The 40,413-nt window shown below is 69.5% G+C and carries 34 protein-coding genes and 1 tRNA gene; 12 read left to right on the top strand and 23 right to left on the bottom strand.

Annotation, left to right across the window (positions count from 1 at the left end):
• Positions 1-1,167: 4-hydroxyphenylpyruvate dioxygenase (hppD, locus tag ABZ070_RS13640; protein WP_356633240.1), on the bottom strand; the 1,167-nt coding region annotated here is incomplete at its 3' end.
• Between the two features lie 121 nt (positions 1,168-1,288).
• On the opposite strand from hppD, the gene ABZ070_RS13635 reads away from it, so the two are divergent.
• The 4 genes from ABZ070_RS13635 to ABZ070_RS13620 all read left to right on the top strand — a co-directional run bounded on the left by ABZ070_RS13635 (position 1,289) and on the right by ABZ070_RS13620 (position 4,085).
• Complete coding sequence (locus ABZ070_RS13635) at positions 1,289-1,768, top strand: Lrp/AsnC family transcriptional regulator (RefSeq protein WP_356633238.1); 480 nt, start codon at positions 1,289-1,291, stop codon at positions 1,766-1,768.
• A 69-nt stretch (positions 1,769-1,837) separates the two neighbouring features.
• Entirely contained in the window at positions 1,838-2,449 is a 612-nt protein-coding gene (locus ABZ070_RS13630; RefSeq protein WP_356633236.1) for a helix-turn-helix domain-containing protein, read from the top strand.
• Positions 2,450-2,463: 14 nt separating this feature from the next.
• Positions 2,464-2,676 (top strand): hypothetical protein, encoded by a 213-nt coding sequence (locus ABZ070_RS13625; protein ID WP_356633234.1) that lies wholly within the window; start codon positions 2,464-2,466, stop codon positions 2,674-2,676.
• Positions 2,673-4,085 (top strand): MFS transporter, encoded by a 1,413-nt coding sequence (locus tag ABZ070_RS13620; protein WP_356633232.1) that lies wholly within the window; start codon positions 2,673-2,675, stop codon positions 4,083-4,085. Before ABZ070_RS13625 ends, ABZ070_RS13620 begins: the two co-directional genes overlap by 4 nt.
• Here the strand turns inward: ABZ070_RS13620 and ABZ070_RS13615 are convergent.
• The 6 genes from ABZ070_RS13615 to ABZ070_RS13590 form a co-directional block, all read right to left on the bottom strand.
• A complete protein-coding gene (locus ABZ070_RS13615) occupies positions 4,024-4,812 on the bottom strand; it encodes a S16 family serine protease (RefSeq protein WP_356633230.1) in 789 nt (262 codons plus the stop codon). The two genes, ABZ070_RS13620 and ABZ070_RS13615, sit on opposite strands and share 62 nt — an antisense overlap.
• Positions 4,813-4,885: 73 nt before the next feature.
• A complete protein-coding gene (locus ABZ070_RS13610; RefSeq protein WP_356633228.1) occupies positions 4,886-5,527 on the bottom strand; it encodes a helix-turn-helix domain-containing protein in 642 nt (213 codons plus the stop codon).
• A 277-nt stretch (positions 5,528-5,804) separates the two neighbouring features.
• Positions 5,805-7,589, bottom strand: coding sequence for a DEAD/DEAH box helicase (locus ABZ070_RS13605; protein WP_356633226.1), 1,785 nt, complete (start codon positions 7,587-7,589; stop codon positions 5,805-5,807).
• 129 nt (positions 7,590-7,718) lie between these two features.
• A complete protein-coding gene (locus ABZ070_RS13600; protein ID WP_356633224.1) occupies positions 7,719-8,087 on the bottom strand; it encodes a Fic family protein in 369 nt (122 codons plus the stop codon).
• A complete protein-coding gene (locus ABZ070_RS13595; RefSeq protein WP_187740698.1) occupies positions 8,087-8,284 on the bottom strand; it encodes an Arc family DNA-binding protein in 198 nt (65 codons plus the stop codon). Before ABZ070_RS13595 ends, ABZ070_RS13600 begins: the two co-directional genes overlap by 1 nt.
• A gap of 32 nt (positions 8,285-8,316) precedes the next feature.
• Entirely contained in the window at positions 8,317-9,789 is a 1,473-nt protein-coding gene (locus tag ABZ070_RS13590) for an MFS transporter (RefSeq protein ID WP_356633222.1), read from the bottom strand.
• Between the two features lie 171 nt (positions 9,790-9,960).
• Between ABZ070_RS13590 and ABZ070_RS13585 the strand changes: the two genes are divergently transcribed.
• Positions 9,961-10,032, top strand: a tRNA-Cys gene (locus ABZ070_RS13585).
• 79 nt (positions 10,033-10,111) lie between these two features.
• Here the strand turns inward: ABZ070_RS13585 and ABZ070_RS13580 are convergent.
• Complete coding sequence (locus ABZ070_RS13580) at positions 10,112-10,633, bottom strand: DUF1269 domain-containing protein (RefSeq protein ID WP_356633220.1); 522 nt, start codon at positions 10,631-10,633, stop codon at positions 10,112-10,114.
• A gap of 187 nt (positions 10,634-10,820) precedes the next feature.
• Here ABZ070_RS13580 and ABZ070_RS13575 point away from each other — a divergent pair, with 187 nt between their 5' ends.
• From ABZ070_RS13575 to ABZ070_RS13550, 6 genes are all read left to right on the top strand, one after another.
• Positions 10,821-11,744, top strand: coding sequence for a serine/threonine protein kinase (locus ABZ070_RS13575; RefSeq protein WP_356633218.1), 924 nt, complete (start codon positions 10,821-10,823; stop codon positions 11,742-11,744).
• 5 nt (positions 11,745-11,749) lie between these two features.
• A complete protein-coding gene (locus ABZ070_RS13570) occupies positions 11,750-13,960 on the top strand; it encodes a protein kinase (protein WP_356633216.1) in 2,211 nt (736 codons plus the stop codon).
• 31 nt (positions 13,961-13,991) lie between these two features.
• Positions 13,992-16,076: a serine/threonine-protein kinase gene (locus ABZ070_RS13565; RefSeq protein WP_356633214.1), complete on the top strand. Its 2,085-nt coding sequence runs from the start codon at positions 13,992-13,994 to the stop codon at positions 16,074-16,076.
• Between the two features lie 153 nt (positions 16,077-16,229).
• Entirely contained in the window at positions 16,230-16,661 is a 432-nt protein-coding gene (locus tag ABZ070_RS13560) for a hypothetical protein (protein WP_356633212.1), read from the top strand.
• Between the two features lie 18 nt (positions 16,662-16,679).
• A complete protein-coding gene (locus tag ABZ070_RS13555; RefSeq protein ID WP_356633210.1) occupies positions 16,680-18,977 on the top strand; it encodes a DUF6571 family protein in 2,298 nt (765 codons plus the stop codon).
• A 29-nt stretch (positions 18,978-19,006) separates the two neighbouring features.
• Positions 19,007-19,528: a hypothetical protein gene (locus tag ABZ070_RS13550; protein WP_356633208.1), complete on the top strand. Its 522-nt coding sequence runs from the start codon at positions 19,007-19,009 to the stop codon at positions 19,526-19,528.
• 25 nt (positions 19,529-19,553) lie between these two features.
• On the opposite strand, the gene ABZ070_RS13545 is transcribed toward ABZ070_RS13550, so the two are convergent.
• From ABZ070_RS13545 to ABZ070_RS13475, 15 genes are all read right to left on the bottom strand, one after another.
• Entirely contained in the window at positions 19,554-20,237 is a 684-nt protein-coding gene (locus ABZ070_RS13545; protein ID WP_356633206.1) for a hypothetical protein, read from the bottom strand.
• Between the two features lie 26 nt (positions 20,238-20,263).
• Positions 20,264-22,603 carry a hypothetical protein gene (locus ABZ070_RS13540; RefSeq protein ID WP_356633204.1) on the bottom strand — a complete coding sequence of 780 codons (2,340 nt, stop codon included), beginning with the start codon at positions 22,601-22,603 and terminating at the stop codon, positions 20,264-20,266.
• 12 nt (positions 22,604-22,615) lie between these two features.
• Entirely contained in the window at positions 22,616-23,041 is a 426-nt protein-coding gene (locus tag ABZ070_RS13535; RefSeq protein ID WP_356633202.1) for a hypothetical protein, read from the bottom strand.
• Positions 23,042-23,682: 641 nt separating this feature from the next.
• A complete protein-coding gene (gene mycP, locus ABZ070_RS13530; protein WP_356633200.1) occupies positions 23,683-24,864 on the bottom strand; it encodes a type VII secretion-associated serine protease mycosin in 1,182 nt (393 codons plus the stop codon).
• An 82-nt stretch (positions 24,865-24,946) separates the two neighbouring features.
• Positions 24,947-26,422, bottom strand: a complete 1,476-nt coding sequence (locus tag ABZ070_RS13525; RefSeq protein WP_356633198.1) for a hypothetical protein — start codon at positions 26,420-26,422, stop codon at positions 24,947-24,949.
• A gap of 55 nt (positions 26,423-26,477) precedes the next feature.
• A complete protein-coding gene (locus tag ABZ070_RS13520) occupies positions 26,478-27,053 on the bottom strand; it encodes a hypothetical protein (RefSeq protein WP_356633196.1) in 576 nt (191 codons plus the stop codon).
• A gap of 97 nt (positions 27,054-27,150) precedes the next feature.
• Complete coding sequence (locus ABZ070_RS13515; RefSeq protein WP_356633242.1) at positions 27,151-29,439, bottom strand: xanthine dehydrogenase family protein molybdopterin-binding subunit; 2,289 nt, start codon at positions 29,437-29,439, stop codon at positions 27,151-27,153.
• A 23-nt stretch (positions 29,440-29,462) separates the two neighbouring features.
• Positions 29,463-31,049, bottom strand: a complete 1,587-nt coding sequence (locus ABZ070_RS13510; RefSeq protein WP_356633194.1) for a 2Fe-2S iron-sulfur cluster-binding protein — start codon at positions 31,047-31,049, stop codon at positions 29,463-29,465.
• On the bottom strand, positions 31,046-31,942 hold the full coding sequence (locus tag ABZ070_RS13505) for an FAD binding domain-containing protein (RefSeq protein WP_356633192.1): 897 nt from the start codon (positions 31,940-31,942) through the stop codon (positions 31,046-31,048). The genes ABZ070_RS13510 and ABZ070_RS13505 overlap by 4 nt, the downstream gene beginning before the upstream one ends.
• A gap of 267 nt (positions 31,943-32,209) precedes the next feature.
• Positions 32,210-33,874 (bottom strand): beta-N-acetylhexosaminidase, encoded by a 1,665-nt coding sequence (locus ABZ070_RS13500; protein ID WP_356633190.1) that lies wholly within the window; start codon positions 33,872-33,874, stop codon positions 32,210-32,212.
• Positions 33,875-33,886: 12 nt separating this feature from the next.
• Entirely contained in the window at positions 33,887-34,819 is a 933-nt protein-coding gene (locus ABZ070_RS13495) for a carbohydrate ABC transporter permease (RefSeq protein WP_356633188.1), read from the bottom strand.
• Positions 34,816-35,793: a sugar ABC transporter permease gene (locus ABZ070_RS13490; RefSeq protein WP_356633186.1), complete on the bottom strand. Its 978-nt coding sequence runs from the start codon at positions 35,791-35,793 to the stop codon at positions 34,816-34,818. Before ABZ070_RS13490 ends, ABZ070_RS13495 begins: the two co-directional genes overlap by 4 nt.
• Positions 35,794-35,797: 4 nt before the next feature.
• Positions 35,798-37,102 (bottom strand): extracellular solute-binding protein, encoded by a 1,305-nt coding sequence (locus tag ABZ070_RS13485; protein ID WP_356633184.1) that lies wholly within the window; start codon positions 37,100-37,102, stop codon positions 35,798-35,800.
• 227 nt (positions 37,103-37,329) lie between these two features.
• Complete coding sequence (locus ABZ070_RS13480) at positions 37,330-37,623, bottom strand: DUF3039 domain-containing protein (RefSeq protein ID WP_356633182.1); 294 nt, start codon at positions 37,621-37,623, stop codon at positions 37,330-37,332.
• 101 nt (positions 37,624-37,724) lie between these two features.
• The gene (locus tag ABZ070_RS13475; RefSeq protein ID WP_356633180.1) at positions 37,725-38,285 is read right to left on the bottom strand and encodes a YqgE/AlgH family protein; all 561 of its coding nucleotides are present in this window, start codon (positions 38,283-38,285) and stop codon (positions 37,725-37,727) included.
• 324 nt (positions 38,286-38,609) lie between these two features.
• Here ABZ070_RS13475 and murA point away from each other — a divergent pair, with 324 nt between their 5' ends.
• A complete protein-coding gene (gene murA, locus ABZ070_RS13470) occupies positions 38,610-39,950 on the top strand; it encodes a UDP-N-acetylglucosamine 1-carboxyvinyltransferase (protein ID WP_356633178.1) in 1,341 nt (446 codons plus the stop codon).
• Positions 39,951-40,413: the final 463 nt, after the last annotated feature.

Genomic DNA, 40,413 nt, shown 5'->3' with positions numbered 1-40,413 from the left:
GGTGACGGAAGTTCCGGACCCACGGGAGGCTGCTCCGGGCGACGGCGCCCTGGTGGTTCTGTCCGTGCCGCGCGCGACGGCGGCCGAGTCGAAGCCCATCGAACCGTGTCGCTCGATCATCTCGAAGAAGACCGTGGGGCGGTCCTGGACCGGCTTGGTGAAGATCTGCAGCAGGTAGCCGTCCTCGTCCCGGTCGACGAGGATCTTCAGCTCACGCAGCGTCTCGACGGGCACCCGGGTCTCGCCGGCCCACTCACCAAGGGTGTCGTAGTACGAGTCGGGGGTGTCGAGGAACTGCACACCCGCGGCGCGCATGGAGCGGACGGTCGCGACGATGTCGTTGGTGGCCAGCGCGATGTGCTGCACGCCGGCGCCGCCGTAGAACTCGAGGTACTCGTCGATCTGCGACTTCTTCTTCGCGATCGCCGGCTCGTTGATCGGGAACTTCACCTTCAGCGTGCCGTCGGCGACGACCTTCGACATGAGGGCGGAGTACTCGGTGGCGATGTCGTCGCCCACGAACTCCTTCATGTTGGTGAAGCCCATGACGTTGTTGTAGAAGGCCACCCAGTCGTTCATCTTCCCGAGCTCGACGTTGCCCACGCAGTGGTCGATGGCCTGGAAGGTGCGCTTGGCGGGCGGCTCGACGATCGGGGCGGCGGCCACGAACCCGGGCAGGTACGGGCCGTCGTAACCGCTGCGCTCGACGAGCGTGTGGCGGGTCTTGCCGTAGGTGGCGATCGCCGCCAGCACGACCGTGCCGTTCTCGTCCTTGACCTCGTACGGCTCGGTGATGCCGGTGGCGCCGTGCTCGACGGCGTACGCGTACGCCTTGCGGGCGTCCGGCACCTCGATGGCCAGGTCGACGACGCCGTCGCCGTGCTCGGCGACGTGCTCGCAGAGGAAGCGGCCCCAGTCGGTGGACGCCTTGATCACTGAGGTGAAGACAAAGCGGGCGGCGCCGTTGGTGAGGACGTAACTGGCGGTCTCGCGGCTGCCGTTCTCCGGTCCGGAGTAGGCGACGAGCTTCATCCCGAAGGCCGTGGAGTAGTAGTGGGCGGCCTGCTTGGCGTTGCCGACGGCGAAGACGACCGCGTCCATTCCCTTCACCGGGAAGGGGTCGGCCTGCCGCGCGGTGTTCGGGGTGTGATCCATGGTCTCAGTCATGGCAGCAGACTCTCCCCGTTCCACAAGGTGCGCAATAGTTCGTCGCTCCACTGGGCAATCTGCACAGCCAGCCGCAAGGATGGCCGGGCGTTCTGTACAGGATGACCATCAGGAGGAGCCCATGGCGATCGATCATCTGGACGGGCGGCTCATCGTGCTGCTGGCGCGCGAACCGAGGATCGGCGTACTGGAGGCGTCCCGGCGGCTCGGCGTGGCACGCGGCACGGTCCAGGCCCGCATGGACCGGCTCCAGGCGAACGGCGTCATCCGCGGTTTCGGCCCGGACGTCGACCCCGCGGCACTGGGCTATCCGGTGACCGCGTTCGCGACGCTGGAGATCAAACAGGGCCAGGGCGCGGACGTGCGGGCGCATCTGGCCACCGTCCCCGAGGTGCTCGAGCTGCACACCACCACCGGCCACGGCGACATGCTCTGCCGGCTCGTCGCCCGCTCCAACGCCGATCTCCAGCGGGTGATCGACCGGGTGGTCGGCTTCGAGGGGATCGTGCGGGCGTCGACCGCGATCGTCATGGAGAACCCGGTGCCGCTGCGGATCATCCCGCTGGTCGAGCAGGCGGCGGAGGACCCGGCGGAGCGGTGAGAGCACCTTGCAAAGAAGTCGTTGCAAAAAACTGTTGCAACGACTTCTTTGCAAGACTATCTTTGCGTCATGAGCGAGAACGAAGAGCCGAGCACGCCGGTCGAGCCGGAGACCCGCAGGTACCGAACGCTCGACCCCCGGTCGCTGCGCGGCCTCGCTCACCCGCTGCGGATGCGCATGCTGTCCACCCTGCGCCTCGACGGGCCGGCCACCGCCTCCCAACTCGCGGAGAGGCTGGGTGAGTCGAGCGGCGCCACCAGCTACCACCTGCGCCAGCTCGCCGCCCACGGCTTCGTCGAGGACGACCCGGAGCGCGGCAAGGGCCGCGAGCGGTGGTGGAAGGCGTCCATCGAAGGCACCGGCTTCGACGAGTCCCTCCAGTCCGACCCCGACCCGGCCGTCCGCGGAGCCGCCGACCTGTATCTCCACGAGCACGCGACGATCCACACCCAGGAGGTCGCCACCTGGCTCGCCACCCAGCGGGACTGGCCCCAGGAATGGCGACGCAGCGCCGACCTCAGCGACTTCACCCTGCGCCTGACACCCGCTCAGGCCCTCGAGCTCAACGAAAAACTCCACGCCCTCATCGAGAGCTACCGCGACCAGGCGCCCGCCCCCGGTACGGAAGGCGCCGCCCAGGTCCGTCTGCACACCCACCTACTGCCACGCGCCACGGACTGAGGGGACACGGACCCATGCACAGCGACATACATCTGACGCTGCACGACCTGCGCGCCGACGAGCTGCGCACGGCCGCCGCTCGCACGGCCGCCGCTCGCACGGCCGCGGCTCGCACCGTGCCGCGCGAGCGGATACGAACCCGGCTGGGCTGGGCCCTCGTCGAGGTGGGCCTGCGCATGGTCCACCAGCCGACCGCGCCCGGCACTGCCACGGCCCGTCTCGCGTGAGCGGCCAGGCGGGACCAGGCGTCCAGGGGCGCCGCCGAGGCCCGCTCGCCGCCGTGCTGGCGGCCAACGCCGTTTCCATCAGCGGCAATTCGCTCACCCTCATCGGCGTCCCCTGGTTCGCGCTCGAGACCACGGGAAGCCCGGGCAAGGCCGGCCTGGTCGCCTTCTGCGCGACCCTGCCGGTCGTCGTGTCGGCCATCACCGGCGGCCCCGTCATCGACCGGATCGGCCGGCGGCGGGTCAGCATCGTCACCGACCTGGTCTGCGCGGTCGCGCTCGCCGCGATCCCGCTGCTGCACTACGCGGGAGCGCTCCGGTTCTGGATGCTGTGCGCGCTGATGGCCGTCACGGGCCTCTTCCACGCCCCCGGCGAGACCGCCCGCTACGTGCTCGTCCCCGACCTGGCCGAGCACGCGGGCACCAGCCTGTCGCGGGCCGCGAGCCTCTTCGACGCCGTCTCGCGCGGCGCGCGGATGGCCGGCGCGGCCCTCGCCGGCGTACTCATCGCCCTGATCGGCGCGGAGGCGGTGCTCCTGGTCGACGCGGCGACCTTCTGCGGCTCCGCCCTGCTGATCCACGTGGGCGTACGGCGGCTGCGCGCGGCCGAACCACAGCGCAACGCCGCTCCCGTGTCGTTCGCCGCCTACCGGGGCGAACTGCGGGAGGGCTACGCCTTTCTGCTCCGTGCCCGACTCCTGCTGGGCGTCGTCCTGATGGTGATGGTCACCAACGGGCTGGACCAGGGCTGGAGTTCCGTACTGCTGCCCGTGCACGCCAAGGACGACCTGGGCGGTGCACGGGACCTGGGCCTGCTGGTCGCCGTCTTCGGCGGCTGCGCGCTGCTCGGCGCACTGCTGTACGGCGCGGTCGGTCACCGCTACCCGCGGCGGGTGCTCTTCACCGTCGCGTTCCTGATCTGCGGGGCCCCGCGGTTCGTCGTGGCCGCGCTGGTGGACGGCACCGTGCCGCTGGCCGTCACGATGGCGGCGGGCGGACTGGCGGCCGGGATGCTCAACCCGATCCTGACCACGGTGATGTACGAGCGTGTACCGGAGAAGCTGCGCAGCCGGGTCGCGAGCACGACCACAGCCGGAGTCCTGATGACCACTCCCCTCGGCGGGCTTGCCGCCGGCTACCTCATCGAGGAGGCGGGCCTGCCGGCGGCGCTGCTCACGCTGGGCGGGCTGTACTTCCTGACGACCCTGGCTCCGGCGGTCTTCCCGCGCTGGCGGGAAATGGACGTAGCGCCCGGCAAGGGCGGACCGACCGGCCACGACACCACGTCCGAGGGCCCCTCCGACGCTCGCGTCCCGGCCGGTACGGGCTCGGACACCGACGGGCCCGACATCAGCAGCTGGGAACCTTCTCACCCTGCTCCAGCGAGCGAAGCGAATCCACCGCGCCCTTGAGCGTGGTCACGGGGATCAGGCGCATCCCCGCAGGCAGTTCCGCCTGCGCGTCCGAGCACTCGGCCTTCGGCACCAGGAAGACGGTCGCCCCGTCGCGCTTGGCCGCCTGCGTCTTCAGCGACACCCCGCCGACCGCGCCGACCTTCCCGTCGGCGCTGATCGTCCCCGTACCCGCGATGTTCTGGCCGCCGGTCAGATCACCGCCGGAGCCGTCGCCCTCGAGCTTGTCGATGATGCCCAGTGAGAAGAGGAGACCGGCACTCGGACCACCCACGTCGGCGAGATGGAGCGAGACCTTCACCTTCGCGGGGTCCTCACCGAGGTAGGAGAGCGCCGCCCGGGCGGCGACGTCCTGCGACTCCTCCATGTCCTCGACGTTGTGCCGCTCGATCTCCTGCTCCGACTTGCCGGCCGGATAGACGGCGTCGCGGGGCAGGACGGCGCGGTCGGTACGGAACCAGCCGTCGGCCACATCGCCGAGATCGACGTCGGCCGTCGGCCCCGTCGCCACGATCGTCGTCATCCGCAGCGCACCCTCCGTCTTGCGGGTCGGCGCGCCGGAGATCGTGATGACCTGCCGGCCCTGGTCCTTGCCGAGCACGTCGGCGGTCATCCCGGGCTGGGCCACGACGAACGGCAGCGGCGCGAACCCGGCGACGGCGAGCAGCGCGACGACGGGAAGAGCGCAGACGGCGAGGGCGCGCGGGCGCGTGAGACTGGAGAGCACGGCCCCAATCTATCGGCCCGGCCCGGCGGGGCCCCGCCCGAGACCCCGGGCAGGGCCAGGTCCGGGAACCGCCTCAGCGGAGCGCGTCCGCGACCTCGCGGGCCGCGTCGACCACGCGGGGCCCCACCCGTTCCGGGACCGCGTCCGCGAGCATCACCACGCCGACGCTGCCTTCTATCCCGGTCACGCCGACGAGCGCCGCGGCAGCGCCGCTCGCGCCCGCTTCCAGTTCGCCGTGGGTGAGGGTGTAGCCGGGCTCCGTGCTCTTGGTCTGGCGGGCGGCGAGGATGGCCTTGCCGGCCGCGCCCCGGTCCAGCGGGTGCCGGAAGCCGGCCCGGTAGGCGACGTGATAGTCCGTCCACGTCGGCTCGACGACGGCGACCGCGAGGGCCTCCGCCCCGTCGACCAGGGTGAGATGGGCGGTAGCCCCTATGTCCTCGGCGAGCGAGCGCAGGGCCGGCATCGCCGCCTCCCGCACCAGCGGGTGCACTTGGCGGCCCAGGCGCAGAACGCCGAGGCCGACCCGGGCGCGGCCGCCCAGGTCGCGGCGGACGAGGGCGTGCTGCTCGAGGGTGGCGAGCAGACGGTAGACGACGGTGCGGTTGACGCCGAGTTTGTTGGACAACTCGGTGACGGTCAGCCCGTGGTCGGTATCGGCGAGCAGCTTGAGGACACGTAGTCCCCTGTCGAGCGTCTGGGAGGTCTCCGCGGTCACGACGCCCCTCTCCTTCGGAGTGAGTGACGGCGGTCCTCGGACGGGATGTCGCGGCACCGGTCCCATCGGCGACGCACCCAGAGGCCGCCGGCAGGCCATGGCACACCGACTGCGCTCCGCGGCGGCGCTGCCACGGGGCGTTTGCATTGCGGGGACAGTAGCGACCGGCACCGCTCAGCGGAAGGCCTCGTCCAGAATCCGGGCGCTCGGCCGACTACGACGGGTTATTGCTCCCTGTTCGTCACGGCGTGAGCGGCAGGCCGAGCGGGCGGAACGGTCAACGCATGCGCGTGGCCCACTCCTGGACCTTCTTGATGCGCTCGCGGATCTGCCCGGCGGTCGCCTCGGCGCTCGGCGGCCCGCCGCACACCCTGCGCAGCTCGGTGTGGATGACGCCGTGCGGTTTGCCGCTCTGGTGTACGTAGGCGCCGACCATGGTGTTCAGCTGCTTGCGCAGTTCGAGCAGCTCCTTGTGGGAGACCACCGGCCGCCGTTCGGCCGGCAGCTCCAGCAGGTCGGCCTCCTCGTCGGGCTTCTTGCGGCTGTGCGCGATCTGACGGGCCTGGCGCTTCTGCAGCAGCAGCTGCACCTGGTCGGGTTCGAGGAGCCCGGGGATGCCGAGGTAGTCCTGCTCCTCTTCGCTGCCCGGGTGCGCCTGCATGCCGAACTCGGCACCGTCGTAGAGGACTCGGTCGAAGACGGCGTCGGACTCGAGGGCCTCGAAGGGGAGCATGTCCTGCTCGCCGGTGTCCTCGTCCTGCTGCTTCTCGGCCTCCGCCATCTCCTTCTCGGACTCGGCGTACGGGTCCTCCTCGCCATCCTTCTTCGGCTTGTCGAGGACGTGGTCGCGTTCGACCTCCATCTCGGAGGCGAAGCCGAGCAGGCCCGGGATGGTGGGCAGGAAGACGGAGGCCGTCTCGCCGCGCCGGCGGGACCGTACGAAACGGCCCACGGCCTGCGCGAAGAACAGCGGCGTCGAGATCGTCGTCGCGTACACGCCGACCGCGAGGCGCGGTACGTCGACGCCTTCCGACACCATACGGACCGCGACCATCCAGCGGGACCCGTCCTCGCTGAACTCCTCGATGCGCTTGGACGCCGCCGCCTCGTCGGAGAGCACGACGGTGGCCTTGGTGCCGGTGATCTCGCGGATCAGCTTGGCGTACGCCCGGGCGGAGTCCTGGTCGGAGGCGATGACGAGGCCGCCCGCGTCCGGGATGCCCTTGCGCACTTCGGTGAGCCGCTGGTCGGCGGCGCGCAGCACGTTCGGCATCCAGTCGCCGCGCGGGTCGAGCGCGGTGCGCCACGCCTGCGAGATCGCGTCCTTGGTCATCGGCTCGCCGAGGCGGGCGGCGATCTCGTCGCCTGCCTTGGTGCGCCAGCGCATGTTGCCGCTGTAGGAGAGGAAGATGACCGGCCGGACGACGCCGTCGCCGAGCGCGTTGCCGTAGCCGTACGTGTAGTCGGCGGCGGAGCGGCGGATGCCGTCGTTGCCCTCCTCGTAGGCGACGAAGGGGATCGGGTTGGTGTCCGAACGGAACGGCGTGCCGGTGAGGGCGAGACGGCGGGTCGCCGGCTCGAACGCCTCGAGGCATGCCTCGCCCCACGACTTGGAGTCACCGGCGTGGTGGATCTCGTCGAGGATGACGAGCGTTTTGCGCTGCTCGCAGCGGTTGCGGTGCAGCATGGGCCGTACGCCGACTCCGGCGTAGGTCACCGCGACGCCGTGGTACTCCTTGCTCAGCGGACCGGCGCTGTACTCCGGGTCCAGCTTTATCCCTATCCGCGCCGCCGCGGCCGCCCACTGCTTCTTCAGATGCTCGGTCGGTGCGACGACGGTCACCTGCTGAACGACATGGTGGTGCAGCAGCCAGGACGCGAGCGTGAGCGCGAAGGTCGTCTTGCCGGCGCCGGGGGTGGCGACGGCGAGGAAGTCACGCGGCTGCTCCTGGATGTACTTCTCCATGGCGCCCTGCTGCCAGGCACGCAGCTTGTTGGCCGTACCCCAGGGGGCACGGCCGGGGAAGGCGGGTGAGAGGTGGTGGGAGGCGGTAGTAGTCACGGTCTCCGGTTTGGATCGAAGGGGCCACGCTTTACGTACGACAACCGGGCCACCCTACCGGTGGGCCGGTTGTCGTCCTGGCCGGACGCGGTCCGTGCCCCCGAGAGTGGGAGCTGCCTCACACCGGGGTCACTGGGCGAAGCGCGGCAATTGCTCGGCGATCTTCGGCACGTCCACCAGTCCCTGGCACACGTTCAAAACGAACTGCTCGGCCTCGTCCACATCGAACCCGGCGCTCAGTGGATGCCCGTTGATGTGCAGGAAGACCCATGTCGCGTACCAGGCGATGCGCTTGTTGCCGTCGACCAGCGCATGATTTCGGGACAGCGACTCCATGAGCGCGGCGGCCTTCTGCCAGATGTCAGGGTAAGCATCCTGACCGAACACGCTTGACTGCGGTCGTGCAAGGGCGGAGTCGAGCAGGCCGTAATCACGCACCTCGTCAGCCCCGAGGCGCTCAGCAAGCTTGAGCAGCTCGGGAAGAGTGAGGTAGTTCATCAGGCGAGCCTCCGGTTGAGCTCCTCACTGACCTTCAGCACATGGTCCGCCGCTTCGTTGAAGAGACGCGAATGCTCGTTGATGGCGGTGATCACGGCGTCGTGCGCGAAGGACTGCATGCTCCTGCCTTCCGCCTCCGCGCGCTTGCGCAAGGCATCCAGCTCTTCCTCGGTGAACCTCAGATTCAGACCAGCCATGGAGCGATGGTACCGCGTGGTACCACGTGGTGCTATCGACTTGTGGCCCGCAGCCTCGTCCCCACCCACGCCCCCACCAGCGCCACCCCCGCCATCGGCAGGAACACCGCCGCGAACGCCCACGGATGCGACCCGGACACGCCGTCGGCCACGGCGTGGCCCGTGACCGGCGCGCCCCCGCCCAGCGCGGCGAACGCCGCGCCGCCGCCGGCGAGCAGCAGGACGTTCGACAGGGCGTCCGAGATCTGCAGCGCGGCCGAGTTCGCACCTGCCTCCTCGGGCGCCGACAGCTTGAGCAGCAGGACACTCGTCGAGCCGATCACCAGGCCCATCCCGAAGCAGCCGAACCCCCACGCGACACCGACGATCCACACCGGGACCGCCTCGATCAGCACGCTCGGCGCGGTCAGGATGGCGGCCGCGACCAGGACCATGCCGAGGACGACCAGTCGTTCGCGGTACGGCTCGGTACGTGGCCGGGACTGGGCGTACGACCCCAGCGCCCAGGTCGCGCCGCCGACCGCCAGGGAGAGGCCGGCCATCGTGGGGGACAGCCCCCGCTGGGTGACCAGCATCAGCGGCACGAAGGACTCGGCCGCGATGAAGGACCCGGCCGCGATCCCCCGCAGCAGGACGACGGACGGCAGTCCGCGCGCCGCACGGTACGTTCCGCGCGGCAGCAGACCGAGCGCGGACGGCACGAGCAGCGCCGCGCCGGCGGCAGCGGGCAGGAGGGACAGCCAGCGCAGGTCCTGGCCCGCGTACTGGAGGAGACCGGCACCGAGCGAGATGCCGAGGGCCAGCCTGATGCGGCGCCGGTCGAAGCGTGGCACGGGCGCCGACGCGTCCGCGGGGCCCGAGGCCGTGCGCCGGATCGCCGGCAGAGCGAGCGCGAGCGGCAGGACGACAAGCGCGGGGATGCCGATGAACACCCAGCGCCATCCGAGGTGCTCGGTGACGGTGCCGGAGGCGAGCGGCCCGACGACGGACGGGATCACCCAGCTCGCGGCGAAGGCGGCCATGATCGCGGGCTGGAGCCGCCGCGGATAGGCGCGGCTGACGACCACGTAGAGCGCGACGATGACCAGTCCGCCGCCCAGGCCTTGCACCGCCCGCCCGAGCACGAACAGCCACATGGCACTCGCGGTCCCGGACAGCACCAGCCCCGCGGCGAACGCGCTCATCCCTCCCGCGAGCGCGCCGAGGGGTCCCTTGCGGTCGGCCCACTGCCCGGCGACGACCATGCCGAAGAGGCTGGTGGTGAAGTAGGCGGAGAAGGCGAACGCGTAGAGCGGGATGCCGTGCAGTTCGCGGGCGGCGACGGGCATGGCCGTGCCGATGGCCGTCGCCTCGAAGGCGATGAGGAAGACGACGGAGACGATGCCGATGCTGAGCGCTCGGTAGTCCCGTCCGAGAACGCCGCCCTGCTGGTCGTCGGCGACGCTTGCGGCTGCGGCCGCGGGGTGGGACGTGACCTCGGTGTCACGCGGTTCGAGGGCGGTCATGACCAACAGAGTAAGGGGCAACGAGTCGGGTGGGCCCTGTCATTCGGACGGGATTCGACTGGTCCCTCGGTCGTAGGACCATGAACGGCGTATGGCAGTCGCGTTGCGGCACCGGCCTGTCCCTTGAGGGGCGGCACACCCCCGGCCTACGGTCGAGGAGTTGGAAGGCACGGCCGTGTGCCCGAGTGGCTCAGGGGCTCGACTGCAACTCGAGTTACACCGGTTCGAATCCGGTCACGGCCTCGGTGGACGCACAACACGGCGACGGCCGCCCCCTCCTCGCGAGGGGGCGGCCGTCGTGTGTGTGCACGTGCCGGCCCGCTCAGCCCGCGGCGCCGGCCCCCGACGCGCCACCCCGCGCGGCCCGCGCCATTTCCTTGAGCTGCTCCTCTTCCTCATGGCTCAGCGAGGTCTGCACCAGCTGACCGCCGAACTGCGCGATCTCGGAGACAACCCGGCCCTTGGGCGCCTGCTTGACCAATGCGAACACCGCGGCGGCGCCCGGCCGGAGATTCGCGCTCACCTCCCGCATGAAGTCGTCGTTCACCCCGGCGTCGGTGAGCGCGCCCCCCGCCGCGCCCGCCGCCGCCCCCACGGCGGCGCCTAGGAAGGGCACGAGGAACAGCATCCCGATGACGCCACCCCACAGGGCCCCGCCGGCCGCCCCCGCCGCGGTTTCGTTGACGGCCTGATGCAGCTTGATCTTGCCGTCCTTCTCGCGGCGCTCGACGACGACGATGTCCTCGAGCTCGACCAGGTGCTCCCGGGTCATGGAAACAAGCCTGTCCCGTACCTGATGTGCGGTGGCCAGATCGTTGTAGGCGACGACGAACAGATCGCTCATGCGGCTCACTCCTCGGGCCCGCGGCTCCGTGCAGGCGGCATACCGCACCCACTCCAGCTGCATACCGCACCAACTATATGAATCGTCCGTAAACGGGGCATACGGAACGCCGCCGGGCCGCCACCCCTGGGGTCGCAGGACCGCCGGTAGGCTCCTGTGCCGTTGTCATGTCTAGGGGGATTCGCAGATGGAACGAGCGCAGGCGCAACGGCCACGGCAGGGCGGGCCGCGCCGGTTCGGCCCGTACCGCCTCCTCACCCGCCTCGACCCGACGGGAAGCGGCTTCCCCGCGGTCGCCGAGCAGCGCTTCATCGCACGCAGCGCGGACGGAGAGCGCACGGTCCTGGTCAGCGCACCGCTCGACGGCGCCGATCCCGGGCGTTTCCTCGTCGAGGCGGACGCGGCCCGCCGCCTCCTGGTCCCATGGACCCTCCCTGTCGCCGAGCTCTCGCCGACGCCCGAAGCGCCCTGGTACGCCTCGCCCTATCTCCCGGTGCTGCCGTTGCCCGTGGCCCTGGCCGTACACGGCGGCCCGCTGCCCGAACTCACCGTCCGAGCCCTGGGCACGGCCCTTGCCGAGACCCTCGCGGGCGCTCACGCGGCCGGCATCACCCACGCGGGCGTCTCCCCCGCCTCCGTACTGCTCGCCTGGGACGGGCCTCGCCTGACGTGCTTCGGCGCGGCACGCGCGGCGGCACCGGACGGCGAACGCCGAACCGGTCTCGCCGGCCTCGAGCCCGGCAGCCTCGCGCCCGAGGCGGCGGCGGGCGGGCGCCCGCGCCCGCCGGGCGACATCCATGGCCTGGGCGCGGTCCTGGCCTACGCGGCCACCGGCCACACGGTCCCCGACAGCGACGAACTGCCAGAATCCTTGCGGCCGTTGATCGCCCGCTGCCTGACCCGCGACGCGGCGGCCCGGCCGACCGCACCCGAGCTCCTTCACGCCCTGCCCCCGGCGTCCGCTGCTCCCGCGGCCACGGTCCTGGACTCCGCCGGCGCTCTCCTGGCACCCGGCTGGCTGCCCGGGCGGGTGGTGGCGGCCATCGCCCGTCAGTCGTCGGAAGTGCTGGCCGCTGAAGTCCGTGCCCCGCAGACCTCTTCCAGGACCTGACGCCGATGCTTGCTCCACTGACCCACACCGATCCCGTCACGATCGGCTCGTTCACCCTGCTGGCCCGGCTGGGTCACGGCGGCATGGGTACCGTCTACCTCGCCCGGACCGCAGGCGGGCGCACCATCGCCCTGAAGACCATGCACGCGACGATCGCCGCCGACCCCGCCGCCCGCACCCGCTTCCACCTCGAAACCGACGCCGCCCGCATCATCGGCGGCCACCACGGCGCCACCGTCCACGACGCCGACCCCACCGCCGAAACACCCTGGCTCGCCACCGAATACGTCCTCGGCCCACCCCTCGACGACGCCGTCACCCTCTGCGGACCCCTCCCCGAACCATCCGTCCGCGCCCTCGGCGCAGCCCTCGCCGGAGCCCTCACCCAACTCCACACCTCCGACGTCGTCCACCGAGACCTCAAACCCTCCAACGTCATGATCACCGCCTACGGGCCCAAAATCATCGACTTCGGCATCGCCCGCGCCACCGGCGACGACCACCTCACCCGCACCGGCACCGCCGCAGGCACCCCCGCCTACATGTCCCCCGAACAAGCCACCGGCCAAGAACACACACCCGCCGGCGACGTCTTCGCCCTCGCCGGCGTCCTCGTCCACGCAGCCACCGGCCACCCACCCTTCGGCACCGGACAAGCAGCAGACCTCCTCTACCGCGTCCGCTACACCGAACCCGACCTCACCAACCTTCCGGACTCACTCACCCCCATCCTCACCCGCTGCCTCGCCAAAGACCCCACCCAGCGCCCCACCACCCAACAACTCACCACCCAACTCCACGACGGCCAAGGCCAATTCGCCGACCACCTCCCCCCAACCCTCCTCGCCGACATCGCCCAACGCGCCACCCACGTCTGGACCCACCAACCCCACCGACTCCCGGCACCCCAAGAACCCGCGGGCGAGGACACAGCCACCGCGCGCTCCGCATCCACCGCCGCGCTCCCCCGCCGCACACTCCTGCGACTGGCAGGCGGAACAGCCGTCGGCGCAGGCGTACTCGCCGCCGGAACCTGGGCCTGGCTCAGCAGCGGAAACGGTGACGGGGACGGCAAGCCCGATGGCAAGGCTTCACCGACATCTCCGCCCGCCCCCAAGGGGGACTGGCTGTGGCGGTTGCCGCTGTCCACGTCCAAGGCGGCGCTGCGACCGCCCGTTCCCCTCCGTTTCGGAGCCTCCCTTGTCATCGCGGACGACAACGGGATGCGGACCATCAACGTCTCGTCGGGAGGCACCGAGATCGCCTCGCTGCTGAAGGCCCCGGTGCACAGGTGCGCCAGTGACGAGGACAGGGTGTACGGCAGCGAGCCCGGCGCCGACGGTGGCCCCCTCGTCATCCAGACGGTCAAGAGCGGCGGGCCCTCCCTGTCCCCTGACGCCGTGGAGTTGAAGGACTTCAACGGTGGACTCGCCGCGACCCAGCTTCTCTGCGCCGCGGCCGATGTCGTCTATCTCGCCGCCGGCCGGGGGAACAGCTCGGGCCAGGGGATCGGATACGGCGACGACCAGCAATGGTTCCTGCTCGCCGTCGACGTCCACACGGGCAAGACCCTGTGGAAGCAGCCGCTGCCGGCCATGCCCGCCACATCACGGCGACTCCACTTCCTTGCCGCCCGCGTGAGCGAGGACCACCTGGTCCTGAGTCAGGAGACACCGGCAGGGAAGGTCAAACTGTCGGTCCGGGACGCCCGGACGGGCAAGCTCCGATGGGAGCAGCCGCTCGCAGTCTCCGATCCGGACGACATACAGGGCCTGCTGGAGGTCGACCTCGCCCACGTCTACCCCCCGACGGGACGGCTGCGTGCGCTGGCCCTGGAGGACGGCAAGCAGCGGTGGACGTTCGGCGCCGGCCGCGCCCGGCGCCGCACCGGGCCGCCGGCGGTCGGAGAGTGGGTGTACGCGGTGGAGGAAGGTCAGGGGCTCGTGGCCCTGGACTTCATCACCGGAGAGCTTCAGTGGCGCGAGAAGGGCGGCGCAGGCGCGGACTCCGACATCACGCTTCCCCCAATTCCGGGATACGCGTACGTCTACAGCTACAGCAGCAAGACCGGCCTGATGCGAGCCGTGGACGAGATGACCGGCGCACCCGGCAAGTCCTTCAAGGCCCCGGGTGACCGCTTCTTCGCCTATCACGGCATCCCTGAAAGGATCATCGGCATGGGCAAGGACTTCTTCGCCGGCTACGAGCTCCATTGATGACCGAACGCGCGGAAAGAGCTGTCTCTCGATGAAACCCCTCGGCACCGGTGACCCGCTCCGGCTCGGCCCGTACCGTCTGCTCGGCGTGCTCGGCGAAGGCGGCATGGGCAAGGTCTACTTCGGCCAGGACGCCACCGGCGCAACCGCCGCCGTAAAGGTCCTGCGGCCCGAACTCGCCTACGACCAGGGCCTCGCCCAGCGCTTCGTCCGGGAGGCCCGGATGGCGCAGGCCGTCACGAGCCGGGGCGTGGCACGCGTGCTGGGCGCGCAGACCGAGGGCGGGCGGCCCTGGATAGCGACCGAGTTCCTGACCGGGCCGACGCTCGACCAGGCCGTCCGCGCCCATGGCCCGCTCGACGAACAGGCGGTGCGCGTGCTGGCCGCCGGCCTCGCCGGGACCCTCGCGGACATCCACGCCGCAGGCCTGATCCACCGCGACCTCAAGCCCGCCAACATCGTCCTCACATCGACCGGCCCCCGCGTCATCGACTTCGGTATCGCCCGCCCCGAGCACGGCCTCACGCTCACGACCACCGGCCAGGTACCGGCGACTCCCGGCTACGGCGCACCCGAGCAGGTCATGGGACACCGCGTCGGCCCCGCGGCGGACGTGTTCTCTCTCGGTTCCGTCCTGGTGTACGCGGCGACCGGATCGCAGGCGTTCAGCGGCACGCATGTCGCGGCCGTGCAGTACGAGGTGGTGCACGGAGTCGCACAACTCGACCGTGTACCGGCACAGCTCACGCCTCTGATCGGCCAGTGCCTCGGCAAGGACCCCGCCCACCGGCCCACTCCTGTCCGGATCGCGTCAATGGCCGCGCCGTCGCGAGGTGCGGAACGCATCTGGCGCCACGGCCCGTTGGCCGACGAGATCAAGCAGCGGGCCCACACGGTCCACCAGATGACCACCCTGGCCCCGGGAGGCCGGGCACCGAAGGGCGTCTCGCGACGCCGAATGGTCACCTCGCTCGCGGTGGGCGGCGCCGCCCTCGCCGTCGGCGGCGGCTCCGCGGCCTGGTGGCTCCTGGGCGGCGAGGATCCGGATCCTTTCGCGCTCCCGCCCGCTGCCGAGACACCCCGAGCGCGTCCTGCCGCGCTGACCGGGGGGAAGCCGGCCCCGCTCTGGGGTCCGGCACGGGCGCTCGGCACGGATGCCCCCTCGGCACTGCCGGTGCGGGATGTCGTCATCGTGACCTCCCCGGGCGGAGGCCTGGCCGCGCATGACGTCGTGGACGGAAAGCGCCGCTGGACGGCGCCGGACATCGACGGGAAGGCAGGGCTCGTCTCCCTGTCGGACGCTCTCGTCGCGGCCGTCGACACAAAGGGCCGGCTGGTGACGTTTGTAGCCTCCACCGGCGAGCCGAGGTGGACGGCGCCGGCAGCCGCTCACAAGGTCATAGCCGCGGACGACTCCGCCGTGTACGTCAGCACCAAGGACGGCCGGCTGCGCAGCATCAGCCGCTCGAACGGCAAGCTCCGGTGGACGGTGCGGCCCAAGGCCGACCTCACCAAGAAGCGCCGGCCCACGGGCGTGGCGGCACAGGGCCGTTTGATCGTGGCCTCGGGCATGGGCCATGTCGTCGCCGTCGATACCGCCGGCGGCCGCCGGCTGTGGGAGTTCGCCGACCAGGCGTCCATCGACCTCGCCCAGATCCTCCCGGTGACCTCGGGCGACGTGGTCCTCTTCAACGGAGCCACACTCACTGCTCGCAGCCTGGCGGACGGCTCGGAGCTGTGGGCCAAGAGCGAAGTGGCCGACGGCAGGATGAGTCCCGCGGGTCCTCCGCTGGTCGACGGGAAGACCGTCTACGCCACCCAGGGCCACTACGTCCTCGGCTACAACGTCTCCGACGGGGCAGAGGTGTGGCGGTCCCCGAAGGCGTACTTCATGTACAGCCCCGTAGCCGTGCAGGGCAATACGGTGTGCGCCATCAACTCGCGCCCCGAAGAAGGCGATGGCCTCCAGCTGTGGGCCATGGCTCGCGACACGCGCAAACAAGCCTGGACGCGCAGCCTCCCCAAGGACGCGGGCTCCTACGGGGTCAAGGGAAGCGGCAACCGGCTCTTCGTCACCGCAGGTGAGGAGCTGACGGCCCTGCCCGTTCTCGGCTGAGCGCGGTACCGGCTTCCGACCTTGGCCAAAACCAATGCCTCCGTTGCATCTGCGTACGGGTACGGACAGCATCTCCGCTAGGGTCTTGCTCCGCCACATGCCGCCGGTCGGACCTACCGGGGCGCAGTGGGGCCTACGGGGTACGGAGGAGCCGTGACGTTCGACGAGGAGTGGGCCGCCGCCAGGACCGGCGCTTCACAGACAGTGGAAATGCGCCTCAATCACTCCGACGGGGGCGGAGGCACCCACTCCGGAGGAGCTGCCGACCTGAGCGTCAACCAGGACGATCTCGGTGCGGTGGGTCACGACGCGTACAACCTCCACGGCAGGCTGTCACGCGACGGTGACCATGCCAGGCCTACGACCTTCGACGCGGCCATCGCACTCACAAACAGCAACTTCGTGAGCGGATCGGCGCTGTTGAAGGTGCATGACCGGTGGAACAGGCAACTGCGGACGCTGCTGGACGCCTGCGGCCAGATCTCGAACCACCTGGACTACACCAAAGCGGACCATGCCGACAACGACGCCGACATCCTGGGCAAGTTGACCGCGGTCTCCAAGCTCGACGAATACTTCAAGTAGGCCTTCGGGGGAAGCGCAGTGCTGCAGTTCGATGACGTCGTCCACGCACCTGTCGGCAAACTGAAGGAAGCCGTCGACGACTGGTCCGAGATGATCACCAAGCTGGAAAGGCTCGCCGACGACGCCCGGCTGGGCATGAAGGCCAAGTCCGACAAGGCGGATTGGGAAGGCGTCAACGCCGCCGTCACCAAGCCGTTCATCACGAAGACCGCCAAGGAATTCGACGACGCGGCGGCCCAGGCCAAGGGCATCAAACTCCTGCTCGAGGATGCGCACACCTCGTTCAAGACGGCGAAGGAGGCGCTGGTCAGGATCAGGGACGAGGAAGGACCCGCCGCCGGCATCCACGTGGACGCCAAGGGCAAGGTGAAACCGCGGCATCCGGTCGAGGACGACGCAGCAGCGCAGCACGAGCCCGACCGGGCTCTGTACGCGGCAACCCTGCGCAAGCAGGAGGAAGCCGTCCGCTCCTGGCAGAAGAAGATCGACCGGATCGTCGAGGACTGCTCCGACGCCGACGACTCACTGAAGCGAGCCCTCGCCGCGAACGTCACGGACGACCACAACTTCACGGCACCCAAGTACAAAAGCCTCGACGCGGAACAGGTGGCACGGGCGGCAGCTCTCGTCGAGAAGGTCACGGGAGAAGGCGGCACCGCACGCAATGTGGCGGCTCTCAGAGAACTCGAGGACCTCCTCGACGACAACCGCGCCGACCCCGAGTTCTCCGTCGGCTTCTACCGGAAGCTCGGCGCGGAAGGCACCCTCGAGGCATACGCGAACATGTCCCTCAACGCGACATCACTCGGCCCGGCAGGCCAGGACCGAGTGAACATGGTGCGCAACATCCAGGGCGACATGGGGGCGATGCTCGGCCTCGCCACCCAGGCGTCGACGCCGAACCATCTCGACGCCACCTGGACCACGCAGCTCATGAAGGCAGGCCGCAAGGAGCTCGACGTGTCGGGCTCCACCGGGCTGGGCACCAAGGTGTACGGCTACCAGGCCCTGGGGGCACTCCTGCGGGAAGGCACGTACGACAAGGACTTCCTCACCACCGTGGGCCGCGACATGGTGGCCCTGGACAAGAAGAACCCTGACATGTGGAACCGGGACATGCCGCACAGCCCGGCCATGGCCATCAACCTGGACGGCGAGGGCGGCAAAGGCTTCAACCCACTCACCGGGCTGATGGAAGCCATGAGCAACAACCCCGCGGCGTCCGCGGAATTCTTCAACGAACCACTCCGCGAGGACACCAACAAGGACGGCATCGTCACCCGGTCGGACGCGGCGATCAAGGGCAAGGACGCCCAGGGCATGGTCGACTACATGCTCGACAAGAAGCCGACCGCCGACTGGTACGACACGACCATCGGCGGAGAGACCGCTCCCGGCCAGACGGCACTCGGCAACGCATTGGAAGCGGCGGTCACGGGGCGCGTACCGGGCGACAACGACGCACCCCCGGTGTCGCACAGCAGGGCCATGAGCAGCGTGATGGAGCAGGTCGTCGCGAAGATCGGCGCGGACCCGTCCCTCGTAGCCGCGAAGCCCGGCGACCCGCCGGGCCCGCTGAGCGGTCTGGCGCCGCAGTTCGGCAACATGGCGGCCGAGTACATGCCGGACCTGCAGGCCACTGCGGAGAACGGGGCGGACCAGATCAAGCCGTTCGGGGTGATGGCCGAGTTCGACAAGGCGGACATGGCCGCATTCCTCGGCGCGGTCGGTCAAGACCCCCAGGCCTACGGCGCCATCACCAACGCCCAGCAGGCCTACACGACGGCACTCGTGTCCGATGTGTTCCACAACCCTGAGAAGCACGGCGACACAGGTGCGGCCGTGCGCAACGCTGTCCATCCGGGCGGCGAAATCGCGGGCATTATGACTGAGGCCAGGGCGCAGGCGATCCACGACGCGAAGACTCACGAGGCGGCGGAGTACAACGCGGGTGTGGCGGAGAACGCGAAGTGGACCAACCGGGTCATTGACGCGGTGGGCGGCAAGTACGTCGAGATGATTCCGGTGGGGGGTGACGTGATCATGTGGATCAAGGAGGACGTCACTGAGTCGGCGGTGAAGAGCGCGGAGAAGGACATGGCAGATGATGCGCGCCGCGAGTCCGCACGGAACTACACCGCCTCCGAGGAAGCAGCCAAGGCCGCTGCCACGGCCGCCGTTGAGGCCGGCGCCAGAGGATCAGGCCTCACCACTGAGGAAATCAAAGATTACGCGGGATCAGCCTCCACTCAAATGGCGGCCGCTCACACCATCGGGCGCAGCCTCCTGGACAGTTCGCACCCTAACGGGAGTTAAGCATGCGTCGACTCGGCAAAATCGCCACGATGACCTCGACCCTCATGCTATTGATCACGCCCCTTGTCGGCTGTTCGAGAGCCGAGACGAAGTCGGTTCCCGAACTACCCGAGCGAATCTGCTGGGACATCTTCGCCCGCAAGGATGTGGCCCCACTCCTGCCAACGGGCGAGGAAGCCACCATCGACGTCGATCCATTCGTACTCGACGAATCACTGGACGAGCCGATCTGCTCCCTCTACATCGACGGAAATACCAAGTTCCAAGCATTCGCGCGTTACCAGAACTTCGAGGATGGAATCGATTGGTCCAGTTACGACCCAGCAAATCCCGAACCAATCAACGTCGGGAAGGAGGCAATCGTCTGGCACAACGGTGCCGCGTCATACATCTCCTGCGAGCCCTCCAAATCTCCCTCGACTCCCGGAAAGTACATCGATCTACGCCTCTATACCTTCGGCTCACCGGACGACCAGACGGCGCGCAAAGCCCTGCCTGCAATGCTCAAGCAATTCGTGGCGTTCGCTCAGCGTGAGCTGAAATGCCCGTAACAGGCAGGCGAGCCCCGAGGGCGAGCTAGCTCGAGAACTTGAGCGCCGGCTCGGACTCCAGCCCCCCGCCCCCGTCGCACTTCAACTGCCGCGCAAGAGCCAGCGACGCCGAGTGCACAACCGTCGCATTGGCGTCCCGCAGTTCCCCCGCGTCCCCGTCCTGCGGCAACGCATTGCGCACCTCGGTCTGGATGTACGCCGGGCTTTCTTTCGATCCCGCCAGCTGCTCGCTCGTGCACGAGAACCACAGGAACCCGTACTGCGTGCCCACCGACGCGCGCTCCCCCATCTCGTACGGCGTCAGTTCCTCCGCGGTCTCATGGCCGCCCTTCGCCGTGTCGGCGTCGGAGAGAGCGAACTTGATGCGCACATCAGCAGGGCCGTTGCCCCAGTTCTCCTCCGACGAGACCGCACAGAGATCCGCGTCGACGGCCGGCCCCGACGGCGTGCTCAAGGGTTTCCAACCGGCGACGAGCGTCTCCGCGGCACTGCGGGTGTCGTCGTCATCCGTCGAACGAAGGTCCGTGCTGCCCGTCAGGCGGGCCAGCGCCTTCTGAGCGGCGGGCGACATGGCGCCGCCGCAGAGTTCCGCCGCGGCAGACGTCTCGCTCGTACCGCTCGCCTCGGCCGGCCCGTCGCTCGCGCCGTCGCCACTGCAGCCCGCCGCGCCGATACAGATGACCGAGGCGGCGGCCAGCGCCCCGAGCACGCTCCTACGGTTCTTCACGCGATCCCCTAGCCACCCGTCTCAGGGTCCTGTCCCTGCTGGTCTTCCTTCGAGTTGCCCTTGATGTAGCCGAGGTCGGCGGCCTGCTTCAGATCCATTCCGAAGTCACTGTCGGGCTTGATCTGGTGCCGAGCGATGAAGTCGTTGAGAGCCGCCTGCGAGTTGTCCTCACCCGCAGTGTAGATATTGGTCCGCTGCTCTCTGATCTGATCCTCGATCTTGTCCTTGTGCTCTTCCTGCGCGGCCTCGGACCAGTCGCCTATGAACTGGCCGGCAAGCTCTTCCGCCGCCGCGCTTCCCTGGTCGATCGCCAAGGGCACGAGGATGGCCGCTGCGCCTGCCGCTGCTGCCGTGGCGGGCAGGAAGGCGACTCCCGCCGCGATGGCGGCACCGGTGCCGAACTGGATCCATCCGGACCTCTTCTCGAGGGCCTTGTTGTATTCCTCGTCCTTCTTCATGTTCTCGGCTGTGACCTGGTCCGCCCGGGACTGGTCGAGCATGCCCTGAACTTCGGCACCGGTGTATACAGCGGACCTGGCAGCGCCCGTATCGAGCTTCCCGTCGGGACCGACGGCTTGCGTGTCCAGCATGCCGTTGGTGTAGATGCGCTCGGCCGTCGCGATCGAGGCGTACGAGTCGGGGTGCTGTCCCAGTGTGCTGAGGAAGCTTCGGGCGTCGCTGCGCCCGAAGAGGGCGTGCTTGTCTTCCTCGCCCGGTTTCGGGGCGAACATGCTGTCCGACTTGTTGTCGTTCAGCGCCCAGTTGATGTCGTCGATGTACCCGGCGCCCATTCGGCCCAGACTGTCGGCCATGGCCTCCTGGTGCTTGAGGAGCCCGGCGTCGTTGCCGTACTTGGTGACGACTTCCTTCATGATCTCGGCGGTCGTCTCGTCCCGGACGAGCTTGGGGCTCGGATCGTCGTACGCGTGGCCGAGCGTCGCGGACTCGAGAGCATGTCCGAAAGCGTCGGGCATGTAGTTCATGGACTCCTTGGCGTCATCGGGGTGATGCCCCACGATGTCGGGGAAAGACTTGTAGTCCTTGTTCCCGAAGTAGTCCAGGTAGCTGGTTATCTCCTTGCCGTCCGCGTCCTTCGGAACGCCACCCTTGTAGGTGCCGTCCTCGTTGTACGCCTTCGGGTCCGACGAGAAGAATTCCTTTGATGCCTCCGGGCTGTGCCCGAGTGCCTCCAGCATGCTGACGACCGGGTCGTAGCCCGCCCCGTTCTTGCCCGACGGGTTGAAGGGGTGTTTGTCGTAGCCGAGCGTGCTTTTCGTGTCGGCGAACATGTACGGGTCCTTGGCATGCAGCTGGACCACGTGTTCGGCGATCGGGTTGAGGAACTTCGGGTCGTAGTTCCCGTACCGCATGATGCCGCCGAGCAGCTGGTACCCGTAAGGGCCGTTGTAGTCGTGCTTGGCCAGGGGTATTCGCTCGGTGCCGAGCTTGCGCATCTCGTCGCCCCACCGCTGGGACCACTTGTCTTCCTTGCCGGAGGGGTCCGTCGCCGTGGCAAGGTTGAGGCCGAGGTTCTTCTGGAGCTCCTGGACGTCCTTCAGACGTTCCTTGTCCTGCTTGGAGTAGTCGTACGTGTCCGTGGACAGCTGCCCGAAGAACTCCAGGGCGCCCTTCGGGCCGAGGCCGTCGTAGAAGGTCCGGGAGAACACCTTCGAGTCGTGGTTGTCCTTGAGGAGCTCATTGAGCTGCTCGAGTTCCTGGTGCGAGAGGTCACGGCCCTTTTTCGCGAGGTCGACCGCCCGCTGGGCCTCTTCGGCGTCGATGCTGCTGTATTTCGGGGCGCTGAAGTTGTGCTTGTCGCCGGTGATGTTCGCCTTGAGGGCGTTGGACACGGCGATGTCGGCGTCGTCGCACGTCTCGATGATCGCGTCGACACGTTTCTGCATTGCCTCGATCTTCGCCCGCTGGGCCCGCAACGCCTCCGGATAGTCCGGGTCGTGCCGCGCGCCCTGGTCCTTCTCCAGTGGATACGACGCCTCGACCTTGCCGTGGGAGGTGATGACCAGATGCTGGGCCGGCGCCTCGGTGTCCATGAGCTTCTTGAGGTCGTCCTTGGCCTTCTTGAACGCCTCGTACCCGTCCGAGAGGATCTGCTTTATGCCCTTGGCCGCCTTCGCCGCGTCGTCGAACTCCTTGGCCGTCTTGTCGACGAACGGCTTGGTGACTTCGGCGTTCACCCCGCGCCAGTAGTCGTCCTTCGCCTTCGCCGCCATCGTTGACCGGGCGTCCGTCGCGAGGGTCTCGAGCTCGGTCGTCATCTTCGACCAGTCGTCCACCGACGCCTTCAGCTTGTCGAGTGGAGCGTGGTACACGTTGTCGAACGTCAGCATGGCTCCCCCGAGCTACTTCAGATACTCGTTGATCTTCGACACGGAAAGAGAAGCGACGATGTCCTTCTCTTCCTTCTCATGCGACGCCGCACTGTAATCCAGATGGTTCGAGATGTTCGCACACGCGTCGAGCAGCGTATTCAGCTGAGAGCCCCATGTCTCGTGCACCGTCGACATGGCCGCGCCGGTCCGGAAGCCATTGCTGGTCATCATCGTCGCAGCCTCGGATGTGCTCGCATTGGCCTGCTTGCCCACCGTGCTCAACCGACCATGCAGGACATACGCGGCACTACCGATAGCACCCAGCTTGTCCTGGTTGACGCTCAGATTGGCATTACTGCTGCCGCTTCCGCCCTCGTCGGGCACTTGGTTCAAGCGCATGCCGACATTTGAGGTGGCCTCGGAACGGACCGAAGCCCACTCGGTCTCGAACGACATGAATCCCCCCGGAACGTGCGCAAACGATATACGTGTGCCAACGGATCGCCGACCCGAACACATTACGACGAAATCGAGCCAGCCATAACTGCTGGTCGGCTACTTCTGCATTCCGTTCCACGCGCTCATGCTTACGAACCGAGCCCGGGACGGCCGCGACGCCGAACTCGACGGTGCTGTCGGTGCAAGCCAGGAGGCGAAACTTGAACGCCGGACGAGGGCGACTACATCGTGGGTGAGGCTCCCAGGCCCTTGACCCGCTCGAGGTCGTCGCTGAGGGCACCCCCGCACCGTTGCCGGGGGTGACGTCATTGCGATCGGCGCGAAAGCAAGCAGGGTGGCGCGACGAGGCCTGTTCAGGCACGGGGTGCGGGAGTGTGGGTCGTCGACAAGAACGAGTGCCAACAGCCTCGAACTCGAGTCGGCACTCCCGCACATGGTCTGGGCGGAAGGCAGGGGCCAATCTCTGGGCCTCGAGGTCGGCGGCAACCGCGCCTGTCTCCACGACTCGCAGTCGCTGACCGCTCTGCCGGTGTTCCGACGAACCTTGCCGGTGCTGTCAGTGAGCGGCCTGGCGATGCAGCACCGACCGCCACGGCACAGTGCTTCTCAGAGGCGGTCGGTGCAGCATCGGTCCGGAGCTAGCCGTTGAAACGCCGCGAACGGACGACGGACAGAGCCACAGCAGCACCGGTGATCACCGCGGCACCAACCCCGACGGAGATCCACAGCGTGGCGCTGCTGCCGCCTTGGGGCGCGGTCGCGGCGTCCGCAGGCCGCTTCGTCTCCGCGTCCTTGCCGGCTGCGGGCTCAGCGGCCCCCGCTGACGGTGACTCGGAAGCACCGGCTGCCAGATCGGGCAGCGGATACTCGTCGGCCAGGCCCGGATCTCCCGGCGTCTTGAGGGCGCGCAGCGGACGTACTGCGCCGTATCCGACATGATTGTTGCGCTTGTTGCCGCTTGTCGGAGCGCTCACAGTGTTGAGCATGACTCGGAGGACCTGGTTGTTGGTCCATTCGGGGTGCTTGGACCAGATGAGAGCGGCGGTGGCGGAGGCGAGAGCGGTGGCGTCACTGGTGCCGTGAGAGCGGCAGAGACCTGTCTTGCCTCCGCAGGCGTGCACGATTTCGTCACCCGGTGCGGCAATGTCCACCTGCGGTCCGTACTGCGATTCTTCGGTCTTCTTGAGGTCCTTACCGATGGCACCGACGCCAACGACACCGGGCGTGGCGCCTGGGTACTCGGGGTCGTTCTCCAGATCACCACTGTTACCGACAGCAGCGAACAGCAGGGAGCCTCGGCCCAGTGCGTACTTCACCGAAGCGGTGAGCTCTGCAGACCCGTTGTTCCACCCGATGGACATGTTGATGACCTTGACGCCTTGATCAGCGGCGTACCTGATTGCCTCGGCGGTGAGCTTGTTAGATCGCTCGATCACCTCCGGCCTGTTGTTGTCCCAGTGGACGTCGGGCAATCTGATCGGGACGATCTTGGCATCAGGCGCAAGGCCGAATGCTCCGTCGCCGCCGCCACTCTCCCCGGTACCGGCGATGATGCCCGCAATGCCCGTGCCATGGCCATCGAGGTCAGTTCTTGCATCGCCTTTCTCACCGATTGCGAAATTCTTGCCCTGGAGTACCTGGCCTCGGAGATCACCGTTCGTGGCGTCCACACCGCTGTCGATGACGGCAACCTTTACGCCCTTTCCCGTGCTGATCTCCCAGACCTCCTCCGCCCCCATTGCATCGAGATGCCACTGCTGAGATCGGACGCTCTCCGCATGCGCGGGTGTACTGGCGACGCCCAACAGCAACAGCCCCATCGTGGCCGCTCCGGCTGCGCGCCAACGCAGGGGTCGGCTAGTGCTGGTCGTCATCCATTTCCTCAATCTTGGCTTGGAACGATCAATCGATGACAGGCGGTGCCACACGACGGCTCGCCTGCCAAGTCTCCTCGTCCTCGACGAGGTAGTCGGGGCGTTCACCGTTCGGTCCAGTTCGTCTGTCGCCGGTGCCCTGCGTCGAAGCAGCAGCACCACGCATGAACGGCTGACCCGACGCCTGCCCAGTGGGCCCGCCAGTCGCCCCGCGTACTAGACCCGAGCCACCTGGTGTGAAGGGACGCGCGCCGGCAGCACCAGGCTGCTGCGGCCGACCACCGACGATGCCTCCAGCCTCTGCAGCAAGGCGACGACCCGAGCCGCCGGCCCCCTGGCCTGTATTCATGCCACCAGTCATCTGTCCACCGCCATGAGCCATCGGCGGTCGCCCGTGGACGCTCTCACCTCCGACCACCGTGGTCCGCGGGATGCCCACGGCAGGCTTCCCTGTTGTCGAAGGCACCTGGCGACCACCGGTGATCCCCGTGTCGCGAGGCATTCGGGACGCCTGGGGACCCACCGGGCCCGGCCCCCCGGGCTGCCCAGGGAGGATCGGAGGCCGCACGCCAGGCATACCCTTACCGGTCGGGTTCTGCGTCGCTGCCGGCACAGGCTTTCCGGTACCGAGCGAAGGGCCCACGGGGCCAATCGGGCTGGGCCCCACTGTCTCGGGCCGAACCGGACCTGGCGCAGGAGTGACGGGGGGCACGGTTGGAGCAGTCGGCGGCAGGGTCTGGACGCTGTCAATCTCCATGGACACAGGTCGCTCTTGCCGTGATGCGACGGGAGTAAGGACATCGCCCCTGTCTGCGGGCTCCGCAGTCGCAACGTCACGTCGTGCAGGCTGAGCGTATGAAGTGGCGTCGGACTGCGCCACCCCGCCGGTCGTCCCAGAGCGGGAAAAGCTCTCCTGGCCGTAAAGCCCGCCGCCCTCCGGCACGAAGCGGTCCGGCGGCGGCTGGAACGTCGGGAGTTCCTGCGTTTCGATGCGCGTCTTGGACGCAGCATACGCGCCCGCCAGCTTGTTCATCTGGGCAATCGCCTCATGGCGCTTCTGGTCCAGATCCGCACGCGCCTTGCTTGCGATGTCGTCCGAGTCCGGGTCGTTCCGGTGCTCCAGGGCCGCTTCCAGATTGGCCTTCGAGCCTGCGATGTCCCTGGGAATCGCGGACTTGACTTCGGCGATCACGTTCGCCGCGTCGGTCATCGCCTTCGACGCCTCGTCGCTGTAGTCGGCGAGGCGGAACGTGGCGCTCGACAGGCTGGCCCCCCAGTCGACGAAGGCCTGGAAGCCTTCGCCCTCCCATTCCACCCGCTCCGGACGGAACTTCAACTGCTGCGCGATTTCCCGTATGTCGAAAGCAGCCTCCGACAGCCGGTCCGCCGCCGCCTTCACCGAATCCTTGTCGGCCTGGTCGAGCCACGCCAACATCTGCTCATGGGTCAGGCCCTCGAAGCTGGTCCGTCCCCCGCCGCCACCACCACCGGCAATCTCAGCCACTTCTCCGCCTCACTCGTCCCCGTGGTTCTCTTCGTCCTGGAAGTCCGTCGTGCCGCTACTGGAGCCCGCCGACACCGGCGGAGTCTCCGCCGGCCGGCGGCTGTCCGTTCGCGCCGGGGTCGGTCTGACCCTGTTGCTGCTCCTTGGCCTTTTCCTGGGCCACCGGATCACGCTTCGGGTCGTAGTGCTGCTGGGTCCGCTCATGGATGGCCAGCATCCGGCGACGCACGTCGTCGTCCATGGTCTGGTACCCGTCCTTGGACGCCACGACCGCGATGCCCATGCCTTCCATGCAGTCCTTCAGGAGTTGCGAAAGCTGCTTCAGCTGGTCGATGACGGTGCTGTAGGCGTCCGCGAGGCCGTTGGCTTCGACCCAGTACGCACCGCCGCCACCGAACTGACCGCGCTTCAGCACCTCTTGGGCAACCTTGTCGGGCCCCGCCGGCGAACCGTTCAGCTTGATGATCAGGTCGTCGACGCGCTTCTTGAACGACGTCATCGACTCCGGGTCGTAGAGCATGGCGGCCAACGCGGGGTTGACCATGCGCAGCTGTCGTTCATCGCTCGACATTCCGCCTGTCGGCATCGGCGGGCCGTACACCGGCCGCCCCGTCCCGTCGTCCTCCGCCACGAATGCCTCCCCGTTTACACACGTCTGCAGGGATCACTCTACCGAGTGGGCATGACACAGTGCACCCCTGGATTGCACTAGCAACCCGCCGACTACGTCACGAGTTTGGAACAGCCACCGCCGCCTGGGGCCTGATCGGCAGTCGGTTGATCGGGCGGCCGGTGGCCGCGCGGACCGCGGAAGCGATCGCGGCCGGGGACGTGACCACCGGCGCAGCGCTCGCGGGCTTGGCGCCGAAGGGGGCCACCACGTCGCGTTCTTCGACGAGTTTCACGATGCGAATGTCCGGCGCGTCCAGGGCTGTCGGGAGGGCGTAGCCGGTGAGGTCGGGGTGCCGGATCAGGCCGCGGGCCGTGCGGAGGTTCTCCGTGAGGGCCGCGCCCACGCCCTGGGTGACGCCGGCCTCGATGCGGGTGGCGAGTTGGGCGGGGTTGAGGACGCGGCCGACGTCCTGGGCCACGGCCATCTCGACCACGCGGATCGAGCCGAGTTCGATGTCGACGTCGACGACGGCGCGGATCGCGCAGAACGCCAGGCCCACGAAGGCGTCGCCCTGGCCGGACGCGTCCAGGGGCTCCGTGGGGTGGGGGCGGCACTGGGCCGTGGCCCACAGTTCCTTGCCGTCCATCGCTTCGGTGACCGTCGTCGACAGGACGCCGTCGTACGAAGTGATCTTGCCGTCGGTGATCTGGAGGAGCTCCGTCGACATGCCGAACTTGTGGGCCAGCGGCTGGAGGAGCTGGGTGCGGACCATTTTCGCCGCGCGTTCCACCGCTCCGCCGGAGACCCAGGTGTGGCGGCCGTGGGCGGCCGGGCCGGCCGGGGGCTGGTCGGTGTCGACGGAGGCCACGCGGACGTCGTCTATGCCGAGCGTCTCCTGGACGATCTGGCGGGCGAGCGTGGTGAATCCGGAGCCCGTCTCGACGGCAGCACAGATGACCGTGGCGGTGCCGTCGTGGACCTTGACCGTGGCGGTCGAGACCTCGTCGGTGCCTTCTGCGCCGAGCATGTGGACCATGCCGAGGGCGTAGCCGACGCCGCGGCGTACCGCGCCCGGTTCGCCGGCTCCTTCGGGGCCGCCCGGGAGGAGCCAGTCGTCCTCCGGGGAGTCCTTGGGGAGGGGCGGCAGGGGGAAGTCCCGTACGGCTTGCAGCAGTTCGGCCACCGGGGCCGGGCAGGTGACCGTCTGGCCGGTGGGAAGGATGTCACCGGTGGCCAGGACGTTGCGCAGGCGGATCTCGGTCTGGTCCAGGCCCAGTTTCGTGGCGAGCTTGTCCATCTGCGCCTCGTACGCGGCGCAGACCTGCATCGCGCCCTCGCCGCGGACGTGGCCGGACGGCGGGTTGTTCGTACGGACCGCCCAGCCCTCGATGTGGGCGTGCGGGACGACGTACGGGCCGCAGGCGAAGGCGACGGCGGCGGCCAGCGACTCGGAGGAGGCGTCGGCGTACGCGCCCGCGTCGAGCAGCAACTGCGCCTCGACCTTGACCAGGTGGCCCTCCGAGTCGGCGTGGTGGCGGTAGCGCAGCAGGGTCGGGTGGCGGTGGGCGTGGCCGAGGAAGGACTCCTCGCGGGTGGCGGCGAGTTTGACCGGGCAGCCGGTGCGAAGTGCGAGCAGGCCGAGGGGCAGTTGGAAGCCGGGGTCCTCGCGGTCGCCGGTCGCGCCGGGGACGCCGGTGACGACGACCTTGACGCGTTCAGTCTCGAGGCCGAAGCAGGCCGCCGCCAGGTCGCGGTCGGTGTGCGGGTCGGTGGAGGCGACGTAGAGCTCGACGCCACCGTCGGGGCGGGGCACGGCCAGGCCGGCCTCGGCGCCGATGGGGGCCGGGTCCTGGCGGCCGATGCGGTACAGGCCCTCGACGATCACCTCGCCCGTCACGTCCGGGTCGCCGTAGCGGAGCGGGATGTGGCGGATGAGATTGCCGTCGGGGTGCAGGGGCTCTGCGGCGAAGGCCTTCTCGGGGTCGGTGACCGGCTCGAGGACCTCGTACTCGACGGCGATCGCCGCCGCCGCGAGGCGAGCCGTGTCGGGGTGGTCGGCGGCGACCGCGGCGATCGCCTCGCCGTGGTGGCGGACGATGTCGGCGGCGAAGACGGGCCGGTCCGCGATGCGCCTGCCGTACGCGCCGTCGCCGGGGATGTCCTCGTGGGTGACGACCGCCCGTACGCCCGGCATCTCGAGCGCGGCGGAGGTGTCGACGGAGACGATGCGGGCGTGCGGGTGCGGCGAGCGCAGCAGCGCCGCCCACAGCAGGCCTTCCGCCCACAGGTCGGAGGCGTAGGGGAACGTGCCTTCCGTCTTCGCGCGGGTGTCGGCCGCAGGGAGGGAGGCGCCGAGGCCGTGGGCAGGAGCTTCCGGCTGAGGGCTGTCGACCGGCTGCGGCATCGCAGTGGTGGCCGCGTCGTTGCTCACGCCATGCCTCCGTCGTGCGGGTGGACCTGCACACTACCTGCGCCGGGGGGCGCCTGGTGCGGGATGCGCGGTTCCGCGCCCTCGTCCGCCGCGGCCTCCGCATCCGCCGGGTCCGTGGCCGCGGCGCTCGCCGCGCGTTCGGCGACCACGTCGCGTACGGCGTCGAGGACGCCCCGGTAGCCGGAGCAGCGGCAGAGGTTGCCGCACAGGGCCTGGCGGGTCTCCAGTTCCGTGGGGGCGTGGTTGCCCTCGAGGAGGTCGTGGACGGTCATGGCCATACCGGGGATGCAGAAGCCGCACTGGACCGCGCCGCAGGCGGCCAGCGCGCGCTGGACGTCGGAGGGTTCGCCGTCGGTGGCCAGTCCCTCGACGGTGCGGACCTCGGAGCCCGCGGCGGTCGCCGCGGGAACCAGGCAGGAAGCGACGAGGCGGCCGTCGACCTGCACGTTGCAGGCGCCGCACTCGCCCTGGGAGCAGCCGTCCTTGGCGCCGGCGAGGCCGAGGCGCTCGCGCAGCACGTAGAGCAGGGACTCGCCGATCCAGGCGTCGCTGACGGGGCGGTCGGTGCCGTTGACGCGCAGCACGTAGGACGTCGGCGGGTGCTCCTCGTTCCCGTTCGGGAGGGGGTCCACGTCCTCGGGCAGCGCCGGGGGCGCGGGCTCCTCGGGGGCGGTCTCGGCCGGTTCAGCGGACGAGGACGCGGACGAGGACGTGGAGGCGCCGGCATCGGTGACGGAGGTCGCGGGGGCGGTCGTGGCGGTGTCCGCGCCCTGGGGCAGCGGATCCGCTGCCGCCGCCGGTTCGGGGGCATCGGCCGCGGCCGGCTCGCCCGCCTGCTCGCGCTCCGCCTGCTGCTCCTGTGCCTGCTCTTGTGGCTTGGCCTGCTCCTGCTGCTCCTGCTCCGCCCACGGCGCAGGCGCTCCCCCCGGCAGCGTCGCCCACGGCGCGGGCGCGCCTCCGGGCAGCGTCGCGGGCGGAGTCGTAGCTCCCGGAGCCATGCCTCCCCAAGAGGCGGCGTCTCCCGACGGCAGCGGGAATTCGCCGGAGTCGGAATCCAGGTCCGCGTCGCTCTCGGCCCCGCCGGCGGGCGCCGACGCGGCGTCCGGGTGCAGGGGGTAGCCGGATACGGATCCGGGCTGCGGCGATGCACTCGGCTCCGCCTCGTGGAAGGTCCACTGGCCTGTGCCGTTCCGCTCCGCCGGCTCCTGAGCCTCCTGGGCGGCAGGCTCCGGCCACTGCGGCGCCCAGTTGCCCGTCGCCGCCGGGTCGGCGGTCGCCGCGGGCGTCAGCGGAGTGATCATCGGTGGTACGTAGCCGTGCCCGGGGGCCTCGAGCGGGGCGGCGTCCGCCGTGAACTCGGGCGGCAGCTGGAAGAAGGCCGTGGCCTCTCCGTCGTACTCGCCGCCCTGCGGCGTGGGCTGCCAGCCGCCATGGTCGCCCTGCGACCCGTACGCCTCGTGCGTGCCGTACGAACCGTAGGAGCTGTACTGGTCGTAGTGCTCACCGCCGCGCTCCGGCTCGTAGCCGTCCGGAAGTTCCCGGAACTCCGGCGGAAGGCCTTGCGGGTTGTCCTCGTTGCTCACGACAGCGCCCTCCCCAGTGCTCGTCGGGCCAGCGCGGCGACCGTGCGCCGCATGTGCAGTACGGCCGGAGACAGTACCGGTTGCTCCTCGCCCGCCGGGACCGGTGCCGGGTCGGGGATGCAGGCGGCGGCGACGTACTCGCCGAACGCGGCGAGCGCCTCGCCCGCGAGGCCGCGCTCGCCGTCCCAGTCGATCAGCGAGGCGATCCACCGCTCGGCCTCCAGGGGCCGCAGCGGCATCGGCGCGATGGCGCCCACCGCGCAGCGCACGCCGCGCCGTGCCGGGTCGAGGACGACGGCCACCGAGGCGGTGGCGCGGCCGGGGCCGGTGCGGCCGGTGGCTTTCAGGAAGACCTGCGGGGCGTGCAGGAGCGGTACCCGTACGAAGCCGATCAGTTCGGCCGGGCCGAGCATCTCCCGGCCGGCCAGCAGGTGGGACACGGGGATCTCGCGGCGGGCGCCGCCGGGACCCGCGATCACCAGGTCGGCCTCGAGGGCCGCCAGCACGGGCAGGGTGTCGCCGGTGGGGGCGGCGCCGGCGATGTTGCCGCCGAGCGTGCCCGCGTTACGGATCTGGGGCGGGCCGGCCGCACGCGCGGAAGCGGCGAGCGCGGGGATGAGGGCCGCGAAGTCGGGGCGGCCCATCCGGGCGTGGGTGAGGCCGGCGCCGAGCAGGGCGTGACCGTCCTGGTAGCGCCAGCCGCGGATCTCGCTGATGCGGCCGAGGCCGACCAGCCCGGCGGGACGCAGCTGGCCCTTGTTGACCGCCGCCATGAGGTCGGTGCCGCCCGCGACGGGAACGGCGGCGGGCATGGCGCCGAGCGCCGCCACTGCCTCGTCGAGCGAGGCCGGCAACGTCACCGACTGCGCCGTCTGCGGTGAGTGCGTGGTCACCCAGCTGCCCCTTTCCGGTGTCCCGGCTGTCCCACCTGTGTTGCCGTACCGTACGTGCTCACAGGGCGGACGTGGCAACTCTGGCACATCTTCCGGATTGACCGACGAGAGGGTCCGCGAAGGGCGTATCCGCCCCACTGGTTGATGCTCGCCACAATGGTCCGGTTTACCCATTTCTTGTTGGAGCGCCCGGCCGGACCGGGGCTTCGGCGTCGCACGCCCGCCTCGCCTCCGGTACGGCGCCGGCGCGTCCCTGGAGCCCGGGGCTCATACGTTCGGTGGCGCGCCTTCGATCGGGCGTCCGAGGACACCGGGACGCCGCTGCCACGGCAACGGGCCTTTGGGCGGCCGGTAGTCGACTCCGAGCGCGTCAAGGCGGCTGTAGTGGGCGGCCATTCGGCGTTCGAAGTCCGTGAAGTCGCGCTCGGCGGGAGCGGGCAGCCGGGACCAGGCGACCTCGGCGAAGGCGGCGAGGCGCGGGAAGACCTGGTAGTCGACGCGGGCGCTGTCCTGCATGACCTCGGTCCAGACGTTCGCCTGCGTGCCCAGCACATGCGCGGCGGCCTCTGGGTTGAGCGCCGGGGGCACGGGCTCGAAACGGTAGACGTCCTCGAGGGTGCGTACGAACCCGATCGGCATCGGTTCGTCGCCGTCGGCCTGCCGGTGGTCCAAGTACACCTGCTGCTCGGGGCACATGACGACGTCGTGGCCGGCCTCCGCGGCGGCGATGCCGCCCTTGTAGCCGCGCCATGAGGAGACGGCGGCGCCGGGGGCGAGGCCTCCTTCGAGGATCTCGTCCCAGCCGATGAGCCGTCGGCCCCGGTCGGTCAGCCAGCGGTCGAAGTGGCGGATGAACCACGACTGGAGTTCGTCCTCGTCGGCCAGCCCCAGCTCCTTGATGCGCGCCTGTGCGGCCGCCGAGGCCTTCCACTGGTCCTTGGCGCACTCGTCACCGCCGATGTGCACGAACGTGGAGGGGAAGAGCTCGAGGACCTCCTCGAGCACGCCCTCGTAGAAGCGGAGGGTGTTGTCAGTGGGTGCGAGTACGTTGGGACTCACGCCCCAGTTGTCCCAAACTGTCAGGGAGGTTGTGTCGATGACGTCCGCGTTGCCCAGTTCCGGATATGCGGAGATGGCGGCCTGCGAGTGCCCGGGGATGTCGATCTCGGGGACGACGGTGATATGCCGCTCGGCGGCGTAGGCAACGATCTCCCGGATGTCGTCCTGCGTGTAGTAGCCGCCGTGGGGTTCGTCGTCCCACAGGGGTGAGGCCCGGTGTCCGTATTTGGTGCGCGCCCGCCATGCGCCGACTTCGGTGAGCCGGGGGTGGCGCTTGATCTCGATGCGCCAGCCCTGGTCGTCGGTGAGGTGGAAGTGGAAGACGTTGAGCTTGTGCGCGGCCAGCAGGTCCAGGTAGCGCAGGACGCCGTCCTTCGGCATGAAGTGCCGTGAGACGTCGAGCATCATGCCGCGCCAGGGGAACCGGGGCGCGTCCTCGATCGTGACCGCGGGCAGCTCCCACTGCGCGCCCTTCGTCAGCGGCGCCCGCCGGTGGGCCGCCGGCCCGAGGAGCTGCCGCAGGGTCTGCGCGCCCCAGAACACCCCTGCGGCGCTGCCGCCTTCGATCCGGATCTCGGGGCCGTCGGCCACGAGGCGGTAGCCCTCGTGGGCAACGCCGGTGTCGATGGCCAGCACGATGCGACTGGTGGCGGCGCCGCCGTCCCCCTGAGCGTCGGCGTCCGCGGCGTTGCCGGCGTGGAGCGGCAGCCCGGTGGCCGCGCCGACGGTGGCGCGCAGCCACTGCGCCGTTCCCTCCGTGCCGGGGCGGGCGTCGATCCACGTCCGCTCGTCGAGTACGCACAGGGCGGGTGAGGATGCCGTCCATGCGGCGCTGCCGGGCGCCGGGATCAGGTCGGTCACGTGGTCTGTCATGCCGTCAGCCTTTCAGTCCTTCACCGCGCCGCCCAGGCCGGAGACCAGACGCCGCTGTACGAGTACGAAGAAGACGAGCACCGGCACGGTCATCACGGTCGACGCCGCCATGATCCCGCCCCAGTCGTTCTCGTCGGGCTTGAAGAAGACCAGCAGCGCCATCGGCAGGGTCGACTGCGAGGTGTCGCTGATGATGAACGACTTGGCGAACAGGAAGTCGTTCCACGTCGAGATGAACGAGAAGACACTCGTCGCCACGAGCCCGGGGAAGACCAGCGGGAAGAGGATCTGCCACAGGAAGCGGGTGCGGCTCGCGCCGTCGATGTACGCCGCCTCCTCCAGGGCTTCGGGGACCGCTTTGACGAAGCCCCGCAGCATCCAGACGGCGAACGGCAGCGAGAAGGCGATGTGCGGCAGGATCAGCGAACCGAGGGTGTTCAGCTGCCCGAAGTCGCGCATCAGGAAGAAGAGCGGAATGGTGAGCGCCTCGACCGGCACCATCTGCGCCACCAGGAACATGATCAGCAGCGTGGTGCGGAACCTGAATCGGAAGCGCGTGACCGCGGTGGCCGCCAGGAACGCGATGAGGGCCGACGCGAGGACGACCGTCCCGGCGACGATGAGGCTGTTGACGAAATAGCCGCCGAACTCCTCCTGCCGAAAGACCCGGCGGAACGAGTCCAGTGAGGGCGCGAGGGTCCACGGCTTCGCATCGGTGGACTGGATCTCACCGGCCGGTTTGAAGGCGGAGAGAACCATCCAGTACAGCGGAAAGGCGACGGCGACCGCGATGACGAGCGCCGATGCCTCCGCCACGAGCCGCCAGGGGCGCCGGACCCGCAGGGACGCACGCCGGACACCGGGGGAAGTGCGTCCGGCCTGCGGGGAAAGCCGTCGGGCACGCGGGGAAAGGGGGCCGCGAAATCCGCGCCTTTCGAGGCTCATATCTCTTCTCCCTGGCGCCGCAGAAGCCGCAGATACACGAGCGTGACCGCCAGCAGGATCACCAGCATGACGACGCCGATCGCGGAGCCCAGGCTGTACTGCGACGACGCGAAGGCCTTCTGATAGGCGTACACGTTGAGCACGAGATTCTGTCCGGCAATGCCTCCGCCGTTCGTCATCACGTAGATCTGGGTGAATACCTTGAAGTCCCAGATGATCGACTGGATGGTGACGACCACCAGGATGGGCCGCAGCATCGGCGCCATGACGGAACGCCAGATCCGCCACTGCGAGGCCCCGTCCAGCGAGGCCGCCTCCAGCGCCTCCCCCGGAATCGCCTTGATGCCCGCGTACACGGTCACCATCACGAACGGGAACGAGCACCACACGACCTCGAACAGGACGAGCGCGAAGGCGCTGTAGCGGCCGTAGGTCCAGGAGAAGTCGCCCAGCCCCAGCAGGCGGTTGACCGGGCCGTAGTCCGGGTCGAAGAGGAAGACCCAGACGGTGGAGCCGGTGATCGCCGGGGTCGCCCAGGCGCCGAGTGCGGCCAGCATCAGAGCGAGTCGTGGCAGGGCGCGCACGCGGGTCAGCAGGACGGCCAGCGCGCAGCCGACAGCGAGGGTGGTGATGACGCACGCCGCGGCGAAGAGCAGCGTCGCCAGCAGCACCTGCCAGAACTGGCTGTCCGCGAACAGCGCCCGGTAGTTGCCGAGCCCCTGGAAGGTGGTCGGTTCGCCGCCGCTGACCTGTGCCTGGGTGTATTCGAGGAAGGAGATCAGACCGAGCTGGTAGATGGGGTAGACCAGCAGAGCCGCCAGCACCACGAGGGCGGGTGCGAGGTAGAGCCAGGGTGTCCACCCGCCTCGGCGGCGGGTCCTGGTGGCGGGCGGCGCATTCGTCCGCGGCGGGCGGCGGCCCGTGGTCCCCGTGGCGACCACGGCCGGCTCCGCGGCAGCTGTCCTGTACGCCATGGGCTCAGCCCGCGTCGGTGAACGCGGCGTCCATCTTCTCGGCGGCGTCCCCGGAGGCCGTGGCGATGCCCTTCTTGCCGCTGACGATCTCCTGGAACATCGTCGGCAGGACGAGCGAGGCGTCGATCTGCCCCCAGGCGGGCGAGGCGGGGACGAACTTGGCCTCGGCGCCGAGCGTGGTGATGAAGGGCTCGACGAACGGCCGCTTCTTCGCCGCTTCGGTGCGCACGTCGGTGTAGGTCGGCAGGAAGCCCATCGCGTCGAAGAGCTTGCCCTGGGTCTCCTTGCCGGCGAGCTGCTTCATCAGGTCGACCGCCAGGGTTCGGTGCGAACTGCTCTTGAGTACTCCGACGTTGTTGCCGCCCGCGAACGCGGGGGCGATCTCGCCGGCCTTCAGGCCCGGCAGCGGCACGACCGCGTACTTGCCCTTGACCGAGCCGGCGTCGACGGCCTGGTGGCTGAAGTCGCCGCCGATCGCCATGGCCGCCTTGCCGGAGGCGAACGCGGTGACGGTGGCGTTGCCGCCCATGGACGCGCACTTGGCGGCCGGGCAGTTGTCGTCGCCGAACAGGGACGTGTAGGCCCTGATGCCCTTCTGGGCGGCGGGGCTGTCGATGGCGGAGGTGTAGGAGCCCCCGCTCTCCTCGGCCAGTTCGCCGCCGTGGGCCCAGATGAAGGGCATGGCGCCGTAGGTGTAGGCGCCGCCGACGGCGAGCCCGTAGAGGTCCGGCTTCTGCTTGTGGATCTTCTTGGCGGTGGCGATGAGCTCGTCCTGGGTCTTGGGCGCCTCGATGCCCAGGTCCTCGAAGACGTCGGTGCGGTAGTAGAGCGCGCGAACACCGACGAAGAGCGGGGCGCCGTAGATCCTGCCGTCGACGGTGACGGACTGCTTGGCCGTGGGGTCGGTGTCCTTGGCCTCGCTCCAGGCGTTGAACTCGGCGCTGACGTCGGCGAGTCCGCCGTCCCTGACGTAGCCGGCCGTGTCGGTGTTCCCGTACTCGATGACGTCGGGGGCGCTCTTCGGGTCGTTGAACGCCGCCTTCATCTTCTGGGCGCGCGTCTCGACCGGTATGTACTCGACCTCGACCTTCGCGCCCCTGTGCGCTTTCTCGAAGGCGGCGACAGCGGCGTCGACGACCTGCCCCTTCGGCTTGTTGTTGACCTCCTGGAACAGCCAGACCCGCAGTGTGCCGCTCTTGTCGTCCTGCTGTGCGCTGTTGTCGGAGGTCTGGGGGGCGCAGGCGGTGGCGGTGATCCCCGCCAGCACAAGTGCCGCGGCCCTGGCGGCTGTTCGGGAGATGAGCTTCATGCGTGGACCCCTACGAATTGGCGTTGCAGCATACGCAACGGGTGTTTCGCACTGCACAACACGCAGGAGGCTAGAGCGGGGCACACGGCCGGACAAGAGGTCTCAACCACTCTGTGACCGGGTGAAGCACTGCGTGCAACGGCAGCCGCCGCCGCAAGACGGAACACAAACGGCCCCCGGGAGCGCCGAAGCGCGTCCCGGGGGCCGTTGCCGACCGGTCGGAGCGGTTACTTCTTGTCCTTGCCGCCCTTGCCCTTGTCCTTGTCGCCACCCGCGCCCATGGACTCGTAGATCTCCTTGCACATGGGGCAGACCGGGTACTTCTTGGGGTCACGCCCCGGCACCCAGACCTTCCCGCACAGTGCCACGACGGGAGTGCCGTCGAGGGCACTCGCCATGATCTTGTCCTTCTGGACGTAGTGCGCGAAGCGCTCGTGGTCGCCGTCGCCGTGCGACACCTGGGGTGTCGGCTCTACGAGGGTCCCCGTGCCTGTCCCGCGCTCGGGCTCAAGAGTGCTCATGGGCTCCAAGGGTACTCACGACACGGCCCCTGCGGGAGCAAGGCCCTGCCGCCTGGGCCAACCGGCCCAGAAGGGCCGGCGCCGGGGAACCGTTCAGGGATTCAGTTCAGGCTCGGGTCGTCCGGGTACGTCGCGAACATGGCCAGCTCATTGCGCTGGCGTCGCAGCACGGAGCGCCACAGGCTCTCCGGGTGGGGCGAGGAGACGTCCCCCGGCTCCGACTCCACGACGTACCACGCGCCGTCCTGGAGCTCGTCCTCCAGCTGGCCGGGACCCCAGCCCGCGTAACCGGCGAAGATCCGCAGGGAGCCGAGCGCCCCTCCGAGCAGCTCCGGCGGGGCCTCCAGATCGACGAGGCCGATCGCCCCGTACACCCGCCGCCAGCCGACCGGGCCCTCGTCGCCGGGGATCACCGCAACGCCGAGCGCCGAGTCGAGGGCGACGGGGCCGCCCTGGAAGACGACGCCCGGTTCACCGGCCAGCGCCGCCCACGACTCGAGAATGTCCTCCACGACCACCGGAGTGGGCCTGTTCAGGATCACCCCGAGGGAGCCCTCGTCGTCGTGATCGAGCAGCAAAACCACCGCCCGGTCGAAGTTCGGGTCAGCCAGGGCGGGTGCGGCGACAAGCAGCCGGCCTGTGAGCGAGGACACCTCGGTCATGCCAGACATGATCCCGCATCTTCGCGTTCCGCGGGGCCCGAGCGCGGGAGTGCACCCCCGCATCCGCGGGCATGCGCACGATGGGCGCAGCTCAGCGGGTGCTGCGCGCGGAGCGGACGCGGAGGCGTCGCGTCCGCTTCCGAGGGGCGGGACGGTGACGGTACGCGAGGCCCGGCGGACACAGCGTGTTGTGCCCAATTCATTACGGCCGAGATGGGTCCTCACCCTTACGGAATCGGTGCTCCGCCCCCTTACCCTTTTCTCTGGCCACCCGACCGCCCTTCCCTCGCTTCGCCGGGGGGAGCCCTCCGGAACGCGAGATTCATGACCGGCACAGACGATGTACTGCTTGTCCACGGCGGAACCCCGCTCGAGGGCGAGATCCGCGTCCGCGGCGCGAAGAACCTCGTGCCAAAGGCGATGGTCGCCGCCCTGCTCGGCAGTGGCCCGAGCCGGCTGCGCAACGTGCCGGACATCCGTGACGTGAGAGTCGTACGCGGGCTGCTGCAGCTGCACGGGGTGACGGTCCGCCCCGGCGAGGAGCCCGGTGAGCTGGTCCTCGACCCCACCCACGTCGAGAGCGCGAACGTCGCCGACATCGATGCCCACGCGGGCTCGTCGCGCATCCCGATCCTCTTTTGCGGCCCGCTGCTGCATCGGCTCGGCCACGCCTTCATCCCCGGCCTCGGCGGCTGCGACATCGGCGGTCGGCCCATCGACTTCCACTTCGACGTGCTGCGCCAGTTCGGCGCGACGATCGAGAAGCGCGCGGACGGGCAGTACCTGGAGGCTCCGCAGCGGCTGCGCGGCACCAAGATCCGCCTGCCGTACCCGTCCGTCGGCTCGACCGAGCAGGTGCTGCTGACGGCCGTGCTCGCCGAGGGTGTCACCGAGCTGACCAACGCGGCGGTCGAGCCGGAGATCGAGGACCTCATCTGCGTACTGCAGAAGATGGGCGCGATCATCTCCATGGACACCGACCGGACCATCCGGATCACCGGTGTCGACAAACTCGGCGGCTACACGCACCGCGCGCTCCCCGACCGCCTGGAGGCGGCCTCCTGGGCGTCTGCGGCGCTGGCGACCGAGGGCAACATCTACGTGCGGGGCGCGCAGCAGCGCTCGATGATGACGTTCCTGAACACGTACCGGAAGGTCGGTGGCGCGTTCGAGATCGACGACGAGGGCATTCGCTTCTGGCACCCCGGCGGGCGGCTGAAGTCCATCGCGCTGGAGACGGACGTGCACCCCGGCTTCCAGACGGACTGGCAGCAGCCGCTGGTGGTGGCCCTGACCCAGGCGACGGGCCTGTCCATCGTGCACGAGACGGTGTACGAGTCGCGGCTCGGCTTCACGTCGGCGCTGAACCAGATGGGCGCGCACATCCAGCTGTACCGCGAGTGCCTGGGCGGCTCCCACTGCCGCTTCGGCCAGCGCAACTTCCTGCACTCCGCGGTGGTCTCGGGCCCCACGAAGCTCCAGGGCGCGGACCTGGTCATCCCGGACCTGCGCGGCGGTTTCTCGTACCTGATCGCCGCCCTGGCGGCGCAGGGGACGTCGCGGGTGCACGGGATCGACCTGATCAACCGGGGCTACGAGAACTTCATGGAGAAGCTCGAGAAGCTCGGCGCGAAGGTTGAACTGCCGGGCGGCCCGATCGTCTGACGGCGCGGCCGATGCTGTGCGGATGGCCCTCGCGGAATGCTCCGCGGGGGCCATCGTGCTGCCCCCGCTCGCGGCGCCGCGCGCCGTCCCCTCGGCCCCGCCTTCGCCCGGTTCACGGGGCGCTCCGCGCGTGCCGTCGCCTCCGCCCCGCGTTCGCCCGGGACGCGGGCTCGCCCGGCCCCGCCGCGAGTGAGGCGCGGGGCCGGGGGCGGAACCCTGACAGGACGGGCCGGCGCGCACCCCCACCGTGCACGCCGCCCCGAGCCCCTGCACAGAGGCGCGTCCGGCTCGACGGGGGCCGCGCCCGGCCCGTCGGCGATCGCGGCGCGGGCCCGGGACGGCGGCCCACCGCCATACCCGCCCAGAGCCGCTGGGCCTTGGCCTCATCGGCGGCAGCCTGACCTGCCTCGTGGCCGCACGCTGGATCGTGTCCGCGCAGGAGCGCAGGGAGTACCGCAGCTTC

Source organism: Streptomyces sp. NPDC006283 (genome assembly GCF_040613325.1).
Taxonomy (GTDB): Bacteria; Actinomycetota; Actinomycetes; order Streptomycetales; family Streptomycetaceae; genus Streptomyces.
The sequence above is the reverse complement of the archived record's forward strand: the minus strand, read 5'-3'. Positions and strand labels throughout refer to the sequence as shown.

Coding starts and splice junctions, on each gene's coding strand:
- ABZ070_RS13495 (WP_356633188.1), bottom strand. CDS start 34,819: ATGAGCCTCGAAAGGCGCGGATTTCGCGGCCCCCTTTCCCCGCGTGCC.
- ABZ070_RS13590 (WP_356633222.1), bottom strand. CDS start 9,789: ATGACCGCCCTCGAACCGCGTGACACCGAGGTCACGTCCCACCCCGCG.
- ABZ070_RS13480 (WP_356633182.1), bottom strand. CDS start 37,623: ATGAGCACTCTTGAGCCCGAGCGCGGGACAGGCACGGGGACCCTCGTA.
- ABZ070_RS13635 (WP_356633238.1), top strand. CDS start 1,289: ATGGCGATCGATCATCTGGACGGGCGGCTCATCGTGCTGCTGGCGCGC.
- ABZ070_RS13625 (WP_356633234.1), top strand. CDS start 2,464: ATGCACAGCGACATACATCTGACGCTGCACGACCTGCGCGCCGACGAG.
- ABZ070_RS13535 (WP_356633202.1), bottom strand. CDS start 23,041: ATGTCGTTCGAGACCGAGTGGGCTTCGGTCCGTTCCGAGGCCACCTCA.
- ABZ070_RS13550 (WP_356633208.1), top strand. CDS start 19,007: ATGACCTCGACCCTCATGCTATTGATCACGCCCCTTGTCGGCTGTTCG.
- mycP (WP_356633200.1), bottom strand. CDS start 24,864: ATGGGGCTGTTGCTGTTGGGCGTCGCCAGTACACCCGCGCATGCGGAG.
- ABZ070_RS13575 (WP_356633218.1), top strand. CDS start 10,821: ATGGAACGAGCGCAGGCGCAACGGCCACGGCAGGGCGGGCCGCGCCGG.
- ABZ070_RS13475 (WP_356633180.1), bottom strand. CDS start 38,285: ATGACCGAGGTGTCCTCGCTCACAGGCCGGCTGCTTGTCGCCGCACCC.
- ABZ070_RS13580 (WP_356633220.1), bottom strand. CDS start 10,633: ATGAGCGATCTGTTCGTCGTCGCCTACAACGATCTGGCCACCGCACAT.
- ABZ070_RS13600 (WP_356633224.1), bottom strand. CDS start 8,087: ATGAACTACCTCACTCTTCCCGAGCTGCTCAAGCTTGCTGAGCGCCTC.
- ABZ070_RS13570 (WP_356633216.1), top strand. CDS start 11,750: ATGCTTGCTCCACTGACCCACACCGATCCCGTCACGATCGGCTCGTTC.
- ABZ070_RS13490 (WP_356633186.1), bottom strand. CDS start 35,793: ATGGCGTACAGGACAGCTGCCGCGGAGCCGGCCGTGGTCGCCACGGGG.
- ABZ070_RS13565 (WP_356633214.1), top strand. CDS start 13,992: ATGAAACCCCTCGGCACCGGTGACCCGCTCCGGCTCGGCCCGTACCGT.
- ABZ070_RS13595 (WP_187740698.1), bottom strand. CDS start 8,284: ATGGCTGGTCTGAATCTGAGGTTCACCGAGGAAGAGCTGGATGCCTTG.
- ABZ070_RS13515 (WP_356633242.1), bottom strand. CDS start 29,439: ATGCCGCAGCCGGTCGACAGCCCTCAGCCGGAAGCTCCTGCCCACGGC.
- ABZ070_RS13540 (WP_356633204.1), bottom strand. CDS start 22,603: ATGCTGACGTTCGACAACGTGTACCACGCTCCACTCGACAAGCTGAAG.
- murA (WP_356633178.1), top strand. CDS start 38,610: ATGACCGGCACAGACGATGTACTGCTTGTCCACGGCGGAACCCCGCTC.
- ABZ070_RS13500 (WP_356633190.1), bottom strand. CDS start 33,874: ATGACAGACCACGTGACCGACCTGATCCCGGCGCCCGGCAGCGCCGCA.
- ABZ070_RS13630 (WP_356633236.1), top strand. CDS start 1,838: ATGAGCGAGAACGAAGAGCCGAGCACGCCGGTCGAGCCGGAGACCCGC.
- ABZ070_RS13485 (WP_356633184.1), bottom strand. CDS start 37,102: ATGAAGCTCATCTCCCGAACAGCCGCCAGGGCCGCGGCACTTGTGCTG.